Below are 45696 nucleotides of genomic sequence, written 5' to 3'. Positions count from 1 at the left end.
TTAATGTCTATCATGGAAAAAGAAAAAGGATAATTTTTATTGTCTGTTATCGGCATGATCTAACTCCAATAGAAAAAAATCGCATCGCACTGGTTTAAAGGGTTAGATGTTTTATAAAAAATATTATCAAAAAAGTAAAATTAATATTACTGAAACTACCTTACCAACACCCCTTTATTTGTCAGCCGGTATTTTTGGTAACTGCTTCGGGGTTTGTCTAAAAGGAATTCCACCAGAGGTGTTGAATCTCTTTGGATTTGAGCAATTTTATAATATCTGGAAATATCTTGACTTTAAATTCTTTTGATTATAGGCAATTTAAGAATCCAGATTAGATAAAAAAGATAAGACAAGGACCAGACATGAAAAAAATTATTTTTGCGGTTGTATTGATCCTCATATTGGCTGGTGCCGGAACACCTCTGTTCAGCGGTCTTATGATGGAGAAAATCGTAAAACAATCTTTTGATGAGATCAATCAGAGTCATGCAGAAAAAGGATCTGATATTTTTGTTGAAATTGGGCAATATGACAGAAATTTTTCCTATTCCCAGATTGAATGGAAAATTAAACTGGGGACCTTAAAGTCATTATATGGGGTTGATGAAATTGTATTTATAGACCGTGCAGATCATGGTTTTTTAAGTATTGTATCAAAAACAAGTCTGGAGAAAAACAAATGGTTCATAGATTTTGTGAACAATAAACTGGACGGAAAAAATCCCCTTGATATTAAAACTGAATATAAACTTTCAGGCGATATTGAATCAACAATTGTGTTGGATGCGTTTTCATTTAAAGATGGTAAAGATGTTATTGAAATAAAGCCAGGGCAGATGGTTGTCGCGCTTGGTAAGGGGCTGAACAATATCTTTTCTGAAATGACCTGGGCAGGGTACTCGGTTCCGGGGAAATTAAGCATGGATAACGCTTGGCTTAATTTAAAAAGGGAAAAGGTTTCCACATATATCTGGGATGGCAAGGCTTCTTTTGGCGTTGAAAATATTAAGGCAGAGCAAGGCAAAGATCCTTTTGAAATGGCGAATTTGAAATGTGATTATACATTGAATTTTGACAAACCAAAAAATGTATTATCCGTTGGAATGGGATATGGTATAGGCAGCATTACGGCCGGGCAAGGCCGGATTAAGGATGTCTTTTCCAGAATCAGTATAAACGGGATTGATGCCCGGGGATATGAAGCAGTTATGAAGTTATATTCACAGGTATTGAAAGATGCCATGGAGGAAATTGCCGCGGCGCAAAGGCATCCCGATACAATAAAAAAGATTGTTGAAAAACAGATGGCATCAATTGGACTCCAACTGCTTGGGGCATATGAGAAATTTTTAAAAAAAGGATTTGAAATTCAAATTTCAGATGTAAGAGCCCAATTGCCCCAGGGAAATATTAAAGGTGATGTCACATTAACTCTTAAAAAAGATATGACCATGGCCCAGTTTGTTCCCATCATGTTTCAACCGGCAGCGGCTCTTGATATTTTTTCTCTCAAATCCGATGTCAGTTTGCCTTATAAACTGGTTGGCGACAATCCCATGCTGCTTTCTCCCGTATATTATGGAATGCAGACCGGCCTGTTTTTAAAAGAGGGGGATAATGTGATCCATAAAGCTGAAACCAGGGATGGAAAATTGTTTTTAAATGGAAAACAAGTGCTGCTAAATTAAATATTTTCAATATGGCAAATTTGTATTAATGAGAAAGCCATGTTCTTCATGGTTATTAAATAATTCGATAAAGGAGATAAAATGTATTATTGCTATTTTGAATCCCCTGTAGGAAAGCTTTTATTAAGCGGAAGAGAATTGCTTGAAAGCCTTCATTTCCCCCTTGGAAAGACAAGGATCGAACCTGAAAAAGACTGGATTTATAAAGAGGAATTATTTTTAGAAGCCATAGATCAGCTTGAGGCCTATTTTAAGGGGGAACTGACAAGGTTTGATCTTGAATTGAATGTTCAGGGCACAGATTTTCAGAAAAAGGTCTGGCAGGAACTTGTAAAAATTCCATATGGAGAAACCATATCATATGGTGATCTTGCAAAAAGAATCGGAAATCCCAATGCATCAAGGGCTGTTGGTATGGCAAACGGGAAAAATCCGGTTTCAATAATTGTACCCTGCCACCGGGTTATTGGAAAAAACGGAAGCCTGACCGGTTTTGGCGGCGGACTTGAGGTAAAAAAGAATTTGCTGGAACTTGAGAAAAAGAATAAAAAAAGGCGCCGTACTAAATAAGGTATTGATTTCTTGATAAAAAAAGATCATTAAAATTAATGATACCTTTTTTTTGAAAGGAGTTTAAATATCAGTGAAAAATGATCCTGACCATACGAAAAAAATGAATTTACGGAGTGAAGCAAGAACAAAAAGCCGGGAAAATGCCAGTGTTGAATTTATACCCGGAAATAATAAAATAGCTTATCATTTCAAGCTAAGGGATTTTTCTTCAAAAGGATTTGGCATAATGGTCCGAAAAGATTCCAAAGTGCTTAATCATATCAAGGCAGGGGATGTGTTGGACATGAAATATTATCCGGAGGAGGCAACGCGCAATCCAGTATCCCATCGAACGCAAATAAAACATATCTCAGATCCTGAGCTTGGAAAGCACCAGGATCATATATTGATCGGGCTTTTTATTCTTGAAAAAAGCTGATCAGACCGTATTTGCCCGTTGTCAGATCTTCATTGGACGAATCTTAATAGATAAATCCTTCTTTAACCTTTGAAATTCCGGGAATAATGGTTTGTGTCCTGTTTATCCCGCTGATTCGCCGTATCCGTTGATCCACAAATTCCGCAATGATCTCAGCATCAGATGCCAGAAAATCTCTTTTCAGGACGATTTTTACAAGAATATCAATAGCTCCGTGAACCGAGTGAACCTCCTGGACTTCATCAAGGGCGAATAATTTATTGATGACATTCATTTCAGTTGATGTGTTGATATTAATCATAATAAAGGCTGTAATGGTTCGTTTCATTTCAGGATAGTCAGGCGTGCTTTTTTCAAGCATGGCAGCCCTGAAGGCTTCCATGCTCCTGGGGATCAGCCGGTCAATGCCGATACCATATCGCCTGTTGGCGGTTCTCTCCCAATGATGATAGACAATATAGGTGTAAAGATCGGCAACACTTCTTTTGGGGAAATATTTGGGTAACGCTCCATTGTTTATTATCGTGGTTAAAGGGGTATAAATCGTATTGTACCAATCTTTGGCAGCCTTTTTAAAATCGGTTTTCTTACCGGATATATTGGCCAAATGATTTTCATGTTTTTTAATCTGCTTTTCTAAATAATTGTATTTTCCAACCTCTGTCAGATCTATTTTTTCAGGCAGCCCGGTTTCTTCGTAAAACTTTTTTCTTTCAATATATAAAAGGTTTTCCATGGTGTTTTTTGCTGAAAGCAATTCAACAACCTTTGCCTGGATATCAAACAGTCCCAGCTCTTTTGCTGCCGCGACCCTGTGGTTTCCATCCAAGACAAAATAATCATTCCTGATTTGATAGAGTTTTATCGGGGGCAGAGATTTTCCTTCACGCATGGCCTTTTTGATATCGGTAAATCTTTTACTTGATACATGCTTTTTAGGCCTGAAATGGGAGTCAAAATCATAATATTTTCCCACGCTGCCGATAATTTTTTCAAGATCAACGGTTATAACCCCATGATCAATGAACTCAACATCTTCTTCCTTTTCCTGCTGTTCATTAAAAGAGCTGATATGGTTTTCATCATCGTCTTCTTTTGATGAAAAAAAATTTTTTAAAAAATTTATCATGGTTAGACCTCTAAAAAGGTGAATCCACAGGTGTTAATCACTTTTGTCGAGTTCACCGTTGTGATTCTGTCGTAGTGGGTTTTAAACTCTTTGTGAGTATGACCATGGATAAAATAATCTGGTTTTCTTTTGTCTATTAATTTGACAAAACTGTCAAACCCCATATGGCAACGATCTTCGGCATCATGAATATGTCTTGGCGGTGCATGGGTGACCACTATGTGGATACCGCCTTTCCGCCAGATGGAAAACCACATGCCAGAGATGATTTTTTTCATTTCCCTGTCCGTGTATTGATTCACACCGCCATTGTACCATATGGAACCATCAAGACCCATGATATTCAAAGATTTGAATCGGATAAGTTTTGCATGAATGTTTTCACACCCCACAGGGTTGGACGGCGTGTAACGGATATCGTGGTTGCCTTTTACATAAAAGAGAGGTTTATCAAGCCTGTCCCTTAAAAACGAGAGGTATTCCGGATCCAGATCACCACAGGAGACAATCAGATCCACAGGCTCAAGAGTTTTGTCTTCAACCATTTGAGTCAATGATTTGTCAACAAAATCCGATACAGTCAGGATTTTTAAATTGTGAGGCTTTGTCAGATTTGTCTTCATTTGAATAAAAATATATTAACACCAGCTTGTTACTGCCAAAGTAACGACTATTAAAAAGTTAATATAAAAGTCAAGAAAATAAATAGGCGGGTTTTAAAATAAACAAACCCTTTTTTGGAATAAGTCTTGCCATTTCAAATGATTGTGCTACATATTAGTCTTATTTGAAACAGGGTTTTGTTTTTTAATCATGACTTTTAAACGGGTTGCCAAAATAAAAATTTTAGGCTGCCAAGATAAGTCAAACTTTAACGTAGGAGGGGAGAGATGAAAAAAGTATTAATCACATTGTTTGCAATGGCTTTTCTTTTAGTATCAGCACCTGTGTTTGCAGATGATATTGAACTGGCCAAAAAATCGACTATTGAAACAATTCTTAAAAGTAAACAGCTTCGAGTTGGCTTTGAATCCGGCTACCTGCCGTTTGAAATGACCAGTAAAGATGGCAGTTTCATGGGATTTGACATTGATATGGCAAAAGCGCTTGCCAAATCAATGGGCGTAAAATTTGTTCCTGTGAACACAGCATGGGATGGTATTATTCCGGCTCTTGTGACTGATAAATTTGACATTATCATTGGTGGTATGACCATTACCCAGTCCAGAAACCTTCAGATCAACTTTTCCAATCCTTACATTGTTGTCGGACAGGCTATTCTTTTGAATAAAAAACATGAAGGCATAATTAAATCCTACAAAGATCTGAATGATCCAAAATATATCATTACTTCAAGACTTGGAACCACCGGGGAACAGGCTGCCCAGAGACTGATCCCAAGAGCACAGTACAAATCCTATGAAGCAGAAGCAGAAGCAGCTATGGAAGTTATTCAGGGAAATGTAGATGCACTGATATACGACCTTCCTTTCATTGAAAAAATGCAGGGTCAACATGGCGCGGGTAAAACTATTGCACTTAGCACACCTTTTACCTATGAACCTCTTGCAATGGCCATCAGAAAAGGTGATCCTGACTTTATGAATTACCTGAACAATTTCTTGCGTCAATATAAAGGTGACGGACTGTGGCAAAGATCATATGATAAATGGTTAAAAAACTCTGACTGGTTTGACAAGGTAGCAGAATAATCATTTGAACATAGTGTTTTATGGGGGCCGACAGGAAGTTTTCTTGTCGGCCTTTTTTTTAAATTTTTGTAAAATTTAAGGCTTGATAAAACAGATGGACTCAAAAATATCCAACATCCAAAGGTTAAGTAATCCGACTGCCTATTGGTCCTCAGTATCAGGGTTTATTGCACTGATGCTGCTGGTGATGGGGGCGGTATATTATGCAACTGTTACTGTGGAGTATCAGTGGCGATGGTATAAAGCACCCAAATATTTTATGTATATAGAAACAGTGACCATTTATGCAGACTCCAACGGTGAAGTAAAAGAAATTAAAGCAAATAAAGACAAGTTTGATTTAACCATCACGGATGATCTTGGTGATAAAACATATACGGTTCCTAAAGGCTCCTTTGAGTTTGATGAGGGGGACTTTACTTCTCCGGGAGACATAATAGCCGAATATGAAGGTGGTTGGAAGCCGGGTCTTCTGGCAATAGGTTTATGGACTACCCTGAAAATCAGTTTTATCTCAACCATTTTAGGGATTCTTCTGGGGATTATCGGAGGTGTGGCCAGAGTGTCAGACACCCCGATTCTTAAATGGACAGCCATTACCTATGTGGAAATCATTCGAGGTTCTCCTTTGCTGGTACAGATCATGATTGCCTATTTTGTCTTAGGGACCACGATTAATAAACTTCTATCCATGAATGGATTCGGTATTATTGATCCGGAATGGTATGGTATTGCAGCGCTCTCTGTTTTTACCGGAGCCTATGTGGTTGAGATAGTCCGTGCAGGAATTGGAGCTATTCATCCCGGCCAGGTGGAAGCCGCTCGATCAGGCGGCATGACCTATTTTCAATGCATGTACCATATTATCCTTCCCCAGGCATTGAAAACCATCCTGCCTCCTTTGGCAGGACAGTTTATCAATCTGATAAAGGATTCATCCCTTCTTGGCATGATTGCCATCAGGGAGTTGACCAAGGCAACCCGTGAAGGTATTACAACAAGTCTTCAGGCATTTGAATTATGGATTCTGTGCGCCATACTTTACCTGCTCATGACCTTTACACTTTCCATGTGTGTACAATATCTGGAACGGAGGACTGCAACAAAATGATAGAAGTAAATAATATATATAAAACATTTTACGTCCCCCATGAGGTCAAAGCCCTTGTGGATGTTTCAAATAAAATTGAAGCCGGGGAAGTGGTGGTTGTGATCGGGCCGTCAGGCTCGGGAAAGAGCACTTTTTTAAGATGTCTGAATCGCCTGGAAACAGCAGAGAAAGGTCAGATCCTCGTGGATGGTGTGGATATTTTTGATCCAAAGACCGATATCAATAAGGTTCGGGCTGAGATGGGAATGGTGTTCCAGTCCTTTAACCTGTTTCCCCATTTGTCCATCCTTGGGAACGTTACCATTACCCAGAAACTGGTCCGGAACAGGAGTAAGAAAGAGGCTGAGAAAAAAGCCATGGCCATTCTTGAAAAGGTTGGCATCGGGGATAAGGCCCATGCACACCCTGCAAACCTTTCAGGAGGGCAGCAGCAGCGCGTGGCAATTGCAAGAGTGCTTGCAATGGATCCCAAGATTATGCTGTTTGACGAACCCACATCTGCCCTTGATCCTGAAATGATCGGTGAAGTTCTGGATGTTATGAAAACCCTTGCAAAAGAAGGCATGACAATGGTTTGTGTCACCCATGAAATGGGATTTGCAAAGGAAGTGGGGGACAGGGTCATTTTTATGGATGAAGGCAGGATCGTTGAAGAAGGAACCCCGGAACATTTCTTTGTCAATCCTGACCACGACCGGACAAAGCTTTTTTTAAAACAGATTTTGTAGATCAAAAATATCATGGCACAATACACCATTCATCCTATTGTCATGGGAACAAAAGTTTTTGATAAAAGCATGATGACCTATCAATATGGTCAGGGTGAGCAATATACTATTCCCATTTATACATGGGTGATAAAAGGTGGCGATAAAAACATTCTCGTGGATACAGGGGAGATGAGCCCAATCTTGTCAAAGGACAGGGAAGATGCCATTGGCGGTAAAATTTTTACCTTTGAAAAGGGACTTGAAAAACATGGTTTAACCCCATTGGATATTGATATTGTTATTCATACCCACCTTCATATGGATCATTGTGAAAATGATTATAAATGTGAAAATGCCAGATTTTATATCCATGAAAAAGAACTTGAGTCTATTCATAATCCCCACCCTCTCGATTACCGATATCTGGAAGACTATATTGATGATATTGAAGAAAACAATCAAATTAAAATAATTAAAGAAGATTGTGAAATCTTAAAAGGTATTCGTGTCAAACATACCCCTGTTCATACAAAAGGCGGGCTAACGGTTTATATTGAAACACAAAAGGGAACCGCTGCAATCACAGGGTTTTGTGTGATTGATGAAAATTTTAACCCGCCACCTGAAATTAAAGGCATGGAAATGGACGTAATTCCGCCCGGAACCCATGTGGATGTTTACAGGGCCTATGATATTATGAAACAGGTTCAAAAAGAAGCAGATATCCTCATTCCCTTACACGAACCAAGATTTGCATCAATCGAATCAATTGGTTAACCATTGTCACCTCAAACGCCTGTATGATTTGATTTCTCCAGGTGTTTGGGTTTTTTAATTCCCGTCAATAATTTTCCTCAAGAAGCCATCACAGTCTTAATGGTTAAAAAATTTGGAATAATCCCCAAAAACATTCTTTAATTAAACTTTACAAAGTACCACAATGTATTACTATTATGGTGTTGTGTAAAGATTGCTATGTTCCAAAATAACTGCAACCAGGAGAAAATTTAAAAATAAGGAGAGACATATGAGGAAAGAAAAAACAATGGTGAGCGCTAAGGATCGCACCATGTGTGAAGCCACTCAGCAGATGCTTGAAAAAGCCAGGAGAGATGGTGTTAAGCTGGATCTTGACCGCGGGTATGAAATGAAACCTTGTCCCATCGGTGTGGAATCTGCCTGTTGTAAACATTGTTATATGGGCCCTTGCCGGTTAAACCCGAAAGATCCCTATAAAAAAGTGGGGGTTTGCGGTGCAACCATTGATACGATCATGGCACGAAATTTCGGACGAAACGTGGCAGCAGGGTCAGCTTCCCACAATGATCACGGAAGGCATATTCTTGGACTATTCAGAGGTATTATTGACGGTAAGGTCAAGGACTTTACCATTGATGACACCATCAAGCTTGAAAGAGTTGCTAAATCCATTGGTATTGAAGTTGAGGGCAAAGAGGTTCTGGAGGTTGCAAAAGAGCTTTGTGATGAACTTGAAAAAACATTTTCCAGTGTTGAAGGTGAAATGCCCTTTACAAAACGGGCACCCAAGGCGACCCGAGAGTTGTGGAGAAAAGAAGGTGTCATGCCCAGGGGGGCCATGCTTGAAGTGATGGAACTCATGAGTCGGACCCACATCGGATGTGATCAGGATTATAATAATTTGATGAAGCAGATCTCCAGGACGGCCCTTGCTGACGGATGGGGCGGTTCCATGGTGGCGACAGAGCTTTCAGATATCATTTTTGGGACCCCTTCTCCAACCCTTGCAGATGTGAATATGGGAGTTTTAAAGGAAGACCATGTGAACATTATTGTACATGGCCATGAACCTGCCATGTTTGAAGGTATGCTGATGGCGGTAAATGATCCGTTTTTCATAAAAGAAGCAAAAGCCAAGGGTGCCGAGGGGATTAATCTTGTCGGCATGTGCTGTTCCGGTGCAGAAATGATGTCCCGTCACGGGGTTCCCCATGCCGGCAGTTTCGGATCAACAGAAGCCGTTATTGTTACCGGTGCCGTGGATGCCATGGTGGTTGATATTCAGTGCATTAAACAGGGACTGGCAGAAGTGGCAAAATGTTATGATACCCATTTGATTACCACAAACCCAAGGGCTCATATTGAAGGGGCTACCCATATTGAATTTGACGAACGTGATCCAAGGATTTGTACAGACGAGGTTCTTTCAAAGGCCATTGCAAGATATGCCACAAGGAAAATGCCCATAGAAATTCCAAAACAGATCCAGACCGGTGTTCACGGGTTTACCCATGAATATATTGAATACATGCTGGGTGGAAGCTTCAGGGGCAGTTATTCTCCTTTGAACGAAAATATCATTAATGGAAGAATCCGCGGAGTGGCAGGTGTTGTCGGATGTACAAATCCAAAAGTGAAACAGGATTCCATTCATATTGAACTGGTTAAGGAATTGATTCGAAATGATGTCTTGGTACTTCAAACCGGATGCTCACAAATATCCCTTGCCAAGGCAGGGTTTCTTGTCCCGGAAGCCGCTTCCCTCGCGGGACCCGGGCTTGCAGAAGTCTGTGAAACCGTCGGCATGCCGCCTGTCCTGGGCCTGGGGTCCTGTGTGGACAACACAAGGATTCTCATTGCAGCATCAGCCATGGTAAAAGCCGGCGGTCTTGGAAACAGTATCGCAGACCTTCCCGTTGCCGGATGTGCGCCTGAATGGATGAGTGAAAAGGCATTGGCCATTGGCCAGTATTTTGTGGCCTCAGGAGTATATACGGTTTTTGGCATTGGATTCCCGTCCATCAAAGAGACAAAATTTCATAATCTTCTGTTTGACGGCCTTGAAAAACAGGGGTATGGAAAATGGGGAACGGCTAAAGATCCAATTGAAATCGCCGGGATGATGATCGCCCATATTGACAAGAAACGAAAACAGCTCGGTATTGACAAGGCAAGGGAAAGAACCCTTGTAGGCATGTCAAACCGGCGCGAACTGGTATTTTAATTTGATGATATCTCAACCCGGCACAAGGTGTGCCGGGTTCAGTCATACTTAAAAACTCGCTGCCATTTTCTGTGATATGAGAAAATTTTATTTTCAGTCATACTTAAAAACTGACTGCCATTTTCTGTGATATGAATAACACTTTCAATACCTGCGGCAAATTGATGTTTAAATATGAATTTTGGCTCAACAGCAAAGACCATCCCGGGTTTTAAAAGTGTTTTTTTACCCTTGGCAAGTATGGGATTTTCCACAAGTTCCAGCCCGATTCCATGGCCGATAAATTTTGATTTTAAGCCCGGCAGCCCTAAAAATTGATCTTCGAGACCTAATTTTTTTGCAATAGTAACGGCTGTTTCAAATATTTCACCCATGGATACGCCCGGCCTCATCCTGTCTAAAAGCGCATACAGGATTTCTATGGAAGCTTTGGATGCGTCCTCTGCCCTGTCCGGCAGTTTTCCAATGACAAACATTCTGGATTCATCCATATGATAGCCGTCTATAACCGTACCAAAATCAATCAGGATGGGTTCGTTTGCTTTGATCAGCTTGGGACCAGCACCATAGGGGTAGGCATTTGAGGTTCCTGTGCCGCATAAGGGGGAATCCAGGGCACCCGGAATTCCGCCGTTTTTGCCGCTCATCAGATGAAATGGAAATCCTTCCAGGCGGTAATGGCGGGTTAAAAGTTTCCCGGAATGGCCCAGTGTTCTTGAATAAGCTTCAAACATGCCGCAAAAGTCCATTTCCGAAATTTCAGGTTTAATGTTTTCCTCCATAAAGTCAAAGGTCTGCTTTGAAACAAGGGCGGCTTTTTTCATCTGTTCGATTTCCCAGGAAGACTTTATCTGCCTGCAGGCTTCAATCACGGGGGATCCGTCAACAAAATGGGTGTTTTTAAAAAGGGCCTTATAGAAATGAAAATCTTTTACCGGCACTACGTCAAAAGCAAGGCCGCAGGAGCCTGGATGTTTTTTAAAGCAGCGTTCAATTAATTTGGGGATATCCTTTATGGAGTCAATGGGCTCAATGTTTTTAAGAGCCGTCTCTTGTTGAACCCGGGGTAGATACCGTTTTACGAACAAAACAGGATCATGATCCTTTTCGATATAGAGATAGCAATCCTGAGCAGTGCCTGAAAAATAATAGATGTCCGGTTTATGGGTTAAAAACAGGGCGTCCAGATGAAGGGCTGCCATTTGCTTTTGCACGGCTTTTATCCTGGCAATGATTTCTGTCTTAGGTGTCGGGTCAAACGGGTATTGGGTCATTTCTATTAAAATTTCTTTTAAAGATTCATATTCAGTCTGATATGTTGAATCAAACTCCATCAAGGAAAAAATACATGAAATGTTGTTGTTGTTCAACGAAAAAACATAAACACCATGTTCAATGGGTTACAGGGATAAGACTTCATTTATTTTTGGAATAATAACGGTTGTGTTTTTATGTTCTTTTTTTATTTTTTCTACAAATGGTCTGATATCGATGGTTTTTGATATGGGAGGGAAAAAATCGTCATGGTGATGGGGAACGACAATCTTGGGGTTGAGATATTTTACATAGTTCAGGCCGATTTGACAAATATCTGAGTGCCCCTGAAATGGAAGCAGCAGGATATCAATTGGTTTCTTTCCAATTTTTTTGAGCTCTTCCGAAGATGATCCGGCACTGCCAAAAAACTGTATAATTTTATCTTCAATGTAAAAGCGCCAGCTTAAAACCTGGCCGCATGGAAATCGTCGAAAAAGAGGAAGGTATTTAAACAAGGCAATGTTTATTTTTAGAAAGGTAGAGACGACAAGTTTTTTGTCAAACCTAATATGTTCACTGAAAAAGGCCTGGGCCGTATAATTTTGCAGGTGGACTGTTTTTTTATCAGTAAGAACGGGATTAATCTGTCGTGTATTTACCTGCTGGTTTTTTAAGAATTTCGCCGCAACTCTTGAGCAATAAATATCGGCGTTTGTCTGTAACGCTATTTGGGGAACGTCCCGGATATGATCAAAATGGCCCTGGGAGATAAAAATTTGGGACGCTTTTTTAATATCAGAAGGCGTTATTTCCTGCTTTGGACAGGATTTTTGATTTCTGGACAGGTAGGGATCAACAAGAAACACATGGTCTCCTGTTTTAAATTCAAATCCTGCAGTTCCAAGCCATTTGAGTTTCATACGTATTTTTTCCAGTTTTAAAAATTTATTATATAAAAATAGAATAAAAATAGAAATAAAAAACGGTAAAAAAAGGCGACAGCCATGGAAGCGGATAAAGAAATATTTAAAACTCATAAAGACCATTGAAAATACCCATCAAAGTGGTAAAATATTCAAGTTTAGACAAAGATGTTTAACCGGTTGTGAATAAAGAAAGGATATTTTGTGAAGTCCAAAGCCCTAGAGGTGAATTTATCCGACACAAAAGTTGATGTTATCATTGACTCAAAATATCAGGTTTTCCTGGATATAGTTTCATCTTATGTCGGGATCTTAAACAGGATGAACATTTTTCTAAAAGAGCTGTCCCATCCCTATAAAAACTGGGAGTTTATCGTCAGCGAAGCCAGGCATTTTTCCCTTCAATATTTCTATTTGTACAAGCCTCATCCAAAAGGGGATAAAGCCATGGAGCTTTTTATTGATATTTTTTTGGAGTCCTTTGAGGCAGATTCAAATTTAAAAGTGAAAACAAGTGCGGCTGATAATTTGATGCTGTTTTTACAGCATATTATCAAAGAAGCTGAACAGGAACTTGATCGGTTTCTTCCGGTTATTGAAAAGGCGGTCGTAAAAATTGAATCCTATGAAGGCAAAGACTTTTATTTTTTTGTCAGATCCTATTACCAGCCGGATAAAATTGCAAGAAACCTGTTAGGCAGCCTTAAGGGTGATGCAGCGATTTTCAAGTCGGTAAACTGCTTTCTGGTAAAATTTTATGAATATTCGTTTGATTACTGGCTGAAACAGGAAGAACCGATTTCCTGGATTGGCCAGAGTATGGATGTAAATCAGCTTGATGATGGGTTAAAGTGTATATTAAAAGAGGTTTCCCATAACAATATATTGAAGTGGCGAAAAACGCTTGAAGGTCTCATTCAAACCTTGAATCAAGAACCCCGAAGAGCAACCCAAAAATTGATACATCTTGTGGGCTACCATGATTTTGTCACCAGGGTTTGGGCAGTACCTCAAAAAATAATGACCGGGAGTGGCGATGACACGGGAGGCTTCCACCTTAAATTGACCTTTCTTTTTTATATTATTCATATTCCGGGACTTTCTACTATCCATGTTCAGGCCCTGCGGGATATTAACAGCACCCTTACTCACCTTATCGGTGATAAGGATTTTAAAAAAGATATCAACATCGTCAACCAGACTTTTTCGCTGCTCAAAGAGCATAAGGGGAAATACCCTGAAACCGTTCTGGACTGTATCCATAAAATCGGGGAGGCAGTTTACAAGACATCGAAAATAGTGCTTATCAACCATTTTATAGACATGGCGGTTGATCATGGATTTCAGTTTCCAATGATTGAAGGGACCGGCGAGGACTGGCAGATAAAGAGCAATTCGGTCCATGTGAAAAACATCCGGGTGTTTCTCGACCTGATCGGGCAGCATCCAAAAAAGTCGAGACGGCTCTTCTCTGCACTGATCATATCGTTGTCCATCGGCGGAATTTTTATCAAGGATACGGATCTGTTCTCAAGAGACATTACAAAATTTTTAAATTCAGATATTGCGCCGGTTTTTAATCTGGTAAAACAGCTTTCAAGGTTATTACCGGCTTTTTTTAATGAAATCGGTGCGGAAGGTCATCTTCGGGATATTTCCACTCGTTTGGACGAGGCCTGTCATAGAAAGGACCGGTTAATCCATTTTTTAAGAAAACAATGCCATATCGAAAGCTCGAGCAGGAGCGTGGATTTTATCCAGGAAGTGATTCTTTTCTGGAAGACCGGGAACAAAAAAAAGCTTGAGTCTTATGTTCCCCCATCAATTTATCAGGAAATTAAAGAGTCAGGACCATTTATTGACGGGCCGAGAATTATTCTCAATCACCTTGAATCAAAGGACATGTCGCTTCCAAAGGACTATTTGATCTATACGGAAGAGGCTATTTTCAATTTGATTAATGAAGTTAATGGGGTTTCAGATCTTGACCGGTCAAGGGTGAAAATGATTTTTGGATTCTACAGGCTCTTAAACCAAAAATACCGAATCGATAACCTGGAATTTAAAAAATATTTGTCCTCGTTCAAGTCTGAAAATTTGCCTGATACCCAAAAGCTTGTTGCTGCGCTTGAAGAGAAAAATCTGGAAAGTAAGATCCTGATTTTTCTTGCCTACATGAAAGAGTTAAAAAAAATAATTCTTTCGGACAGGATATATGAGGCCAATGAGGCGATTTATTATAAACGCCACTTTGCCGTTGATATCCCGTCCATGTACGGCAGTTACAATGAAGCAAAATTTGATGCTCTGGGATTGACTCTGAGGGTTGAAAGCATTCTGAATGTGATGTTCGAAGAACTGATCAACGGCATTGATCTTCAAGTGATCACAAAGGCTACGTTTAAACGGATTTACAGAATCCTGAACCTGTTCAGGACAGCATTCGAACTGGATGGAATTGCATCTGCCCAATTGGATGTCCAGATGGATTTTTTGAAATTCTCCGTGGACATCAGAACCTGTTCATTTACCCAGTATCTGGATATTTTTAAAGGATTTACAAAGGCCATCGCTGATATCATCAATGATCATTTCAACAATATTCATTCCAGTAATTTATTTCAGATAGAATCCAGACTTGGAAAGGATCAGATCCTTAAAAAATATCTGCCCAATGGGTCCAAAAAGCGAAATTCAAAGCTGGATCAGCGAGTGGCCGAGATCTTTTTCATGGACCGGATTGCAACTTCCCTCGGGCTTCAGCAGATGGATGTATTTTTGAACCGGATTTTGCACACCCTGTTTCAGCAATCTGAAAAACTTTCGCAAAGCCATTTAAGCCGGCTGTTAAATTATGATCCCAAATGCTCTGTCATTGAAGTCGGCAGTTCAGATTCCATTGGCAATAATATTATATTTTTGGGGAACAAGGGATTAAACCTGATCAAATTAAAAAAACTAGGAGTAGCAGTCCCGGAAGGATTTATTATTACCACAGAAGTTTTTAAATGTCGTGAAATCATCAATCATTACAAGCCGGCAAACATCAATTTCAAGAAGTATGTGGCAAAGATGGTGGGCAATCTTGAAAAGCACACCCAAAAAAGCTTTGGAGATCCTAAAAATCCGTTGCTGTTATCGGTCAGGAGCGGTTCTTCCATTTCACAGCCAGGGATGCTTGATTCATTTTTGAATGTGGGATTTAACGAGGAAATTGCGGCAAGCATCGCAAAGATAAGCCGAAATCCATGGTTTGCATGGGACAGCTATCGGCGGTTTATTCAAGGATATGGGATGGCTTTTGGGATCAAAAGAGATGAGTTTGATCATATCATTTATTCAAAAAAACAAGAGTATGGTATTGAGCTTAAGCGTTATTTTTCCGGTGACCAGATGAAATCCGTTGCTATTGCCTATAAACAATTATTACTTGATTCCGGGGTTGAACTGATTGAGTCTCCCATTGATCAGTTGTTTCTGGTCATTGATCAGGTTTTTTCCTCCTGGGAATCCAAAAGAGGGAAGGACTATAGGCGAATAATGGGGATATCCGATGACTGGGGTACTGCTGTAACGGTTCAGTCCATGGTATTTGGAAACCTGTCCAGGCAGTCAGGATCAGGTGTTGTGTTCAGCCATAGCCCCAGGCTTCCAGGAGATACGATACGGCTTTGGGGGGATTTTACCATTGGCAATCAGGGAGAAGATGTTGTATCAGGGCTTGTAAAAACCCTTCCTATTTCAGAAGTTCAAAGAGAGCTGGAAGAACGGGATTCAAAGATAAGCCTTGAAGAAAGCTTTCCTCACATATATTTGCAATTGAAAAAAGTGGTGCATCGCCTGGTTTATGATGAGGGATGGAACCCCCAGGAAATCGAGTTTACCTTTGAAGGTGAAACCAGAGAAGATCTTTTTATCCTTCAGGCAAGGGAGATGTCCTTAAGGAGCAGAAAGAAGATTGTGGATTTTGATGCAAAGCCGGAAGTTCTTGAAAAGGCGTATCTTGCTCAGGGGATCGGAGTCAGTGGTGGCGCCATGAGCGGCAGAATAGTTTTTACCCTGGAAGAAATCGAAGCATTTCGGGAGAGTGATCCGGATACCCGATTGATTTTATTAAGGAACGATACAGTACCGGATGATATCCTGGAAATTGATGCGGCTGACGGAATTCTGACGGCCAGGGGAGGACTCACCTCCCATGCTGCGGTGGTGACATATAATCTTGGCAAAACCTGTGTGGTCGGGTGCGAAAATCTTGTTTGCAATGAACCCGAAAAAGAGTGTATGCTCAATGGCGTTAAAATGGTCACTGGTGATTATATCAGTATTAACGGTCAAAAAGGATCAGTATATAAAGGCGCAATTAAAGCCAATTAAATAAAAGACAGTGAAAAGAGGAAATATATGAGTACAAAAGCTTCTAGAACTCTTGGAATTAACGGACTTGGAAGAATAGGAAAGCTTTCTTTATGGCATCATGCCGGTAGAAAGTACTTTGATACGATTGTGATCAATGTGGGCCGTGAGGTGGGCGAATCTTTTCAAGACATTATTCATTATATTGAAAGAGATTCAAGCTACGGGCGACTGGATTCGTTTCTTTATGGATATCAGGCAAAGTCGGTTATCACTGATGTGGATGAGGCCAGCTCGTCCTTGAATATCAATGGTGTAAAAGTAAAGATATTACAAAATTACAGAAATCCAAAAGAGATTGAATGGGCTGAAAATAACGCCAAAATTGTAATGGATACAACCGGCCGGTTTTTAGATCCTTCCCTTGGAGCAGAGGCAGCCAGAGGCTCTATTCGGGGGCATATTCAAGCGGGTGCTCAAAAAGTGATCACTTCTGCCCCTTTTAAACTCAAAGAGGGTGTGACAATGCCTGAAGATGCCGTGACAACCGTCATGGGGATTAATGATGGAGATTATGACCCGCTAACACATAATATTATTTCCAATGCATCCTGTACAACCACCTGTCTGTCCCATATGATAAAGCCGCTGCTGGATTATTTCGGTGTTGAGAGAATCCTTTCCGCGTCCATGGCAACTGTGCATGCTGCCACAGGATCGCAACAGGTGCTGGACCGATTGCCAAAAACAGGTGCCAGGGATCTGAGAAAAAACAGGTCCATCATGAATAACATTATTCTGACCACAACCGGGGCGGCAAAAGCATTACAGCTGGTTATCCCGGAAATGTCGACCATCGGATTTATCGCAGAATCTGTCAGAATCCCTACAGCAACAGGTTCTTTGATTATTCTGGTGATGAATTTCCAGGAAGAACTGAATAAAAAGCCGATTCGAAGGGACATGATTAATTCGATTTATGAAAATGCAGTAAAGGTCAATACAAACGGATACCTGATGTACACGGATAAACAGAATGTCTCCTCTGATATTATCGGAACACCAAGGGCTGCCGCTGTTATTGAAGGCCATGAAACCCATACGCGTACCGGGGCCATTAATATCAACCTTGAACATGTGCGCGGGATTGACAAAAACATACTGGACACGATCAAAGACCAGGTCACCAGTATCCAGGTTACCCAGTCTGTGATTTACGGATGGTATGACAATGAAATGGCAAGCTATGTCAATATACTGGGTGACAGGACGGTATCCATTGCAGAAGCAATGCATTAGAATTTCACGCGCGTATTTTTTTATTATTATTCTGACGGGAGCCTCGTTTTTTTTTACATTTTTCAGCTATGCAGGAGAAAAGGTATTGCCGTTTTTTATTGGTGAAGAAATCAAATACACCGTCAGCTGGGAAATGATCAAGGCTGGAGAAGCAAATTTCAAGGTTCTTCCTTTTACAACTATCGATGGGGAAAAAGCATATCATTTTTTACTTGATGTAAAGTCAAATCGACATATTGATCTGCTTTACAAAATCAGGGACCGGCTGGAAGGATTTACTGATTTAGCGTTCACCCGGTCTCTTTTACACAAGAAGAAACAATCGGGTAAAGATAAAAGAGAGGTGATTGTTCACTTTGACTGGGAAAAGAAAACAGCCGCCTATTCCAACTTCGGCGAAAAAAGAGACCCAATCAAGATTCCTTTGAAGACATTTGGCCCGGTTTCAGCCTTTTATAAAATGCGAACCTTAGATTTTAAAGCCGATCAGAACCTGTCCTTCCCGGTGACGGATGGGAAAAAATATTTCATGCAAAAAGCCAGGGTGATTAAAAAAGAAAAAATCACCGTACCCTCGGGAACCTTTGATACGTATCTGCTTGTCCCTCAGATCAATCATTTTTCAGGCGTGTTTAAAAAGAGTGAAAATCCCACGGTAAAACTCTGGGTCACGGCAGATGATAGAAAGATCCCCGTGAGAATAAAGGTAAAAGTGTTTATCGGAAGTGTTATCTTTGATCTTGTTTCAGTGAACTGACCCCTTCTTGAGTTCCAATGTATCGAACTATGCATTTAAAGTCTTTACCCGATATTTTCATCTAGATCCAAGTCGGGATATAATTTTTTTGCACATTCTGGACAGATCCCATGGCTGAATTCTGCTTCTGAATGTTTTTGTATATAAGATTCGATTTGATTCCAGTATCCAGAATCATCTCTGATTTTTTTACAGGATGCACAGATCGGGATCATCCCGCTCAAAGTCTTAATTTTTGTAAATGCAGCTTCAAGTTCGATTTTCTGATTCTGTAATCGTTCATAAAAATGTTGCCGAAGGGATTCGAACAGCCATGAGAAAAAGGTAACAACCAACATGGAAATGATAAACCGTGTCTTGAAGTCGGTGGAATAATCAAAAACATTTAATACTCCTGGGAATTGTATCATCGCAAAAGCCGTTCCCATCATCAAACCGCTCCAGACAATTCCTTCCTTACTGCCTAAAAGAAACAAGGCTGTCATTGGATATATATACAGCCATAAAATGTCTGCTCCATTGTATAATCCCGATGCAACATTGTATAAAAAAAGAAACGTGATAGCTGTTGTGGCTATTCGATATGGAGTTTCGTCATTTTCTGCTTTTCTTAGAATCTGAAAAACTACAATAAGGATTCCAGCAGTTAGAAAGTTAGCCCATGCATCTTTCAAACCTCCGCCAATCATTAGATGAGAAAAACCGAATGCAAGGAGTAGCGGTACAGCAACAGATGTGGCTGTAAGGAAATATACCCGTTTCCGCTTGTTTTCATTGTTTAATTTTGAGTTTTTATTCGTTGGAAAATATAATTCTTGAAAAATCTTCGAAATTGTTTTCATTGTATTCCTTGTTTTAATTCTTCATAACTCCCCAAACATTCAACAAATCGCATAATATCTTTGAGACCTGTCGAAGCATGTAGTAGACCTTTTATAATTCAGATACGAAATTCAAATTTAATTTTTGTGTCCATCCATATACGGCTTCATATTTAAAGCAAAAGATGAATGAATATCTATGGTCTTGTTGTACGGTGGACTCCAAAGTCTGAACATCTTCAATGCTGAAATAAGAGCGTAAGCTCAAGAAGTGTTTTTATTTCATCAACTTTTAAACTAATATTTCATCAAAATCAATCCCCCGTTTGCATTTTTTTGTTTTTTAATATCAAGCTGATTTTCAACAATAAGATTGACATGTTCATAAACAAGCCTCGCACTTACTTTGGCGACAAAAGTTCCGAGTACTGCTATTGAAGAGATCTTGTCCATTGGACAACCTTTTTATTAAACTGAAATTTCACCAAAATTAAAGTAGAAAAAAATTCGCAATATAAGTATTCTTATGCTGCCCGCCGCCTACCAGTCGATGGGGAAATAATCCTTTAAAAATTTGCCGCACCAGTGTTTTTTGGTCAGGATGCCGTGGAAAAACGGGTCACAGATCCTTGCCGCTCCATCCACAATATCAAGCGGTGGCTGGAAATCATGGCGGTCCTGTTTGAGCGTGGCCAGGATGGCAGGATCCTCATCCGTGACCCAGCCTGTGTCCACGGCATTCATAAAAATTCCGTATTTGGCCAGATCACTGGCTGCGGTATGGGTGAGCATGTTCAGGGAGGCCTTGGCCATATTGGTATGGGGGTGGCGACTGCCTTTTTTAAATCTCAGAAACTTGCCTTCCATGGCCGAGACATTGACAATGTGTTTTTGTCCTGTGTAATTTTGTTTCATCAAATCCGCCAGCCTATTGCACAAGACAAAAGGAGCCACGGAATTGACCAGCTGGATCTCCAGCATTTCCGAGGTCTGGATCTCCCCCAGCCTCAGCCGCCAGGAATTGGTTTTCCTAAGGTCCACCTGCTGGAGGTCGGCATCCAGTTTTTCTGCGGGAAAGACCTCGGGCACATCCAGGGAATGGTCATAGGAATAGGGAATCTGGGACAGATGGGCGGACATGCGCAATCCCACCCCCGGGGCTGTGCCGTTCCAGGTGACGGGCATGGCTTTTTCTGTGCCCACATTTTTTGCCTGCCCGTATTCCAGCCGGGAAAGACAGGTCTGGTACTGTCCTAAAAGGGTCTGGGCATCCATTGGCAAGTCAGCCACCGGTCTTGTTTCATTTTCCATGAGATGGGCGTAAAACCCGGGCGGCCGCCGGACGGTCTGGGCAGCATTGTTGATGAGAATATCCAGGCGCTGATAGGTTTCCCTGATATAATCGGTAAAAAGCTCTACACTGGGGGTGTGGCGAAGATCCAGCCCGTAAATCTGGAGCCTTTGGCCCCAGTCGGAAAAGTCCGGTTCCCTGGAAAATCGTAAGGCTGAGTCCTTGGGAAAACGGGTGGTGGCAATCACCCTTGCACCGGCCTTAAGCATCATCAAGGTGGCCTGGTATCCGATCTTGAGCCGGGAGCCTGTGATCAAGGCCACCTGTCCTTTTAAGGAGGTAGCCTGGAAGCGTTTCTGATAATTTAAGGCTGCACATTCCGGGCACATGGTGTCATAGAAATGATGGAGCTGCGTAAATTCGGCTTTGCACACATAGCAGTTGCGCGGTGTTTCCAGTCTTTGTGTGTTATCTTGTTTGTCGGTTTCTCTGTTGTCAAATGAAATTTGCCGGGGAGCGGTAAAGACATCGGTTTCCCTGGCCCTCCGGATTCCTGTGGCCGCCCTCAGTCGGCGTTCTTTTTTCACAATGGCCAACCGTTTTTGCTGCTTTCTGTCCTTGTTCCGCTTTTTAATTTCCTCTTTGTCTGGCCGGGATATTTTTCCGGCCGCAGTGATCAGAGCAATCCGTTCGGACTCCGGCAAGTACGCCAGAAGTTCGGATCGGTCCGCAATCTTTTCCAGAAGGGGAATACAATCGTGTATGGCCGTCAGGGTGTCTTGTTTGTCGCCAATCTTTGTATCTGTACTGATGCTACTCACCTTATTTTATATCCTTGTTCCTGTATTAAAAATAACCTGATCCATCCCAGCAATGTGTGCAAAGTCTGTTTTTTGGAAGACCGATGGCCTTGACCAGGTTATCCAGTTTCTGGTACCGGATGCTGGTAAGCATTAACCGGTCTATGATTCTGCCGAGCATGGCCGAATGTTTTTCCGATCCATCCATGGCATAGTCTGTCAGATCCGTATCTTCGATTCCTTCAATTTCGTAAATGGCTTTCCGGCCAGCCAGGTCAAGGGTTGACCGGGATGTTGAAAAATTTAAGAATTCACAGGGATAGATGAGGCATGGGCAGGCAATTCTCATATGAACTTCTTTTGCACCGTATTCATATAAAATTTGGGTATTATCCTTTAGCTGGGTCCCCCTTACGACTGAATCGTCGCAGAATATGATACGCTTTCCCTGGATAATTTCTTTGACAGGAATCAGCTTCATCCGGGCCACAAGATCCCTCATTTCCTGGCTCTGGGGCATGAAGCTTCTGGGCCAGGTAGGCGTATATTTCACATAGGGTCTCATGTAGGGGAGGTGGCTTTCGTTGGCAAACCCTATGGCATGTCCAATACCGGAGTCAGGGATACCCGCTACGAAATCCGCTTTTTCTGTTTCCCTTTTTGCGAGAGCTGCCCCACATTTATACCGGACCTGTTCCGTATTGATCCCTTCATAGGACGATACCGGATATCCGTAGTACACCCATAAAAATGAGCAGATCTGCATGGCTTCACCTGGCGGCTGAACCTGTTCGATACCCTCGGGTGTTATCAGGATAATTTCATTGGGACCAATATAGTGTTCGACTTCAAAACCGAGATTTGAAAACGCATTGGATTCGGAGCTCGCTGCATAGGCGTCCTCACGCTTCCCTATCACAATGGGGGTTCTCCCCAACCGATCTCTGGCAGCATAGATCCCGGAATCTGTTAAAATCAGCATAGAGCAGGACCCTTTGATCTTTGTCTGGGCGTTTAAAATTCCTTCCTCAAAAGATCCTTTCTGACAAATCAGAATTGCCACAAGCTCTGTAGGGTTGATCTCGCCCTGGCTTGTTTCAGCAAAGTGAATATTTTTCGAAAATGCTTCCTGGGCGAGGATTTCAAGATTTGAAATTTTACCGACAGTGACTACAGCAAATTTTCCAAGGTGGGAATGAATAATAATAGGCTGGGAATCTGTATCGCTAATAATTCCTATCCCCATATTCCCGACCAGGCTGTCAATATCCGGCTCAAATTTTGATCTGAAATACGCATTTTCAAGATTATGAATTGATCGATAAAATTCTTTTTTATCCACACTAGCCAAACCACCGCGTTTGGTTCCCAGATGTGACAGATAATCTGTTCCGTAAAAAAGTTCTTTATTACATGCTTTTTTAGAAGCGCAACCGAAAAAACCGCCCATAATATCTCTCTTCCATTTTTTAAAAGTTGATCATCTCCCCGTTCCATACCAAATACGATCAATTAATAATAATTATTTAAGATGTCAAACAAATAAAAGGGTTTTCTGTTTTAAAGGAGACCGGGAAATTCCTTCTTAGAGGCAATTGCAAGCTGAAGGGACTGATGATTACAACTTGAATTCTTCAGCCCAGCCTGAAAATCTTTGTGCATGATTTTTGTTTATTTTTTCGAGTTCTTCAATGATTTGAATCGTGGTTATTTTTTTATCGGCATGTTTCGGATTTTTAGAGTGATATTTGTCTGCAGCACAGATAATTTTTTCTTCGAGGCTGATGGGTACCATATCTCTTTTGGGCAGCGGAAGGCCGTTTGATATGATATTTTCTTTTGTAATTCCCGCACCCGTATGCCGCTCACAGACAAGGCCGTATTCAGGGGTTAGTCCCTGTTCATCCAGAAGCATTCGCCCGAGGTATCCATGACAGATATAAGGCGCTTCACCATTACAACCAATAGATTCTGCCCGGGTCAGATAGATGCCGATATCATGCAGCATGGCAGCATCTTTAATAAAGTCAAGATCCGGGTTCAGATGAATCAGATTGCGGGCGATTTCAAGACTTTTTTTAGTGACAATTTGACTGTGCTCAACAAGAACCTGGTGAAGTTTTGTACCGGGCGTATAAAATCTTTCAATGATGAAGAGCGGGTCCATTTTTTTATGAGAGTAAAACTCCTTCAATAAAAAGGTCCAGGTCGCCATTTAGAACCCTGTCCACGTCACCCATTTCAAAATCCGTTCGATGATCTTTAACCATCCTGTAGGGGTGAAGAACATAGGATCTGATCTGGCTTCCCCAGGCAATATCATCTTTACCATCGTGAAGAGTTTGCATTTTTTTATTCTGTTTTTCCTTTTCAATCTGGTAAAGCCTTGATTTTAAAACCTTAAATGCAATCTCTTTGTTGCGGTGCTGAGAGGATTCCTGCTGGCACTGAGCCACCACTCCAGTGGGAAGATGGGTGATTCTGACCGCGCTGCTGGTTTTGTTCACATGCTGTCCACCGGCACCACTGGCCCGGTACACATCAATTCTCAGATCTGATTCATCAATGTCGATTTTAATTTCATCTTTTATTTCAGGATAGACAAATACGGATGCAAATGATGTATGGCGTTTTCCACTCGCATTATAGGGTGAAATCCTGACAAGGCGGTGAACTCCGGATTCAACTTTCATAAACCCGTAGCAGTTTTCCCCGGAAACGCGAAGGGTTGCCCCTTTAATTCCGGCCTCCTCCCCTTGCTGATAATCAATGATTTGATATTTATATCCTTTTTTATCAATCCATCGGGTGTACATGCGAAACAGCATTTCAGCCCAATCCTGGGAATCTGTTCCACCGGCACCGGCATTGATGGAAACAAGGGCATCTCTTGCATCGTCTTCACCGTCAAGGGTGATCTGAATAGAGAATTTTTTAATTTTTTTCTCAAGTGCTGATAAAAGGACAGCCACTTCCTTTTCACTCTCTTTATCCGATTCTTCATGGGCAAGTTCCAGAAGGACTTCCGCATCTTCAATGTCTTTGTAAATGCTTTCCCAGGTTTCCAGAAGATTTGAAAGAGAAGTTCTCTCTTTTAAAAGACCGGTGGCTTTATCTGAGTCGTTCCAGAACTCTTTTTGGGAGATAATATGTTCAAGTTCGCGTAGGCGCTTTTGTTTTACAGGGAGGTCAAAGATACTCCTTGAGTTTTTCGGCTTTGGTATATATGGCTTGGATATTTTGTTTTAATTCCGAATTCATTTTGATTTCTCCTAAACTTTTTTTCTAAACCCTTTTAACATAAAAGCAAAGCAGATTGCAACGATTGAACTGATGGCAAAAATATCCCCATATTTTGTATAGAAACTGATTTGTTTTAGGACAGGGACTTGTCGAGTAATGGCCTGGTCTGTGAACAAGGAGGTTGTTTCAAGAATTTTCCCCTTTGGATCGATGAAGCCTGAAATCCCTGTGTTCGCAGCTCTTGCTATGGTTCTGCGGCTCTCAACAGATCGGAATACAGCAATGGAAAAATGCTGCTGAGCAGCCGATGTATGCCCAAACCAGGCATCGTTGGTAATTGTGGTGAGGATATCAGCCCCGTTTTTTACAAATTTGGATGCAATGGATGGAAATAGAATTTCAAAGCAGATGAGCACCCCTGTTTTGTGTGTGACCTTCAGGTTATGATTATTGAATTCCAGGGGTTTAAATGTTTTATCGCCAATGGAAAAGTTTCCTGCCTGGGCAGTGATTTTCCCTAAAAATGTCAGATAGTCCCCCAGGGGAACATATTCTCCGAACGGTACCAGGTGGTGTTTATCATAGGTTCCTGTAACAATGGAAAACCGGTTCAGCATGTAAGCCCGATTGTAAAACTTGATCTGATTTTCATCAGACTTGAATGCAGGGCTTCCGATCAGAAAGTTTGTTTTTAATGACCGCACACATTGATCCACCTGGTTTGACAACTGCCTGTCAAACCCGTAATAAAATGGCAGAGCAGTTTCCGGCCATATCACAAGGTCAGCCTTTTTTGAACCAGTCCTTTTGGATTCAGCACGGGAAAGAAGGATATATTTTTCTATAGTCCGGGTCTTAAATGCATCATTCCATTTCAAATCCTGTTTAATATTGCCCTGAACAATAGAAATGGTTGTTTTTTGTGCCGCTTCAATTTGAGAATCAACGGAGTTGATTTTTTGGCTGCCATAAAAAAGAGCTCCTGCAATCAGGATGATAGTATAAATAACCGGGAGGAATATTTTTTTTTGCAGATTTTTTTTGACCACCGTCATCCAGATGACTGCCAGAAGATAATTGATGAGAACAATGAGAAAGGATACCCCATAAACTCCTGAAAAATCAGCAATTTGAATCAATGAAAGATTTAAATACTGGCTGTATCCCAAAATCCCCCATGAAAAACCTGTGAATGCATATGTTCTGATATACTCAAGACCTGTCCAGAGACAGGATGCAAATATTGGAGCAAAACAGGATTTCTGATCTATTTTTTTTAAAAGAAAGGCAAAAATCGCCGGATATAGAGCAAGGTAGAAACATAAAAGGATGAGTGTGGAAATTGCAAGAACCGGGTGAAGTCCGCCATATACATGTATGGTCGGGACAACCCAATAAATAAGGGTTAAAAAAAAGAAAAATCCTGCAATAAAACCGCTATAAAAAGACTCTTTTGATGTCATCGACCGGATGGATACAAGCCACGGAATCAGGGCAAAAAAAGCAAGGAATGAGAGTCCTGTCTTGGGGAAAGAGAGCGTTAAAGCCGTGCCGCTTATCAATGCGGGAAAGTATTTGAGCAAAAAAATATTATTATTTTTAACAGTCATTATTTTCTTGCCGTAATATTGTTAAAAAAAGTTTGCTATACTTAACAGTTAAATAAAAAAAATATATAGTATAGAAAATGCATTTACCATTCACAGGAACTCATTTCAATATATTTTATTATTTAAAGGGCAGGCCCGCATGTTTTTTGTGAAATAGTCTTTATAATACAGCTTTACAATATCTGACTCAAATGGTATTCTCATCGAATCATCAGATGATCGATTTAACAGCATCATCAGGAGTTTTATATGAAACACATAAAAATTCGGTTTGGAGATAATATTGAAACACAATCTACTGAAGAAAAATCTTTTGAAGAGATGTTTCATTCTGTCAATCCCATGTTCTGTTTTTCAAAACGGGTATGGAAACCTCAGATGGATATATTTGAAACAAGAAGTGAGATTATTATCCAGGCTGAGATAGCAGGTGTAAGAAAAGAAGATATTGTTATTGAAGTGAGTAACAAAGCCGTCAAGATGTCAGGAAGCAGGAAAAGTAATCATCAGGACCAGACAGCCACATACAGGCTTGCAGAAATACAATTCGGACAGTTTGAGCGAGTCCTGTATCTGCCAAATATTATTGATGTCGAAAAAGTATCCGCCACATTTTTAAATGGATTTTTGGAGCTTACTTTGGGAAAACTGTTCAGTAAAAATATTAAGAGCAAACGAAATGTTTCCCTGGATTTCATTTAAGCCATAGATTCCAAAAGGAACCAGACTATAATGGATGATCTCAGGCATCCTCCACGCAATATAACATCAGATAATATCCCGGACATCATTCCCATTCTTCCCATTGTTGACACCAATCTTTTCCCTAAAATGGTGTTGCCCCTGGTATTGATTCAAAACGAAGCGGTCGAGCTGATTGATGAGGCCATGTCCGGAAACCGAATGCTGGGACTGCTATTATCCAAGCGATCTGATATTGATTCCAAACATACGGCAGACGATCTTTATCGGATCGGCACAGTGGCCGTTATTTTAAAAATGTCCAAAATGGAAGATGATAAAGCCCAGCTTTTAATACAGGGATTAAACCGTTTCAGGGTCATAAAGTTCCTCCAGGACAAAAAATATATGCAGGCCAAAATTGGTGTCATGGAAAGCAAAAATGCTGGCAAAAACAAAGAAAACAGAGCTTTGATGGCCAATATTATTGAACAGTATAAGAAAATTGTAGAGCTGTCTCCGGGGCTTCCCTCAGAAATGGGTCATATGATCAAATCATTGCAGGAACCCAATGTTCTTGCGGATATGGTGGCCTCCACCATCAATGCTCCTGTCAAAGAAAAGCAGAAAGTTATCGAACTTTTGGATGTCACTAAACGCTTGAAAAAAGTGACCCGGCTGGTAAATGACCAATTGGAGATCCTTGAAATGGGCTCCAAAATCCAGAGCCAGGTAAAAGAAGATATGGATAAGCAGCAGCGGGAATACTATCTTCGTCAGCAGTTGAAAGCCATAAAGGAAGAACTGGGTGAAACAGAAGACGAAAGTGTTGAGATAAAAGAATACCAGGCTATAATTAAAGAAAAGAAGTTGCCGCAAGAGGCACAGAAAGAAGCGGAACGGGAGTTGCGGCGCCTGTCAAGAATGCATCCGTCATCTTCTGAATATGTAGTGGCTTCAACCTATATGGATTGGCTGACATCATTACCCTGGAATAAGAGATCTAAAGACAATCTCGACATTAAAGAGGCAAGAAGAATACTGAACAATGATCATTATGGCCTTGAAAAGCCCAAAAAAAGAATTCTTGAATATCTGGCTGTTCGAAAATTGAAAGATGACTCCAAAGGCCCGATTCTCTGTTTTGCAGGCCCTCCCGGAACTGGAAAAACATCCCTTGGCAGATCCATTGCGAGAGCCCTGGGCAGACAGTTTGTCAGAATTTCCCTGGGCGGGGTTCGTGATGAAGCTGAAATCAGGGGCCATAGAAGGACCTATGTGGGTGCGCTTCCGGGAAGGATTATTCAGCATTTGAGAAAAGCCGGCACAAAAAATCCCGTGTTCATGCTGGATGAAATAGACAAGATGGATTCATCCTATCATGGCGATCCTTCTTCCGCCCTCCTGGAGGTCCTGGACCCGGAGCAGAACTTCTCGTTTTCAGATCACTACCTGAATGTGTCTTTTGATCTTTCCGATGTAATGTTTTTAACCACAGCAAATGTACTTCATACGATTCCTGCACCCCTGCGGGACAGGATAGAAATTTTGGAACTGAGCGGTTATACGGAAGAAGAAAAATTAAAAATTGCCACACGATATTTGATTCCCAGGCAAAGGGAAGCCAACGGCCTTAATGCGACCCAGATTAAAATTACGTCCGGTGCGGTTAAAAAGATCATTTCAGGATATACAAGGGAATCCGGCTTAAGAAATCTGGAGAGGCATATCGGATCTGTGTGCAGGGGGGTTGCAAGCAAGATTGCTGAAGGAGAAGCCAACATCCTGGTTGTGGGACAAAAAGATCTGCATGAATATTTGGGGCCAGCCCCCAATATGCCGGATCTGGTCTTGAGGATAGAGAAGCCCGGGGTAGTTATCGGGCTTGCTTGGACACCCTATGGCGGAGAGATTCTTTTTATTGAGGCTGTGGCCATGAAAGGCGGAAAAGGGCTTACCTTAACAGGACAGCTTGGGGATGTCATGAAGGAATCTGCCAGCACGGCCTTAAGTTTTATCCGGGCCAACGCAAAAAAATTAAAAGTGGATGAATCTTTTTTTGGCAATCATGATCTCCATATCCATGTGCCTGAAGGATCTATCCCCAAAGACGGTCCTTCTGCCGGTGTGGCCATGTTGACCTGTCTTACTTCTTTGATGACGGGACGGCTTGTGAAAAAGCGTCTGGCCATGAGTGGAGAGATTACGCTTAGAGGAGAAATTCTGCCGGTGGGCGGAATAAAGGAAAAGGTTATCGCAGCACACAGGGCAGGAATCAAGAAGCTTATCCTGCCGTTATGGAATCAAAAAGATATGGAGGACGTGCCGGATTATATAAGAGATTCCATTGATTTTTATTTTGTTGATAAAATGAAAGATGTATTAGAATTAGCGCTTGACCGATAATGTTGGATATTATGGAGTAATCTTTGTATGTTCAGAACCCAGATCATGATATTGTTTTCACTGGCCCTTTTCGGTTGCGCAAGCACTCTTGATACCCCATATAAGAAAGCCCATATCCCGCCCTCGAAATCATCAACATATAAAACAAGTCCATCGGTATCCACCGGACAAAAAAGCCCTGCAACTCAGAGGCCCTATAAAATAAAAGGGGTTCAATATACTCCGATTGCCAGTGCCACCGGATTTGTCCAGACCGGGATTTCATCCTGGTACGGCAAAAAGTTTCATGGAAGAAAAACTTCCAATGGTGAAATTTACAACATGCACGCCATGACGGCCGCTCATAAAACACTACCCATGAATACCTGGGTCAGTGTCCATAATCTTGAAAACAACCGGAAGATTGTGGTGAGGATTAATGACCGCGGCCCGTTTGTTTATAGGAGGATCATAGACCTTTCTTACACCGGGGCAAAACGTATCGGGATCGCAGGCTCCGGAACAGCAAAGGTAAGGGTAACCGCCCTTGGAAGGGCCACATCATATTCCAAGAAAACAAAAGATCCTATTGCCTTTAAACCCGTTGATTACTGGAAAGGCAACCTCACGATCCAGGTGGGGGCATTCCAGATCAAAGCCAATGCAGAAAAATACCGGTATAAATTATCAAAAACTTATCAAAACGCCCATATTACTACTTTTACGGACGACCGGGGGACGTTTTACCGGGTGAGAATCGGCAGGTTTACCAATTTGAAGGATGCCATAAGGTTCAGTGAAAAAATCATCGCACAAGGCTTTGGCAGTGCCTTTGCAGTTGCAGAATAAAGAAAATAAATTATGGGATATATCGTTTTTCTGGATCGGGATGGAGTCATTAATATAGATTCTTCTGAATATGTTAAAAATGAATCAGAGTTTGAGTTTATCCCCAAAAGTCCTGAGGCGATCGCCCTTCTTTGTAAAAATGGTTTTCATGTCATTGTGATCACCAATCAGTCTTTGATCGGCAGAAAGATGGCCACCCGGAAAGCTTTGGATATTATTTTTAAAAAAATGAAAGATGGTGTTAAAAAGGCGGGTGGAGACATCAAAGATGTTTTCTTTTGTCCCCATACCCCGGAAGAGTGTTGTTCCTGTAGAAAGCCAAAACCAGGGCTGATCCTTGAGGCCCAAAAAAAATACCGGATTGATCTTGCTCGCTCCTGCATGGTGGGGGACAGTGCAAAAGATATTGAATGCGCACGCAATGCAGGATGCTCGAAATCTTTGCTGGTCAAAACAGGCAATGGATTAAAGGCAGAGCACCAGCTTTATCAAAAAGGCATCACGCCTGATTTTATCGGATCGGATCTTTATGAAACCGCCCTTTGGATCATCAAGAATGTGAAGATTTAGATGATCACCATCAAAGGCATTTTAGACCGACTGACCTATCAGAATCAGGACAACCATTATACGGTTGCGAAACTTCGGATCGCTAAAATCAGTGATCCTGTCACCATTGTGGGTCATCTTGCCGGGGTGTTTGAAGGTGAAAGCCTTGAGGTCTCAGGGAAATGGACCACGCACCCCAAATATGGAGACCAGTTTAAAGCAGAAGTTTATAAGGTTGTTTTGCCTGCCACGGTTTCAGGGATTCGTAAATATCTTGGCTCGGGCATGATTAAAGGAATCGGTAAATCACTGGCCGATAAAATAGTGGATCAGTTTGAAGAAAGAACTCTGGATATCTTTGAAAACGAACCTGAGAAACTAAAAAAAATTTACGGAATCGGAGAGGCCAAGAAAAAACTCATTGAGCAGGCCTGGAACAAGCACCATGCAGTTAGAAGGGTTATGCAATTCCTCCAGGAAAATGATGTGGGCGTGTATCATGCCGCCACTATTCTTCAAATCTATGGTCCTGAAACTCTGAACATTTTGCAGCAGAATCCTTATGCCATTGCAAAGGATCTTCCCGGGATCGGGTTTGCCATAGCAGACATGATTGCCATGAAAGCAGGGGGCAAAAAAGATGATGAAAACCGTCTTCAGGCCTGCCTGGTCCACACGATTTTGTTATCTGAAAAAGAGGGGCATGTTTATACATTAAAAAAAGAATTGTTCAAATTATGTTCAAAAACATCAGGTGTGGAACCGGATAAATTTGAGCAGGCGCTGGAAGCATTGATTGATTTGGAGGAAGTAAGGACGGAACCGGATGAAGATGATATAAAAGTTTATCTTTCAAGGCTTTACAGGGCTGAATCAGGTATTGCATCAAGGATGAAAGCCATTTTATCCATGTCTGTAATTTCTCGGCAAATCAACAAAGATCAAATCCTTGAAAAAGTGCTGATAAATCTTGCCATAAAATTATCCACAGAACAATTGAGTGTTGTCAATAATGTATTGCATGAAAAAATTGTTGTGATCACAGGGGGGCCGGGAACCGGAAAAACAACCCTGATACGGGCATTGTGTGCGGTCTACAGATGGCAGGATCTAAAGGTGGCGTTGAGTGCCCCCACAGGAAGGGCTGCCAGGCGCCTTTCCGAAGTAACAGGAAAAAAGGCCTTTACCCTGCACAAGCTTTTGGGATTTGACTATGAAAACCAGACATTTGAGAGAAATTTTGCCAATCCCCTTGAGTTGGATGTGTTGGTTGTGGATGAAGCCTCAATGGTGGATACCCTGCTCATGTACCGGCTCATTGAAGCCATGCCGGTAAGTGCAAACCTGATACTTGTGGGCGATACATTCCAGCTTCCTTCTGTGGGCCCCGGCAATGTATTGTCTGATATTATTGAATCTGATCGAGTAAAAGTCTTCTCTTTAACAAATATATTCAGGCAGGCCAAGGAAAGCCCTATTATCATGTATGCCCACAAAATCCGGAACGGAGAGATGCCGGATTTTCAGAAAGCTAAGTCGGGTGAATTGTCAGAATTTTATTTTATTGAGAACCGGGAATCTGAAAAAGTGGTGGAGACCATCCTCGAGCTTTGTTCAAAACGGGTGCCCAAAGCATTTCCCCACATTGATGAAATACAGGTCTTAACTCCCATGCATCGGGGGCAGGCCGGTACCATTAATCTGAACCAGCAGCTTCAAAGGGTATTAAATCAATCCAGGGGCGGCATAGAGGCCGGGGGCATCATATTTAAACCCAATGACAAGGTCATGCATCTGAAAAACAATTATGAAAAAGATGTGTTTAACGGGGATATCGGTATCGTTCATGAAGTCATTAAATCCAAAAGCCGTGTTCTGGTGGATTATGACGGCCGCATCGTTGAATATGATATCCTGGAACTGGATGAACTCACCCTGGCCTATACCATATCCGTCCACAAATCCCAGGGCAGTGAGTATGCAGCTGTCATTGTTGCACTGACAACCGCCCATTTTCCCCTGTTGCAAAGAAATCTTTTATACACGGCCATGACCCGGGGGAAAAACCTGGTGATCATTGTAGGGTCTTCAAAAGCCCTTAAGATGGCGCTGAATAATAATAAAACCGCTTTACGTCTCTCAGGCCTTAAACAAAAATTGATGTCCCCGTGATATCGGTGAAAGTAGTAATATGGGCATTTTGATAGGTTGTTGATAATTTATACCGGTAATCATCCATAATATTTTTATGCACGACGATTTCATGTACCATCTGCACAAACAGCAATTCTTTTAATCATAAAACACCTCTTTTTTTTAATTTTAAATCAATGACATGATTTATTAGCGGTTGGAAGCCACTAATACGGCATTCAATAATATCACTATTTTTTAATGGTACTGCTCCAGGTGTCCCGGTTGAAATAATATCTCCTGGAAGCATCGTCATGATTTGTGAATGATACGCAACTAAAAAATCGAGTGGAAATGTCATGTTTGCAACAGTGTTTTCGGCATGTAATTTACCATTGATAATTGTTTGGACTTTGAAACTGAATACATCTTTTATTTCTTCAATTGTATATAAAATTGGCCCAAAACTAAAAAAGGAATCAAAACTTTTGGATTGTGTTAAATTTCGAGGATTCCTTTTTAGAATATCTTCTGCTGTCATATCGATAATCGTTGTGACTCCAGCGAGAACAGAACGCCAATCATCCCGCCTCACATTTTTACACTTTTTTCCAAAAATCAGTCCGAGTTCTGCTTCTCCTGTAGTTTTTTCTGATAGTATCGGGATTTTTATTGTATCTTGATGACCAATAATCGCGGTATCGGGCTTCATAAAACTCGCAGGTTCTGAGACAGGTACTTTTTCAGAAAGGTCTTCCGCATGAGCTTTATAATTTAAACCAATTCCCCAAATTTTTCTCGGTCGACGATACAGAGGTGCAAACCGGATCTTTTTTTTCAGGATAGAGATTTCCTTTAATTCTTGAGTTAAAACGTCACTGTTTTGATAAAACCATTTTTTTATTTCTTCCAATCTTTCTTCAGCAAGTATGCTGAATAAATCATGCGGCCAATTTTTATTAAATCGCTCATTAATGAAAGGTATGGGTAAGCAACCATAATCTGTTATAATACCGGCAACTTCTTGTCCATCAAGTAGAATAGTAGCAATTTTTATAATACAGTCCTATATTCAAATCTTCAATAAAGGGTTATAAGCCAATTTTTAATTAACGTCCTGTTCTTTTGGGATTTTAGATTCACAAGGAACCTTTGTCTGGCAGAGACCTCAGCCATATCCGTCAAGGGCATAGTTTGATATCACATAATCCTTGGTAACAGGAACAAGGTGTTTATAGCACAATTCTTTATTTTTTCCAGCTTCAGTGATAGCTCCTGCAGGACATCTGGATATGCACTTTCCACAAACGCCTTTGGTAAAAAAGAGGCAGTATTCATGGTGATCTTTATAAGGTCTTGGCGTGGGAGAAACCGGAATTTGGGCAATAATGGAGCCTGTACGCATTGCCTTGCCTAAGGGAGTGATAAGCCCGTCACAAAGGCCGAATGTTCCAAGTCCTGATGCATAAGCTGCATGTCGTTCAGACCAGGTAGAGGCATATCCGTACTTTGGCGAGATTCTTATGCTGAATTGGGGAGTGAGTACAGGGGCGACTGCCCTGTATCCTCCTGACTCCAAAGATGTCACAACATGTTTTCGGAGGATTTCATTGGTTTCTTCACCAAAAATGCGCCCTCTCGCCCATCTTTCAGCAGGATAAAATTTTTCTTTTCGGTTATCGGCCTTGGTGGCATTATTATGCGGCAGAATCCAGCTAATGACCGTCAGTTCCTCAGCCTTTATGCCAAAATCCCTGAAAGTAACAGTAAATATTTCCAAAGGTGTTAAGTAGAACGGCCCCACATGATCTTTATACGCCTCATATAAAGGATCGTCTCCTCTTGAAAACCCTACCAGCGGCATTTCAAAGGCTTTATCATTGTTTTGATTTTTTAATGTGTTTTCAGGCGAGGTTTCAATGAAATCTTTTATTGTTTTTTCTATCCATATGGCATTCTCTGCAGATTTATCTATATGCACAATTTCACCTCCCGCAGCATTTTTTTGTTGGACTTTTGTATGGTTTTTTGAATCATGACCTTACCAACGCCATTAATAATGAATAATCATGATGATTAAAATACCACAATAATTATCACTGCAATTTGACAACTATCTGGGTAGGAAGGAACTTTCTGACAGGCAACATAAATTTTATATTCATAATGATTTGATTAATCATCAGAGGATTTTAATATTCACCCGCCGGTTTCTGGGGCCGTCAAATTCACAGAAATAAATACCCTGCCAGGTGCCAAGAACAAGAGAGCCGTTTTCCAAAGGTATGGTTTCGGAAGGGCCGAACAGGCTGACCTTTATGTGCGCGGCAGAATTGCCTTCCATGTGTTTGAAATGATCATCCCAGGGGATCACCTTGTTGATGGTATTTAGAATATCTGTTTCAACGGCAGGATCTGCATTTTCGTTAATGGTGATCGCGGCGGTGGTGTGCATGGAAAAGACATGGACAAGGCCGTTTTTTATTTTGGATTCTTTTACAGCATTTTGAACCTGGGAAGTGATATCGACCATCTGGGTTCTTGCGTTTGTTTTAACACTGATCTGCATATTCTGCCTCCTTTTTTAAAACCCGGGAGCCAAAGAATTTTTGGCACCGGGTTAGATGCTACTTAAGGTTTGTTATTTTAAAAGATCAAGCGCGTTATTAACGATATTTTCCGGGGAGAATCCATACTCCTTGAGTACGGTTTCGCCGGGTGCTGAAGCACCGAATTTATCAATGCCGATGGTTTTACCTTCCTGGCCTGTGTATTTTTCCCATCCCATGGAAATTCCTGCTTCAACAGCCATTCTTTTTGTCACACCGGACGGCAGAATTCTTTCCCTGTAGGATGCAGGGGCCTTTTCAAAGAGTTCCCAGGACGGCATGGATACCACGGCAGCTTTGATGTTGTGATCTTTTTCAAGTGTATCGGCTGCCTCAACGCAGATATGGACTTCGGAACCAGTGGCAATGAGAATCATATCCGGGTCCATGACATTTTTGACTGTATACGCTCCATAATTAAATTCGCCGTCCCGCCGGGATACATCAAGGGTGGGCAGTTTTTGGCGGCTTAGTATCAATGCGGTGGGTGAATCAATAGTTTTTAAAGCCTGTTTCCAGGCAAGAGCCGTCTCATTGGCATCGGCCGGCCTTACAACGGTAAGACCCGGAATAGCCCGCAGCGATGCCAGGTGTTCAACCGGCTGATGGGTGGGTCCGTCTTCGCCCACAGCAACGCTGTCATGGGTAAACACATAAATCAGCGGTAGTTTCATTAATGATGCCATACGGATGGCCGGGCGCATATAATCGGCAAAAACCATGAAAGTCCCGCCATAGGGTCGGATGCCGGAATGAAGATACATACCTGACATGATGGCACCCATGGCATGTTCACGAACGCCAAATCTAATATTTCGTCCTTCCCAGGCATCTTTTTGAAACTCGGTTGAATTGTTAAGATAAGTTTTATTTGACGGTGCAAGGTCGGCAGATCCCCCCATTAATGCAGGTAGACTGTCAGCAATGGCATTGAGTACCTGGCCCGATGCAGCCCGTGTGGCAATGGGTCCGTCTTCAGGATCGAATTGAGGAATATCTGCATCCCAGCCCTCAGTTAAAAAGCCGCTGACAGCATCAACAAACTTGTCAGCATGTTCCGGGTATTCAGTTTTATAGTCGTTAAAGATGTCCTGCCAGCTTTGTTCAAACCCTTCTCCATATATCAGGGCTTTTCTACAGTTCTCCAATACCTCTTCGGGTACATAAAAATCCTTATCATCCGGTACTCCATAAAACTGCTTAACCAGCTTAATTTCGTCCACTCCAAGGGGTGCGCCATGGGCATCGGAAGAGTCCTGTTTGTTGGGGCTGCCATAGGCAATATGCGTTTTTATCTGTACCAGTGTCGGTCTTGCAACAGCATCTTTGCCTGCCTGGATGGCTTTCTGGATTTCTGCAAGGTCGTTGCCGTCTTCAACCGTGACCACATGCCAGTTCTGGCTTTCAAATTTTGCTTTCACATCTTCTGTAAATGAAATGTCTGTTTTTCCTTCAATGGTAATGGAATTGTCATCGTAAAGGCAGATCAGTTTTCCAAGTCCAAGGTGTCCTGCAAGGGAAATCGCTTCAAGGGCAACCCCTTCCATGAGATCCCCATCACCGCACATCACATAGGTATGGTGGTTGATAAGTTCTTTTTCTTTCATGTTGAATCTGGCTGCCAGATGACATTCTGCAATGGCCATGCCCACAGCATTGGCAATTCCCTGGCCCAAAGGACCGGTTGTGGTTTCAACACCCGGGGTATCTCCGCGTTCAGGATGTCCCGGGGTTCTGGAACCCCATTGTCTGAAGTTTTTCAGATCACTAAGTTCAAGGCCATAACCCATAAGATAGAGAAGGCTGTAAAGCAAAGAAGAGACATGGCCTCCGGACATAACAAAGCGATCCCTGTCGATCCATGCCGGGTTTTTGGGGTTGTGTTTTAAAAAGCGTTTGAACAAAACATATGCTGCAGGCGCTAAGCCCATAGGTGCACCCGGATGTCCGGAATTTGCTTTTTGAACCGCATCCATACAAAGGGTTCTGACTGTGCTGACGGTTAATTGATCAAGATTTGTTTTGGCTTGGGCCATTGTTTGTTTCTCCTGTGTCATTCAATTTATGTTACAAGGCTCTCATGAATTCCGGCTTAAGCTCCACCTTTCCTTTGAGCGCCTGTGATATCAGTTCAAGTGTTTTTTCTTTTTCCTGGGGCAGTTTTGCCCTGATGGGAAGATAGTTGGATGCATGGTTTGCATGGAAAAGCCCGTCTGAAAGATGGGTAGAGGCGATCATCAATCCCAGTTCTTCAAGCATTTCTTCCGGGTTGATGAGTTCAAAATCCCCCTTTTCATGCTGATCGTTGAGTTCGGTACCCGGTACCAGCATCAGGGTTAACGCCCCCACAAAATCCGGGTCAATGGCAGATAGAACCCTTCCGGTTTCCCTGGCATGGATTTTAGATCTTTCCCGTCCTCCAAGACCGAGAAGAACAGTGATAGACAGCTGAATGCCGGCTTGTTTAACCCGTTTTCCCATTTTGATCATTTTTGCGGAATCAGCACCTTTTTTAATTTCCTTTAAGATCTGATCATCCCCTGATTCAAGACCCATATAGGCGATTTTAACTCCCAGGTCATGCAGCTCTTTTAATTGTTCATCGGTTTTCATGCCAATACTTTTGGTGTTGGCATACAGGCCAACCCTTTCCACCCAGGGAATCCGCTCCTTTATCTGTTTAAGAATATTGACCAGTCTTTTCTGGGGAATGATCATGGCGTCTCCATCACAGATAAACACCCGGTTCTGCCTTTTACAGTGTTTTCTGGCAAATTCTATATCTTTAAAGATCACATCATCTTTTTTTATATTAAAGCGTTTTTCCCTGAATGTGCCACAGAATGTACATTTATTATGGGAACAGCCTAAAGTGACCTGTAATAAAATACTATCGGCCTCACTTGGCGGCCTTATCATCATACCTTCATAATGCATATCATCAGATTCCTTAAAAATTAAAGCCAATTAATAGCAGGTATTGTCAAAAAATTCAATGTGTTGATTTGGTTCAAGTCCTCTTTGATTAAACATTTTAATAAATATGATCCGGGAGGTTTTTAAATCGCAAGATTCGGGTGGCTAAATCTATTAATTTAGTTTATTAATTTGGTTTGTCTTATTGTAAAAGCTATAAACCGCTTTTGGTTTTAAAAAGGAAAATACAGAATGGAAAATATGAATAAGGTTATGGGGGCCAGACTATGGTTTCTCATCATCATTCTTTCAATTATCTGGGGGGCATCTTTTTTCTTTGTAGAGATTGCTGTAAAAAGGATGACACCTTTGACCATTGTGCTATGCCGGGTGGGATTTGCCGCCTTTCTCCTCTTGGGATTTGTTCGCCTTACGGGACGTGAAATGCCAAAAAATCTTGGTATCTGGGGAGCATTTCTGGCCATTGGTATGCTGAATAATGTGATCCCCTTCAGTCTTATCACATGGGGACAAAAATATATTGATTCAAGCCTGGCAGCTATTTTAAATGCGACGACGCCTGTTTTCAGTGTGATTCTTGCCCACTTTTTAACAAAAGACGAACCGCTGACAACAAACAGGCTGGCAGGCGTCTTATTCGGATGGATGGGTGTAGCGGTTCTGATTGGCATAGAAGCCTTAAGCGGTGTTGGAATGAAGATCGCGGGTCAGACCGCTGTGCTGGGTGCAGCTCTGCTCTATGCTATTGCAGCTATTTTTGGTCGCAGGTTCAAGGAGTTTGACCCTGTGGTTGTGTCAGCAGGAATGCTGACAGGCTCTACCATTATGATGATTCCTTTGGCATTTATCATCGAACGGCCATTCACCCTTGACCCCGCACTTGTGACATGGGCTGCTCTTTTCGGGCTTTCCGCCGTTTCAACAGCTTTGGCCTATATTATTTATTTTCATGTACTGTCCAAGGCAGGAGCCACCAATATCTTGCTGGTCACCTTTTTAATTCCCGTGAGTGCTATATTCCTGGGAATGATGGTGCTGGGAGAAACGCCTGGATGGAATGTTTTTGCCGGCATGGCATTAATTTTTATGGGATTGATCTTTATTGACGGTCGGCTGTTAAAAAGATTTAAAAAATAATACGTTTACAAAACCTTTATTGACGCTGAAATTCCCCTGGCATACCTTGACATTTTGGTTTTTGCTACAATTATTATAAAAAAATAATTTATTTTAATAATTAAAAAAACAAAGAACAGGAGTAAACATGGGAACAAAAAAAACACGTAAGTTTAAAACCGAGGTGCAGCAACTCTTGCACCTGATCATCAATTCTCTGTATTCCAACAGGGAAATATTTGTACGGGAGCTGATTTCAAATGCTTCTGATGCCATTGACAAGGCAAGATTCAAAGAACAGACAGATCCGGATCTGTTTGTCGATGATAATGATTATCATATTCGTCTTACCCTTGATTCTGAGAATAAGACTTTCGAGATTTCCGATAATGGGATTGGAATGACCTTTGATGAGGTTAATGATAATATCGGGACCATTGCTCAGTCAGGCACGGCTGCATTTATGAAAGTCGTGGAAAATTCCAAAAAAGAAAACACATTGTCACCTGAACTGATCGGCCAGTTTGGTGTTGGATTTTACTCGGCATTTATTGTTGCCGACAAGGTCAGGCTCGATACAAAGGCACCGGGTGAAGAATCGGGTGTCAGATGGGAATCGGACGGGAAAGGATCTTATACTGTTCAGGAGATCGAGAAAGAAAGTCGCGGCACAACAATTATACTTAATTTGAAAGATCCTGAAGACGGTGATCAGGATTTTACAGAAGAATACACCATCCAGCATATTGTGAAAAAACATTCTGATTTTGTGACTTATCCTGTCATCATGAATGTTGAAAAAAGTGAGCCCATTCCTGAAAATGAGATCATTAAAGATTCAAAAGGCAAACCCATTGGTGATACCTTCAAAAAAGTCAGGAAAGATGAAACCCTGAACTCCAGAAAAGCCATCTGGTCAAAAGCCAAAGAGGATGTGACCGATGAAGAGCATGAAGAGTTCTACAAACATATCAGCCACAACTGGGACAAACCGCTGGAAACTATTCATAAAAAGTTTGAGGGAGTAACCGAATATGATGTCTTGATGTATTTGCCTTCCAAGGCGCCTATGGATCTGTTCAGACCGGAAAGAAAGCATGGGATGCAGCTGTATTGCAAGCGCGTTTTTATCATGGATGACTGCAAGGAGCTTTTGCCGGAATATTTTGGGTTTGTTCAGGGCGTTGTGGATGCGCCGGATTTAAACCTTAATGTGAGCCGTGAGATTCTCCAGGAAGACCGCCTGGTCAGAAATATTAAGAAAAACCTTGTTAAACAGATTTTTTCCGCGCTGGAAGGTATGGAAAAAGAAAAGTACGAAGAATTCTATGTTGAGTTTGGCCAGGCCCTGAAAGCCGGTATCCCCACGGATTTTGAAAACAAGGAAAGGCTGGCATCTCTTTTAAGATATAAGACCACCAAGTCAGACGGTAAATATGTCACTCTGGACGACTATATTGAAAATATGAAAGAAGACCAGAAAGAGATTTATTATCTGACTGGTGAAAGTCTGACATCCTTAATGAACTCTCCTTTGCTTGAGTCCTTGAAAGCAAAGGATTATGAAGTCATTTTAATGGTAGATCCCATTGATGAATGGGTCACCCAGTCTCTGCCCGAGTATAAGGAAAAGAAACTTAAGAGTGCGGAGAAAGGGGATCTTGATCTTGAAGAAGTGGATGATGAAAAGAAAAATGAATACTCGGCTCTCCTGTCCTTTCTTAAAGGAAAGCTTGAAAAAAAGGTCAAGGATGTGGTGGTATCCAACAGGCTTAAAGATTCTGTCTCCTGTCTGTCCGGCGATGATTATGGCATGAGTGCTTACATGGAAAAAATCATGAAAGCTTCGGGTCAGAAAACACCGGATCAGAAAAGGGTGATGGAAGTCAATGTCAACCATCCTGTTATGGGCAAGATGAAAGAAATTTTTGAGACCGACACCACCAACCCGGTTTTAAAAGATTATAGTGATCTTCTGTTTGATATTGCTGTCATCAGTGAAGGCGGCAAACTGGATAATCCTTCAAGATTTTCCAAACAACTGGGAGACCTTATGACCCAGGCAATATGATCACTTTCCTTGAGACCCTTGGATGCTCAAGGAACCAGGTTGACAGCGAAATCATGCTGGGGAAGCTTGTAGGGGCAGGTCACATGATAACGCATGATCCAACCCTTGCCCAGGTGATTATTGTCAACACATGCGGATTTATATCAACAGCCTCTGATGAGGCTGTTGATGTTATTTTGGAAATGGCAAAATTCAAGGAAACAGGAAAATGTGAAAAGCTTATCGCCACCGGATGCCTTGCCCAGCGGTATAAGGATGATGAGAATCTTGTTGCCACCCTGCCTGAAGTGGATGCGTTTTTAGGCACCGCCGCTATTGATCAGATTGTGGAAGCCGTTGAGAACGAAGAAATCAAACCCTTAATCCTTTTTCCTGATCCCAACAAAAGGCCGTTCCAGGACCTTTCCTTCCAAAGAGAGCTGATCACGGGTTCTTATGCTTATATCAAAGTGTCAGAAGGATGTAACCGGAAGTGCACCTATTGTATTATCCCTAAACTTCGAGGTACCCAGCGGTCAAGACCAAAGTATGATATCTGCAAGGAAGCCAAAGATCTTGTCTCCCGGGATGTCAAAGAGATTATCCTGACGGCTGAGAATACCACCGATTATGGTCAGGATTTTCAAGATAAAACAGGGTTTGAACACGTTCTTACATCTTTGGCAGACACCCTGGGAAAGGAGCGTGTCAGAACACATGTCTGGATACGGTTTTTATATACCCATCCCAATTCATTGACAGAACCGGTCATGCAGGCTGTAAAAAAGCATAAAAACATTTGTTCTTACTATGATGTCCCCATCCAGCATGCCTCTTCGAATATACTCAAAAAAATGGGACGGCCTTATACTAATGAAGATCTTTATGCGCTTTTTAAAACCATCAGGAAGATTGATCCCGAAGCTGTTTTAAGAACCACTATTATTGTGGGATTCCCAGGTGAGTCTGAAGAGGATTTCAACATAGTGATGAAGTTTATTGAGGATATTAGATTTGACCATTTGGGTGTATTCACCTATTCTGATTCAGAGGATCTTAAGTCCCATCTTTTAAAAGATCATATCCCTTACGATATTGCAGAACAAAGACATGACATGATCATGGCAGCCCAGGCCAAAATTTCAAAAACAGTGAATGAAAAATTATTGGGCAAAACTTTTGAAGTCCTTGTTGAAGAAAATCCGGAACCCGGTGTGTACATTGGCAGAACCATGTTCCAGGCTCCGGAGGTGGACGGGATTACATTTATTTATGCTAATGGGCTTGAAATAGGTACCATGGTTAATGTAAGAATTACAGATGCGTTTGAATATGATATTGCCGGAGAGATTGCATGACAAAAGGGTTAAAACAAAGAATCATTAAAAGGGCGGCAACGGATCTGGAAAAGGTAGAAATTGCCCTTGAGCATCTCTTGAATCCTAATCTGGAGCTTGTTAAAGAGATTGCTTCCCACCTTCTTTTCAGCGGCGGAAAACGGCTGAGACCGCTTCTGATGATTCACAGTGCAAGGCTTTGCGGTTATAACACTGGCTTTGAAATTCAGTTTTCCATTATTTTTGAATATCTTCATGCCGCCTCCCTTTTACATGATGATGTAGTGGATGAAGCAGATATCCGGCGTGGTAAAAAAGCTGCCCACACAAAATGGTCTGCTCCCAAAGTTGTGCTGACAGGAGATTTCCTTATGGCCCGCGCCCTTGATATTGCAGCAAAAGCAAAAGAACCGGATATCATCTCAGTTATTGCGAAAATTACCCGGGATATGTCCCAGGGGGAAATAGACCAATTGACGAAAAAAGGAAAGCTTGATCTTTCTGAACAAGAATACCTTAAAGTCATTGAAAGAAAAACAGCCGTTTTGATCCAGGGGGCCTGCCAGTGCGGGGCCATCCTTGCAAAGGTAGAAAAAGAAAAAGAAGATGCGCTGAATCAATACGGGTTTCATTTAGGAATGGCCTTTCAGATGGCTGACGATCTCTTAGATTACACGGCAAGTGCCCAAGACTTAGGAAAAAATCCAGGCGCAGATATACGGGAAGGAAAGCTGACCCTGCCGCTGATCCACAGCCTTGCCAACGCATCTCCAGAGGATAAGGCGTGGATGCAGGATGCCATATCAGCAGTAGAGTTCAATCCGGATCAGTTTGAAAAATTAAAAGAAAAATTATATGCGTATAAGGGAATCGAATATACCCGAAAAAGAGCACAAGGTCATGTAAAAAAAGCAAAGGCATGCCTGGATGGTTTTGGAGACTCTGAATCTAAACAGCTTTTGTGTCTGATCGCAGATTATTCCATTGAAAGAAAGGTATAAGAAGGATGTTTAAGAAAACGCCAGCTATCGGCTTCATTGTTTTATTCATCGGTATCATATTCATATCCGGGCAATCATTTGCAGCCAACCGTTCTGATGTATTAACCGGTGTGACCGCAGGCAAAAGAAAGGTTATCAATCATAATATCCAGCAGGCCGAGCAGAAGGCAGTATCAGACGCTCTCGATCTTGCGGTTCAAAATGCCGTTGTTAAACTTTTATCAAGACATGTTTTTGCATCCAATCTTGATTTTTTTTACAATCAGATACTCTCCCATACATCGGACTACATTATTACGTACCGCGTTCTTGGCGGAATTGAAAACAAAGGCCATTATCTTGTGGGTGTGGAATCCAAAGTGGATATCAAGCTGCTTGAAAAGACACTGACCGATGCCAGAATACTCAATGCCAACCATGATAAACCCGTGATTCTGTTTTTTATCGCGGAAAAGACCCCATCGGATCTTCTGCCTAAATACTGGTGGGGAAATAATCCAATACCTTACCAGTCTCTTGCAGAACAAATTATTATCAGCAAAATGCTTCAGGATCGATTTATTGTTACAGGAAATGACGTGGAGCGTCCCGATCCATCTTTCTATAATATTACGTTTGATGCTATCTATGATATTGCTGCTGCCAAGGATCTTGGCAGGGAAATGAAAGCCGACATGATTGTGTTTGGGAAAGCAAGCTCGTCAGAAGCCATCAACCGTATGGGTGAAGAAAAAACCTTTAATGCGAAAATCAATCTGGAAGGATACAACCTTGAAACCGGAGAAAACGTCATTACATCACAGGTAGAGGCTACGGTAAAAAGCGATATGGACAAGCAGGGAAATATAAATGCAATTGTTAAGGCCGCCAACCTGTCAGCCAAGGATCTGAGTGAAAAAATTGATGCATACTGGGCACAGAATCTGAGAACAGAGCATGCCTTTGATATCATAATAGAGGGGGAGAATTTTCTGCCCAGGTTTATCGCATTAAAGCAAAGATTTAAACAAATGCCCAGGATTGAGAACATGCAGCCCAAAGAACTGGGGTCAAACTATGCGGTTATGCAAGTTTTTTATAAAGGGAAACCGTCTCAGTTTGCCGATGCACTCATGCTGAAAACCTTTGATTCTTTCGGATTGGAGATTTCAGATGTAATAGATGATATTGTCTTCATCAAGTTTATTGAAAAAGATCAACCCACCCTGTTTGATGAGTCTCAAAGTACGATAGATCCAGTGGAGGGAAAACAGAATACAACAGAATAAGCTTTAGTCTAATGTGAAAACCCTGGCCCTCAGGGCCAGGTCAGAGTGCAGAGGCTTTGCCATCTGTACGACTCATGTTACTCTATGATCGAGTTGTCCC

37 protein-coding genes are annotated in these 45696 nt (G+C 41.6%); 21 read left to right on the top strand and 16 right to left on the bottom strand.

Annotated features, from left to right (window positions below; translation table 11 throughout):
* Positions 1-362 precede the first annotated feature (362 nt).
* The 3 genes from QAI40_RS06610 to QAI40_RS06600 all read left to right on the top strand — a co-directional run bounded on the left by QAI40_RS06610 (position 363) and on the right by QAI40_RS06600 (position 2679).
* Positions 363-1688, top strand: coding sequence for a DUF945 family protein (locus tag QAI40_RS06610; protein WP_299979581.1), 1326 nt, complete (start codon positions 363-365; stop codon positions 1686-1688).
* Positions 1689-1769: 81 nt separating this feature from the next.
* The gene (locus QAI40_RS06605) at positions 1770-2258 is read left to right on the top strand and encodes a methylated-DNA--[protein]-cysteine S-methyltransferase (RefSeq protein ID WP_299979578.1); all 489 of its coding nucleotides are present in this window, start codon (positions 1770-1772) and stop codon (positions 2256-2258) included.
* 73 nt (positions 2259-2331) lie between these two features.
* Positions 2332-2679, top strand: coding sequence for a hypothetical protein (locus tag QAI40_RS06600; RefSeq protein ID WP_299979576.1), 348 nt, complete (start codon positions 2332-2334; stop codon positions 2677-2679).
* A 43-nt stretch (positions 2680-2722) separates the two neighbouring features.
* On the opposite strand, the gene QAI40_RS06595 is transcribed toward QAI40_RS06600, so the two are convergent.
* Positions 2723-3808: an Lrp/AsnC ligand binding domain-containing protein gene (locus QAI40_RS06595; protein ID WP_299979573.1), complete on the bottom strand. Its 1086-nt coding sequence runs from the start codon at positions 3806-3808 to the stop codon at positions 2723-2725.
* Between the two features lie 2 nt (positions 3809-3810).
* Positions 3811-4431: a metallophosphoesterase family protein gene (locus QAI40_RS06590; RefSeq protein ID WP_299979571.1), complete on the bottom strand. Its 621-nt coding sequence runs from the start codon at positions 4429-4431 to the stop codon at positions 3811-3813.
* 267 nt (positions 4432-4698) lie between these two features.
* Here QAI40_RS06590 and QAI40_RS06585 point away from each other — a divergent pair, with 267 nt between their 5' ends.
* The 5 genes from QAI40_RS06585 (at position 4699) to cooS (ending at position 10324) form a co-directional block, all read left to right on the top strand.
* Positions 4699-5520, top strand: coding sequence for a transporter substrate-binding domain-containing protein (locus QAI40_RS06585; RefSeq protein ID WP_299979569.1), 822 nt, complete (start codon positions 4699-4701; stop codon positions 5518-5520).
* A 94-nt stretch (positions 5521-5614) separates the two neighbouring features.
* A complete protein-coding gene (locus QAI40_RS06580; protein ID WP_299979566.1) occupies positions 5615-6631 on the top strand; it encodes an amino acid ABC transporter permease in 1017 nt (338 codons plus the stop codon).
* On the top strand, positions 6628-7359 hold the full coding sequence (locus QAI40_RS06575) for an amino acid ABC transporter ATP-binding protein (protein WP_299979564.1): 732 nt from the start codon (positions 6628-6630) through the stop codon (positions 7357-7359). Before QAI40_RS06580 ends, QAI40_RS06575 begins: the two co-directional genes overlap by 4 nt.
* A gap of 12 nt (positions 7360-7371) precedes the next feature.
* Positions 7372-8118, top strand: coding sequence for an N-acyl homoserine lactonase family protein (locus QAI40_RS06570; RefSeq protein WP_299979562.1), 747 nt, complete (start codon positions 7372-7374; stop codon positions 8116-8118).
* A 250-nt stretch (positions 8119-8368) separates the two neighbouring features.
* Positions 8369-10324, top strand: coding sequence for an anaerobic carbon-monoxide dehydrogenase catalytic subunit (gene cooS / locus QAI40_RS06565; protein ID WP_299979559.1), 1956 nt, complete (start codon positions 8369-8371; stop codon positions 10322-10324).
* 38 nt (positions 10325-10362) lie between these two features.
* Here the strand turns inward: cooS and QAI40_RS06560 are convergent, their stop codons facing one another.
* Positions 10363-11694: a M24 family metallopeptidase gene (locus QAI40_RS06560; protein WP_299979556.1), complete on the bottom strand. Its 1332-nt coding sequence runs from the start codon at positions 11692-11694 to the stop codon at positions 10363-10365.
* A gap of 30 nt (positions 11695-11724) precedes the next feature.
* Positions 11725-12501, bottom strand: coding sequence for an MBL fold metallo-hydrolase (locus tag QAI40_RS06555; protein ID WP_299979553.1), 777 nt, complete (start codon positions 12499-12501; stop codon positions 11725-11727).
* A 207-nt stretch (positions 12502-12708) separates the two neighbouring features.
* Between QAI40_RS06555 and QAI40_RS06550 the strand changes: the two genes are divergently transcribed.
* The 3 genes from QAI40_RS06550 to QAI40_RS06540 all read left to right on the top strand — a co-directional run bounded on the left by QAI40_RS06550 (position 12709) and on the right by QAI40_RS06540 (position 18916).
* Complete coding sequence (locus QAI40_RS06550; protein WP_299979550.1) at positions 12709-16881, top strand: PEP/pyruvate-binding domain-containing protein; 4173 nt, start codon at positions 12709-12711, stop codon at positions 16879-16881.
* Between the two features lie 27 nt (positions 16882-16908).
* The gene (locus QAI40_RS06545) at positions 16909-18159 is read left to right on the top strand and encodes a type I glyceraldehyde-3-phosphate dehydrogenase (protein WP_299979547.1); all 1251 of its coding nucleotides are present in this window, start codon (positions 16909-16911) and stop codon (positions 18157-18159) included.
* Between the two features lie 85 nt (positions 18160-18244).
* On the top strand, positions 18245-18916 hold the full coding sequence (locus tag QAI40_RS06540; protein WP_299979544.1) for a DUF3108 domain-containing protein: 672 nt from the start codon (positions 18245-18247) through the stop codon (positions 18914-18916).
* 44 nt (positions 18917-18960) lie between these two features.
* On the opposite strand, the gene QAI40_RS06535 is transcribed toward QAI40_RS06540, so the two are convergent.
* From QAI40_RS06535 to lnt, 7 genes are all read right to left on the bottom strand, one after another.
* A complete protein-coding gene (locus tag QAI40_RS06535) occupies positions 18961-19758 on the bottom strand; it encodes a hypothetical protein (protein ID WP_299979541.1) in 798 nt (265 codons plus the stop codon).
* A gap of 276 nt (positions 19759-20034) precedes the next feature.
* Positions 20035-20190, bottom strand: a complete 156-nt coding sequence (locus QAI40_RS06530; RefSeq protein WP_299979539.1) for a hypothetical protein — start codon at positions 20188-20190, stop codon at positions 20035-20037.
* An 87-nt stretch (positions 20191-20277) separates the two neighbouring features.
* Entirely contained in the window at positions 20278-21849 is a 1572-nt protein-coding gene (locus QAI40_RS06525; RefSeq protein ID WP_299979536.1) for an SDR family NAD(P)-dependent oxidoreductase, read from the bottom strand.
* Between the two features lie 25 nt (positions 21850-21874).
* On the bottom strand, positions 21875-23278 hold the full coding sequence (locus tag QAI40_RS06520; RefSeq protein WP_299979533.1) for an amidophosphoribosyltransferase: 1404 nt from the start codon (positions 23276-23278) through the stop codon (positions 21875-21877).
* A gap of 168 nt (positions 23279-23446) precedes the next feature.
* The gene (locus QAI40_RS06515) at positions 23447-24043 is read right to left on the bottom strand and encodes an HDIG domain-containing metalloprotein (RefSeq protein WP_299979531.1); all 597 of its coding nucleotides are present in this window, start codon (positions 24041-24043) and stop codon (positions 23447-23449) included.
* A protein-coding gene (gene prfB / locus QAI40_RS06510) for a peptide chain release factor 2 (RefSeq protein ID WP_299979530.1) occupies positions 24000-25089 on the bottom strand; the annotation gives its coding sequence in 2 pieces (ribosomal slippage) (positions 24000-25031 and positions 25033-25089; 1089 coding nt in all). The genes QAI40_RS06515 and prfB overlap by 44 nt, the downstream gene beginning before the upstream one ends.
* A gap of 11 nt (positions 25090-25100) precedes the next feature.
* Entirely contained in the window at positions 25101-26681 is a 1581-nt protein-coding gene (lnt, locus tag QAI40_RS06505) for an apolipoprotein N-acyltransferase (protein ID WP_299979527.1), read from the bottom strand.
* Between the two features lie 249 nt (positions 26682-26930).
* On the opposite strand from lnt, the gene QAI40_RS06500 reads away from it, so the two are divergent.
* Genes QAI40_RS06500 through recD2 form a run of 5 tightly spaced genes read left to right on the top strand, consistent with a single transcriptional unit; the run spans position 26931 to position 33317 of the window.
* Entirely contained in the window at positions 26931-27383 is a 453-nt protein-coding gene (locus tag QAI40_RS06500; RefSeq protein ID WP_299979524.1) for an Hsp20/alpha crystallin family protein, read from the top strand.
* Between the two features lie 30 nt (positions 27384-27413).
* Positions 27414-29768 carry an endopeptidase La gene (gene lon, locus QAI40_RS06495; RefSeq protein WP_299979521.1) on the top strand — a complete coding sequence of 785 codons (2355 nt, stop codon included), beginning with the start codon at positions 27414-27416 and terminating at the stop codon, positions 29766-29768.
* 27 nt (positions 29769-29795) lie between these two features.
* Entirely contained in the window at positions 29796-30596 is an 801-nt protein-coding gene (locus tag QAI40_RS06490; protein ID WP_299979517.1) for a septal ring lytic transglycosylase RlpA family protein, read from the top strand.
* Between the two features lie 12 nt (positions 30597-30608).
* Entirely contained in the window at positions 30609-31166 is a 558-nt protein-coding gene (gene gmhB, locus QAI40_RS06485; protein ID WP_299979514.1) for a D-glycero-beta-D-manno-heptose 1,7-bisphosphate 7-phosphatase, read from the top strand.
* Entirely contained in the window at positions 31167-33317 is a 2151-nt protein-coding gene (gene recD2, locus QAI40_RS06480; protein ID WP_299979511.1) for an SF1B family DNA helicase RecD2, read from the top strand.
* A 124-nt stretch (positions 33318-33441) separates the two neighbouring features.
* Here the strand turns inward: recD2 and QAI40_RS06475 are convergent, their stop codons facing one another.
* The 5 genes from QAI40_RS06475 to QAI40_RS06455 all read right to left on the bottom strand — a co-directional run bounded on the left by QAI40_RS06475 (position 33442) and on the right by QAI40_RS06455 (position 38824).
* Positions 33442-34191: a fumarylacetoacetate hydrolase family protein gene (locus QAI40_RS06475; protein ID WP_299979508.1), complete on the bottom strand. Its 750-nt coding sequence runs from the start codon at positions 34189-34191 to the stop codon at positions 33442-33444.
* A 255-nt stretch (positions 34192-34446) separates the two neighbouring features.
* Positions 34447-35259 carry an epoxyqueuosine reductase gene (locus tag QAI40_RS06470; RefSeq protein ID WP_299979505.1) on the bottom strand — a complete coding sequence of 271 codons (813 nt, stop codon included), beginning with the start codon at positions 35257-35259 and terminating at the stop codon, positions 34447-34449.
* 201 nt (positions 35260-35460) lie between these two features.
* Positions 35461-35847, bottom strand: a complete 387-nt coding sequence (locus QAI40_RS06465) for a secondary thiamine-phosphate synthase enzyme YjbQ (protein ID WP_299979502.1) — start codon at positions 35845-35847, stop codon at positions 35461-35463.
* Positions 35848-35919: 72 nt separating this feature from the next.
* A complete protein-coding gene (gene tkt, locus QAI40_RS06460; protein ID WP_299979499.1) occupies positions 35920-37923 on the bottom strand; it encodes a transketolase in 2004 nt (667 codons plus the stop codon).
* Between the two features lie 31 nt (positions 37924-37954).
* Entirely contained in the window at positions 37955-38824 is an 870-nt protein-coding gene (locus QAI40_RS06455; protein WP_299979496.1) for a radical SAM protein, read from the bottom strand.
* 231 nt (positions 38825-39055) lie between these two features.
* On the opposite strand from QAI40_RS06455, the gene QAI40_RS06450 reads away from it, so the two are divergent.
* The 5 genes from QAI40_RS06450 to QAI40_RS06430 all read left to right on the top strand — a co-directional run bounded on the left by QAI40_RS06450 (position 39056) and on the right by QAI40_RS06430 (position 45596).
* Positions 39056-39961, top strand: a complete 906-nt coding sequence (locus tag QAI40_RS06450) for a DMT family transporter (protein WP_299979493.1) — start codon at positions 39056-39058, stop codon at positions 39959-39961.
* Positions 39962-40088: 127 nt separating this feature from the next.
* Complete coding sequence (gene htpG, locus QAI40_RS06445; RefSeq protein WP_299979490.1) at positions 40089-42011, top strand: molecular chaperone HtpG; 1923 nt, start codon at positions 40089-40091, stop codon at positions 42009-42011.
* Positions 42008-43348 (top strand): 30S ribosomal protein S12 methylthiotransferase RimO, encoded by a 1341-nt coding sequence (gene rimO, locus QAI40_RS06440; protein ID WP_299979488.1) that lies wholly within the window; start codon positions 42008-42010, stop codon positions 43346-43348. The genes htpG and rimO overlap by 4 nt, the downstream gene beginning before the upstream one ends.
* Positions 43345-44328 carry a polyprenyl synthetase family protein gene (locus tag QAI40_RS06435; RefSeq protein WP_299979486.1) on the top strand — a complete coding sequence of 328 codons (984 nt, stop codon included), beginning with the start codon at positions 43345-43347 and terminating at the stop codon, positions 44326-44328. Before rimO ends, QAI40_RS06435 begins: the two co-directional genes overlap by 4 nt.
* 5 nt (positions 44329-44333) lie before the next feature.
* Positions 44334-45596 carry a hypothetical protein gene (locus QAI40_RS06430; RefSeq protein ID WP_299979483.1) on the top strand — a complete coding sequence of 421 codons (1263 nt, stop codon included), beginning with the start codon at positions 44334-44336 and terminating at the stop codon, positions 45594-45596.
* The last annotated feature ends 100 nt before the right edge of the window (positions 45597-45696 follow it).

The sequence above is a fragment of the Desulfobacula sp. genome (assembly GCF_030611305.1).
GTDB lineage: Bacteria > Desulfobacterota > Desulfobacteria > Desulfobacterales > Desulfobacteraceae > Desulfobacula.
Note: the sequence above shows the minus strand (reverse complement) of the source record. Positions and strands in the feature narration are given on the sequence as shown.

What these genes read in the sequence shown, in the direction of transcription:
- QAI40_RS06610 (WP_299979581.1), top strand. Translation starts at nt 363, where the DNA reads ATGAAAAAAATTATTTTTGCGGTTGTATTGATCCTCATATTGGCTGGT.
- QAI40_RS06605 (WP_299979578.1), top strand. Translation starts at nt 1,770, where the DNA reads ATGTATTATTGCTATTTTGAATCCCCTGTAGGAAAGCTTTTATTAAGC.
- QAI40_RS06595 (WP_299979573.1), bottom strand. Translation starts at nt 3,808, where the DNA reads ATGATAAATTTTTTAAAAAATTTTTTTTCATCAAAAGAAGACGATGAT.
- QAI40_RS06590 (WP_299979571.1), bottom strand. Translation starts at nt 4,431, where the DNA reads ATGAAGACAAATCTGACAAAGCCTCACAATTTAAAAATCCTGACTGTA.
- QAI40_RS06585 (WP_299979569.1), top strand. Translation starts at nt 4,699, where the DNA reads ATGAAAAAAGTATTAATCACATTGTTTGCAATGGCTTTTCTTTTAGTA.
- QAI40_RS06580 (WP_299979566.1), top strand. Translation starts at nt 5,615, where the DNA reads ATGGACTCAAAAATATCCAACATCCAAAGGTTAAGTAATCCGACTGCC.
- QAI40_RS06575 (WP_299979564.1), top strand. Translation starts at nt 6,628, where the DNA reads ATGATAGAAGTAAATAATATATATAAAACATTTTACGTCCCCCATGAG.
- QAI40_RS06570 (WP_299979562.1), top strand. Translation starts at nt 7,372, where the DNA reads ATGGCACAATACACCATTCATCCTATTGTCATGGGAACAAAAGTTTTT.
- cooS (WP_299979559.1), top strand. Translation starts at nt 8,369, where the DNA reads ATGAGGAAAGAAAAAACAATGGTGAGCGCTAAGGATCGCACCATGTGT.
- QAI40_RS06555 (WP_299979553.1), bottom strand. Translation starts at nt 12,501, where the DNA reads ATGAAACTCAAATGGCTTGGAACTGCAGGATTTGAATTTAAAACAGGA.
- QAI40_RS06545 (WP_299979547.1), top strand. Translation starts at nt 16,909, where the DNA reads ATGAGTACAAAAGCTTCTAGAACTCTTGGAATTAACGGACTTGGAAGA.
- QAI40_RS06535 (WP_299979541.1), bottom strand. Translation starts at nt 19,758, where the DNA reads ATGAAAACAATTTCGAAGATTTTTCAAGAATTATATTTTCCAACGAAT.
- QAI40_RS06530 (WP_299979539.1), bottom strand. Translation starts at nt 20,190, where the DNA reads ATGGACAAGATCTCTTCAATAGCAGTACTCGGAACTTTTGTCGCCAAA.
- QAI40_RS06520 (WP_299979533.1), bottom strand. Translation starts at nt 23,278, where the DNA reads ATGGGCGGTTTTTTCGGTTGCGCTTCTAAAAAAGCATGTAATAAAGAA.
- QAI40_RS06515 (WP_299979531.1), bottom strand. Translation starts at nt 24,043, where the DNA reads ATGGCGACCTGGACCTTTTTATTGAAGGAGTTTTACTCTCATAAAAAA.
- lnt (WP_299979527.1), bottom strand. Translation starts at nt 26,681, where the DNA reads ATGACTGTTAAAAATAATAATATTTTTTTGCTCAAATACTTTCCCGCA.
- QAI40_RS06500 (WP_299979524.1), top strand. Translation starts at nt 26,931, where the DNA reads ATGAAACACATAAAAATTCGGTTTGGAGATAATATTGAAACACAATCT.
- lon (WP_299979521.1), top strand. Translation starts at nt 27,414, where the DNA reads ATGGATGATCTCAGGCATCCTCCACGCAATATAACATCAGATAATATC.
- QAI40_RS06490 (WP_299979517.1), top strand. Translation starts at nt 29,796, where the DNA reads ATGTTCAGAACCCAGATCATGATATTGTTTTCACTGGCCCTTTTCGGT.
- gmhB (WP_299979514.1), top strand. Translation starts at nt 30,609, where the DNA reads ATGGGATATATCGTTTTTCTGGATCGGGATGGAGTCATTAATATAGAT.
- recD2 (WP_299979511.1), top strand. Translation starts at nt 31,167, where the DNA reads ATGATCACCATCAAAGGCATTTTAGACCGACTGACCTATCAGAATCAG.
- QAI40_RS06465 (WP_299979502.1), bottom strand. Translation starts at nt 35,847, where the DNA reads ATGCAGATCAGTGTTAAAACAAACGCAAGAACCCAGATGGTCGATATC.
- tkt (WP_299979499.1), bottom strand. Translation starts at nt 37,923, where the DNA reads ATGGCCCAAGCCAAAACAAATCTTGATCAATTAACCGTCAGCACAGTC.
- QAI40_RS06455 (WP_299979496.1), bottom strand. Translation starts at nt 38,824, where the DNA reads ATGCATTATGAAGGTATGATGATAAGGCCGCCAAGTGAGGCCGATAGT.
- QAI40_RS06450 (WP_299979493.1), top strand. Translation starts at nt 39,056, where the DNA reads ATGGAAAATATGAATAAGGTTATGGGGGCCAGACTATGGTTTCTCATC.
- htpG (WP_299979490.1), top strand. Translation starts at nt 40,089, where the DNA reads ATGGGAACAAAAAAAACACGTAAGTTTAAAACCGAGGTGCAGCAACTC.
- rimO (WP_299979488.1), top strand. Translation starts at nt 42,008, where the DNA reads ATGATCACTTTCCTTGAGACCCTTGGATGCTCAAGGAACCAGGTTGAC.
- QAI40_RS06435 (WP_299979486.1), top strand. Translation starts at nt 43,345, where the DNA reads ATGACAAAAGGGTTAAAACAAAGAATCATTAAAAGGGCGGCAACGGAT.
- QAI40_RS06430 (WP_299979483.1), top strand. Translation starts at nt 44,334, where the DNA reads ATGTTTAAGAAAACGCCAGCTATCGGCTTCATTGTTTTATTCATCGGT.